This is a genomic window from Adlercreutzia sp. ZJ242 (assembly GCF_011038995.1).
Taxonomy (GTDB): Bacteria; Actinomycetota; Coriobacteriia; order Coriobacteriales; family Eggerthellaceae; genus CAAEEV01.
In genome coordinates, this window is the sequence record NZ_JAAKEE010000003.1 from 1 (window position 1) to 57,671 (window position 57,671).

At 57.8% G+C, this 57,671-nt stretch carries 48 protein-coding genes and 6 tRNA genes (1 of these 54 running past the window's edge); 14 read left to right on the forward strand and 40 right to left on the reverse strand.

From position 1 onward, the window contains the following. Positions 1-127 precede the first annotated feature (127 nt). On the forward strand, positions 128-610 hold the full coding sequence (locus tag G7Y49_RS01395; RefSeq protein WP_165170739.1) for a GyrI-like domain-containing protein: 483 nt from the start codon (positions 128-130) through the stop codon (positions 608-610). An 86-nt stretch (positions 611-696) separates the two neighbouring features. On the opposite strand, the gene G7Y49_RS01400 is transcribed toward G7Y49_RS01395, so the two are convergent. Both G7Y49_RS01400 and G7Y49_RS01405 read right to left on the reverse strand, forming a co-directional pair. Next, positions 697-1,110: a type II toxin-antitoxin system VapC family toxin gene (locus G7Y49_RS01400; RefSeq protein ID WP_241157218.1), complete on the reverse strand. Its 414-nt coding sequence runs from the start codon at positions 1,108-1,110 to the stop codon at positions 697-699. Continuing rightward, positions 1,097-1,504 carry a hypothetical protein gene (locus tag G7Y49_RS01405; RefSeq protein WP_165170500.1) on the reverse strand — a complete coding sequence of 136 codons (408 nt, stop codon included), beginning with the start codon at positions 1,502-1,504 and terminating at the stop codon, positions 1,097-1,099. The genes G7Y49_RS01400 and G7Y49_RS01405 overlap by 14 nt, the downstream gene beginning before the upstream one ends. Positions 1,505-1,803: 299 nt before the next feature. On the opposite strand from G7Y49_RS01405, the gene G7Y49_RS01410 reads away from it, so the two are divergent. Both G7Y49_RS01410 and G7Y49_RS01415 read left to right on the forward strand, forming a co-directional pair. Then, positions 1,804-2,403 (forward strand): TetR/AcrR family transcriptional regulator, encoded by a 600-nt coding sequence (locus G7Y49_RS01410; RefSeq protein ID WP_165170502.1) that lies wholly within the window; start codon positions 1,804-1,806, stop codon positions 2,401-2,403. 37 nt (positions 2,404-2,440) lie between these two features. Continuing rightward, on the forward strand, positions 2,441-2,701 hold the full coding sequence (locus G7Y49_RS01415) for an iron-containing alcohol dehydrogenase (protein WP_165170504.1): 261 nt from the start codon (positions 2,441-2,443) through the stop codon (positions 2,699-2,701). Positions 2,702-2,790: 89 nt separating this feature from the next. Here the strand turns inward: G7Y49_RS01415 and G7Y49_RS01420 are convergent, their stop codons facing one another. From G7Y49_RS01420 to G7Y49_RS01435, 4 genes are read right to left on the reverse strand one after another with little or no spacing between them, the layout of a single operon-like run. Further along, a complete protein-coding gene (locus G7Y49_RS01420) occupies positions 2,791-4,023 on the reverse strand; it encodes a hypothetical protein (RefSeq protein WP_165170506.1) in 1,233 nt (410 codons plus the stop codon). 17 nt (positions 4,024-4,040) lie between these two features. Further along, the gene (locus tag G7Y49_RS01425; RefSeq protein WP_165170508.1) at positions 4,041-4,988 is read right to left on the reverse strand and encodes an ABC transporter ATP-binding protein; all 948 of its coding nucleotides are present in this window, start codon (positions 4,986-4,988) and stop codon (positions 4,041-4,043) included. After that, positions 4,967-5,767 carry a hypothetical protein gene (locus G7Y49_RS01430; protein ID WP_165170510.1) on the reverse strand — a complete coding sequence of 267 codons (801 nt, stop codon included), beginning with the start codon at positions 5,765-5,767 and terminating at the stop codon, positions 4,967-4,969. Before G7Y49_RS01430 ends, G7Y49_RS01425 begins: the two co-directional genes overlap by 22 nt. Beyond that, positions 5,760-6,422: an RNA polymerase sigma factor gene (locus G7Y49_RS01435; RefSeq protein ID WP_206214507.1), complete on the reverse strand. Its 663-nt coding sequence runs from the start codon at positions 6,420-6,422 to the stop codon at positions 5,760-5,762. Before G7Y49_RS01435 ends, G7Y49_RS01430 begins: the two co-directional genes overlap by 8 nt. 209 nt (positions 6,423-6,631) lie before the next feature. Here G7Y49_RS01435 and G7Y49_RS01440 point away from each other — a divergent pair, with 209 nt between their 5' ends. After that, complete coding sequence (locus G7Y49_RS01440; RefSeq protein WP_165170512.1) at positions 6,632-7,096, forward strand: type II toxin-antitoxin system HicB family antitoxin; 465 nt, start codon at positions 6,632-6,634, stop codon at positions 7,094-7,096. 53 nt (positions 7,097-7,149) lie between these two features. Here G7Y49_RS01440 and G7Y49_RS01445 read toward each other — a convergent pair whose 3' ends face one another. From G7Y49_RS01445 to G7Y49_RS01455, 3 genes are read right to left on the reverse strand one after another with little or no spacing between them, the layout of a single operon-like run. Next, entirely contained in the window at positions 7,150-7,383 is a 234-nt protein-coding gene (locus tag G7Y49_RS01445; RefSeq protein ID WP_165170514.1) for a hypothetical protein, read from the reverse strand. After that, on the reverse strand, positions 7,380-7,940 hold the full coding sequence (locus tag G7Y49_RS01450; protein WP_165170516.1) for a DUF3990 domain-containing protein: 561 nt from the start codon (positions 7,938-7,940) through the stop codon (positions 7,380-7,382). Before G7Y49_RS01450 ends, G7Y49_RS01445 begins: the two co-directional genes overlap by 4 nt. Further along, the gene (locus G7Y49_RS01455; protein ID WP_165170518.1) at positions 7,933-8,157 is read right to left on the reverse strand and encodes a DUF3791 domain-containing protein; all 225 of its coding nucleotides are present in this window, start codon (positions 8,155-8,157) and stop codon (positions 7,933-7,935) included. The genes G7Y49_RS01450 and G7Y49_RS01455 overlap by 8 nt, the downstream gene beginning before the upstream one ends. A 261-nt stretch (positions 8,158-8,418) precedes the next feature. Between G7Y49_RS01455 and G7Y49_RS01460 the strand changes: the two genes are divergently transcribed. The 3 genes from G7Y49_RS01460 (at position 8,419) to G7Y49_RS01470 (ending at position 9,970) form a co-directional block, all read left to right on the forward strand. Next, positions 8,419-8,493: transfer RNA gene (locus G7Y49_RS01460), tRNA-Ile, on the forward strand. 103 nt (positions 8,494-8,596) lie between these two features. Next, the gene (locus G7Y49_RS01465; protein ID WP_165170520.1) at positions 8,597-9,358 is read left to right on the forward strand and encodes a TSUP family transporter; all 762 of its coding nucleotides are present in this window, start codon (positions 8,597-8,599) and stop codon (positions 9,356-9,358) included. Positions 9,359-9,481: 123 nt separating this feature from the next. Then, on the forward strand, positions 9,482-9,970 hold the full coding sequence (locus G7Y49_RS01470) for a pyridoxamine 5'-phosphate oxidase family protein (protein WP_165170522.1): 489 nt from the start codon (positions 9,482-9,484) through the stop codon (positions 9,968-9,970). 124 nt (positions 9,971-10,094) lie between these two features. Here the strand turns inward: G7Y49_RS01470 and G7Y49_RS01475 are convergent, their stop codons facing one another. The 3 genes from G7Y49_RS01475 to G7Y49_RS01485 all read right to left on the reverse strand — a co-directional run bounded on the left by G7Y49_RS01475 (position 10,095) and on the right by G7Y49_RS01485 (position 12,672). Next, positions 10,095-12,125 (reverse strand): sodium:proton antiporter, encoded by a 2,031-nt coding sequence (locus G7Y49_RS01475; RefSeq protein WP_165170524.1) that lies wholly within the window; start codon positions 12,123-12,125, stop codon positions 10,095-10,097. 296 nt (positions 12,126-12,421) lie between these two features. Continuing rightward, positions 12,422-12,497, reverse strand: a tRNA-Lys gene (locus G7Y49_RS01480). Positions 12,498-12,595: 98 nt separating this feature from the next. Further along, a tRNA-His gene (locus tag G7Y49_RS01485) sits at positions 12,596-12,672 on the reverse strand. Between the two features lie 189 nt (positions 12,673-12,861). Here G7Y49_RS01485 and G7Y49_RS01490 point away from each other — a divergent pair. Then, on the forward strand, positions 12,862-14,421 hold the full coding sequence (locus G7Y49_RS01490) for an NYN domain-containing protein (protein WP_165170526.1): 1,560 nt from the start codon (positions 12,862-12,864) through the stop codon (positions 14,419-14,421). Positions 14,422-14,538: 117 nt separating this feature from the next. On the opposite strand, the gene G7Y49_RS01495 is transcribed toward G7Y49_RS01490, so the two are convergent. The 16 genes from G7Y49_RS01495 to arcA form a co-directional block, all read right to left on the reverse strand. Further along, a complete protein-coding gene (locus G7Y49_RS01495; protein WP_165170528.1) occupies positions 14,539-15,807 on the reverse strand; it encodes a HipA domain-containing protein in 1,269 nt (422 codons plus the stop codon). Next, positions 15,800-16,063, reverse strand: coding sequence for a helix-turn-helix domain-containing protein (locus tag G7Y49_RS01500; protein ID WP_206214508.1), 264 nt, complete (start codon positions 16,061-16,063; stop codon positions 15,800-15,802). The genes G7Y49_RS01495 and G7Y49_RS01500 overlap by 8 nt, the downstream gene beginning before the upstream one ends. A gap of 55 nt (positions 16,064-16,118) precedes the next feature. Further along, positions 16,119-16,418, reverse strand: coding sequence for a hypothetical protein (locus tag G7Y49_RS12035; RefSeq protein ID WP_206214509.1), 300 nt, complete (start codon positions 16,416-16,418; stop codon positions 16,119-16,121). Beyond that, on the reverse strand, positions 16,419-16,682 hold the full coding sequence (locus G7Y49_RS01510) for an AbrB/MazE/SpoVT family DNA-binding domain-containing protein (protein WP_165170530.1): 264 nt from the start codon (positions 16,680-16,682) through the stop codon (positions 16,419-16,421). It lies immediately after the preceding gene. A gap of 524 nt (positions 16,683-17,206) precedes the next feature. After that, the gene (locus tag G7Y49_RS01515; protein WP_165170532.1) at positions 17,207-31,669 is read right to left on the reverse strand and encodes an InlB B-repeat-containing protein; all 14,463 of its coding nucleotides are present in this window, start codon (positions 31,667-31,669) and stop codon (positions 17,207-17,209) included. Between the two features lie 11 nt (positions 31,670-31,680). Further along, positions 31,681-32,514, reverse strand: coding sequence for a hypothetical protein (locus G7Y49_RS01520; RefSeq protein WP_165170534.1), 834 nt, complete (start codon positions 32,512-32,514; stop codon positions 31,681-31,683). A gap of 50 nt (positions 32,515-32,564) precedes the next feature. Next, positions 32,565-33,095 carry a hypothetical protein gene (locus G7Y49_RS01525; RefSeq protein WP_206214510.1) on the reverse strand — a complete coding sequence of 177 codons (531 nt, stop codon included), beginning with the start codon at positions 33,093-33,095 and terminating at the stop codon, positions 32,565-32,567. 56 nt (positions 33,096-33,151) lie between these two features. Continuing rightward, positions 33,152-33,901, reverse strand: a complete 750-nt coding sequence (locus G7Y49_RS01530) for a signal peptidase I (RefSeq protein ID WP_165170538.1) — start codon at positions 33,899-33,901, stop codon at positions 33,152-33,154. Then, positions 33,888-34,937: an LPXTG cell wall anchor domain-containing protein gene (locus tag G7Y49_RS01535; RefSeq protein WP_165170540.1), complete on the reverse strand. Its 1,050-nt coding sequence runs from the start codon at positions 34,935-34,937 to the stop codon at positions 33,888-33,890. The genes G7Y49_RS01530 and G7Y49_RS01535 overlap by 14 nt, the downstream gene beginning before the upstream one ends. A 214-nt stretch (positions 34,938-35,151) precedes the next feature. After that, complete coding sequence (locus G7Y49_RS01540) at positions 35,152-35,988, reverse strand: hypothetical protein (RefSeq protein ID WP_165170542.1); 837 nt, start codon at positions 35,986-35,988, stop codon at positions 35,152-35,154. 2 nt (positions 35,989-35,990) lie between these two features. Then, positions 35,991-36,704 (reverse strand): signal peptidase I, encoded by a 714-nt coding sequence (locus G7Y49_RS01545; protein ID WP_206214511.1) that lies wholly within the window; start codon positions 36,702-36,704, stop codon positions 35,991-35,993. Positions 36,705-37,010: 306 nt separating this feature from the next. Then, the gene (gene argS, locus G7Y49_RS01550; RefSeq protein WP_165170546.1) at positions 37,011-38,738 is read right to left on the reverse strand and encodes an arginine--tRNA ligase; all 1,728 of its coding nucleotides are present in this window, start codon (positions 38,736-38,738) and stop codon (positions 37,011-37,013) included. A gap of 366 nt (positions 38,739-39,104) precedes the next feature. After that, positions 39,105-40,697, reverse strand: coding sequence for a YfcC family protein (locus G7Y49_RS01555; protein ID WP_165170548.1), 1,593 nt, complete (start codon positions 40,695-40,697; stop codon positions 39,105-39,107). Positions 40,698-40,751: 54 nt separating this feature from the next. Continuing rightward, a complete protein-coding gene (arcC, locus tag G7Y49_RS01560; RefSeq protein WP_165170550.1) occupies positions 40,752-41,705 on the reverse strand; it encodes a carbamate kinase in 954 nt (317 codons plus the stop codon). Between the two features lie 308 nt (positions 41,706-42,013). Continuing rightward, entirely contained in the window at positions 42,014-43,009 is a 996-nt protein-coding gene (gene argF / locus G7Y49_RS01565; RefSeq protein WP_165170552.1) for an ornithine carbamoyltransferase, read from the reverse strand. A gap of 83 nt (positions 43,010-43,092) precedes the next feature. Next, entirely contained in the window at positions 43,093-44,313 is a 1,221-nt protein-coding gene (arcA, locus tag G7Y49_RS01570) for an arginine deiminase (protein ID WP_165170554.1), read from the reverse strand. A 437-nt stretch (positions 44,314-44,750) separates the two neighbouring features. On the opposite strand from arcA, the gene G7Y49_RS01575 reads away from it, so the two are divergent. Next, the gene (locus tag G7Y49_RS01575) at positions 44,751-46,322 is read left to right on the forward strand and encodes a CdaR family transcriptional regulator (RefSeq protein ID WP_165170556.1); all 1,572 of its coding nucleotides are present in this window, start codon (positions 44,751-44,753) and stop codon (positions 46,320-46,322) included. A 75-nt stretch (positions 46,323-46,397) separates the two neighbouring features. Here G7Y49_RS01575 and G7Y49_RS01580 read toward each other — a convergent pair. Beyond that, positions 46,398-46,473, reverse strand: a tRNA-Arg gene (locus G7Y49_RS01580). A gap of 171 nt (positions 46,474-46,644) precedes the next feature. On the opposite strand from G7Y49_RS01580, the gene G7Y49_RS01585 reads away from it, so the two are divergent. Continuing rightward, entirely contained in the window at positions 46,645-46,896 is a 252-nt protein-coding gene (locus G7Y49_RS01585) for a glutathione S-transferase N-terminal domain-containing protein (RefSeq protein ID WP_165170558.1), read from the forward strand. A gap of 116 nt (positions 46,897-47,012) precedes the next feature. On the opposite strand, the gene G7Y49_RS01590 is transcribed toward G7Y49_RS01585, so the two are convergent. After that, positions 47,013-47,086, reverse strand: a tRNA-Gly gene (locus G7Y49_RS01590). A gap of 226 nt (positions 47,087-47,312) precedes the next feature. Continuing rightward, a tRNA-Pro gene (locus G7Y49_RS01595) sits at positions 47,313-47,389 on the reverse strand. A gap of 1,005 nt (positions 47,390-48,394) precedes the next feature. Between G7Y49_RS01595 and G7Y49_RS01600 the strand changes: the two genes are divergently transcribed. Next, a complete protein-coding gene (locus tag G7Y49_RS01600) occupies positions 48,395-48,955 on the forward strand; it encodes a recombinase family protein (protein WP_165170560.1) in 561 nt (186 codons plus the stop codon). 359 nt (positions 48,956-49,314) lie between these two features. Here the strand turns inward: G7Y49_RS01600 and G7Y49_RS12455 are convergent, their stop codons facing one another. Beyond that, the gene (locus tag G7Y49_RS12455) at positions 49,315-49,494 is read right to left on the reverse strand and encodes a helix-turn-helix domain-containing protein (RefSeq protein WP_206214512.1); all 180 of its coding nucleotides are present in this window, start codon (positions 49,492-49,494) and stop codon (positions 49,315-49,317) included. Between the two features lie 194 nt (positions 49,495-49,688). On the opposite strand from G7Y49_RS12455, the gene G7Y49_RS01610 reads away from it, so the two are divergent. Continuing rightward, entirely contained in the window at positions 49,689-51,170 is a 1,482-nt protein-coding gene (locus G7Y49_RS01610; RefSeq protein ID WP_165170564.1) for a hypothetical protein, read from the forward strand. A gap of 535 nt (positions 51,171-51,705) precedes the next feature. Here G7Y49_RS01610 and G7Y49_RS01615 read toward each other — a convergent pair. From G7Y49_RS01615 to G7Y49_RS01630, 4 genes are read right to left on the reverse strand one after another with little or no spacing between them, the layout of a single operon-like run. Then, a complete protein-coding gene (locus G7Y49_RS01615) occupies positions 51,706-52,908 on the reverse strand; it encodes an SPFH domain-containing protein (protein ID WP_165170566.1) in 1,203 nt (400 codons plus the stop codon). 9 nt (positions 52,909-52,917) lie between these two features. Then, positions 52,918-53,517 (reverse strand): heavy metal-binding domain-containing protein, encoded by a 600-nt coding sequence (locus G7Y49_RS01620; RefSeq protein ID WP_165170568.1) that lies wholly within the window; start codon positions 53,515-53,517, stop codon positions 52,918-52,920. Between the two features lie 16 nt (positions 53,518-53,533). After that, on the reverse strand, positions 53,534-53,794 hold the full coding sequence (locus tag G7Y49_RS01625; protein ID WP_165170570.1) for a hypothetical protein: 261 nt from the start codon (positions 53,792-53,794) through the stop codon (positions 53,534-53,536). Between the two features lie 30 nt (positions 53,795-53,824). Beyond that, on the reverse strand, positions 53,825-54,592 hold the full coding sequence (locus tag G7Y49_RS01630; RefSeq protein WP_165170572.1) for a hypothetical protein: 768 nt from the start codon (positions 54,590-54,592) through the stop codon (positions 53,825-53,827). A 48-nt stretch (positions 54,593-54,640) separates the two neighbouring features. On the opposite strand from G7Y49_RS01630, the gene G7Y49_RS12040 reads away from it, so the two are divergent. Continuing rightward, positions 54,641-54,793: a hypothetical protein gene (locus G7Y49_RS12040; protein WP_206214513.1), complete on the forward strand. Its 153-nt coding sequence runs from the start codon at positions 54,641-54,643 to the stop codon at positions 54,791-54,793. Here the strand turns inward: G7Y49_RS12040 and G7Y49_RS01635 are convergent. Beyond that, positions 54,778-55,677, reverse strand: coding sequence for a hypothetical protein (locus G7Y49_RS01635; protein ID WP_165170574.1), 900 nt, complete (start codon positions 55,675-55,677; stop codon positions 54,778-54,780). The genes G7Y49_RS12040 and G7Y49_RS01635 overlap by 16 nt on opposite strands. Positions 55,678-55,832: 155 nt before the next feature. Here G7Y49_RS01635 and G7Y49_RS01640 point away from each other — a divergent pair, with 155 nt between their 5' ends. Beyond that, positions 55,833-56,087 (forward strand): helix-turn-helix domain-containing protein, encoded by a 255-nt coding sequence (locus tag G7Y49_RS01640; protein WP_165170576.1) that lies wholly within the window; start codon positions 55,833-55,835, stop codon positions 56,085-56,087. A gap of 190 nt (positions 56,088-56,277) precedes the next feature. Here the strand turns inward: G7Y49_RS01640 and G7Y49_RS01645 are convergent, their stop codons facing one another. The 3 genes from G7Y49_RS01645 to G7Y49_RS01655 form a co-directional block, all read right to left on the reverse strand. Continuing rightward, positions 56,278-57,018: a hypothetical protein gene (locus G7Y49_RS01645; RefSeq protein WP_165170578.1), complete on the reverse strand. Its 741-nt coding sequence runs from the start codon at positions 57,016-57,018 to the stop codon at positions 56,278-56,280. A 100-nt stretch (positions 57,019-57,118) separates the two neighbouring features. Beyond that, positions 57,119-57,496 (reverse strand): hypothetical protein, encoded by a 378-nt coding sequence (locus G7Y49_RS01650; RefSeq protein WP_165170580.1) that lies wholly within the window; start codon positions 57,494-57,496, stop codon positions 57,119-57,121. A 143-nt stretch (positions 57,497-57,639) separates the two neighbouring features. Then, positions 57,640-57,671, reverse strand: partial view of a site-specific integrase gene (locus G7Y49_RS01655; RefSeq protein WP_206214514.1) — the final stretch only. The gene runs 892 nt beyond the window's last position; the window shows 32 of its 924 coding nt (coding positions 893-924); the start codon falls outside the window, past its right edge; its stop codon occupies positions 57,640-57,642.

Genomic DNA, 57,671 nt, shown 5'->3' on the forward strand with positions numbered 1-57,671 from the left:
CATGGTCGTCTTTGCCATGCAGGGTGATTATGGGAGCGTTCAGCAATAAGCACACTTGTGCTTAAGAATTAGCGTCATCGTGCTCAGTATATTGCGGAACAGTGCTCAGGAATTGGCGTAGGAATCAATCGGATACCATACGGAGATTCGCCCGGAGGAAGGTTACCAGAAGTGTCCTGAGTTCTGGGACAAGGAGTACGCTGCAAAATACGCAAGACTTTGGCAGACCATGAAGCCTGAGACGGAAGTTGAAAAAGCGATTCTGGAAAATGAAATCGGCATGTTTGCCATCTGCGCAGAATCCGAAAACGGATTCGAGTATTGGATTGTGGGAATGTATCAGGGCGGTGATGTGCCGCAAGGATTAGAGCTGTATCCCTTCCCCGCAAGCGACTGGGCCGTTTTTACCGCAAAGGGGCCGATGCCCGGCTCGCTGCAGACCCTGAACACTGCAGTATGGCGGGAATGGTTCCCGAACGACGGCCAGAAGCATCGCGCGAACGGAACGGCTACCCTCGAGGTCTACTCTGCCGGCAACCCTCAGTCTCCGGATTACGAATGCGGCATTTGGGTTCCCGTCCAGGGGATGGACGAGGGTGCCGATGAGTAATTAGCGGGTCAGAGCGTTATCTGCCCTGGTCTTTTTCTTTGATTTTAAAGCCAAGGGTTAGAAAGGGGTGAATTGCTCTCAAAGGATTATCCGCAAAGCTCCACTTCTTCTAGGCAATTCACGCCGGCATCTTGGCAGAGTTTTGCGAGTTTTTTATCGAGCGTCATCAGGGTCGCACCCTTACGACGAGCCAGGCAAAAATAGAGCATGTCGTATACGGGGTGCTTGCGTCTTATCGCCTCAAGGAGCGCCTCGTCGCCGAGTTCCTCAATGGGGACATAGGTATCAACATAGCCGATGGCGATAGCTGCTCGCTTTTGCGCGCATTCCTCAGACATCATTTGAGCAGTGACGTACTTCCAAAATGAATTGCGCACTTCGACGCGAAGCAAGTCGCAGCTTATCAGCTGCTCCCCTTCTTCGAGCAGGGCACGAAGCGCTTCGCCTTTTGGCGTGCTGTTTGCTATTTCGACAGCAGCGCTGGCATCAAGCACGATCACGTTGGGCCTCCGTTTTCCGAATCGCATCCAAATCCCCAACGGCTTCCAGGATTCGATCGGCACGCTCTTCACGCATTAAGCGAATGAGCTCTGCAGCATCGGGAAAACTGGCTGGAATATCGGCTGGCCCAAGTTCGTCAATTCGGTCGTTGAGAGCCCGCCTTCGCTTTGCGCGCTTCCGGCGCTCGCGATCCTCGTCCTCGCTGAGAAGGTCGGTACCATAGGGCGCCGCCCAGAGCGCATCCTTCACAGCCTGTTGAGCCTTGTGCATGCGGAGGAATTCCCTGAGGCCGTAGATGGTCTGCTGGGAAACGCTTCGACACTCCTTGGCTGCGCACTCGCGCAATTCCTCATAGAGATCGTCAGGGAAATCCTTCACTTGCAATGCAGACATGCTTTTTACCTCCGTTTCACATCCATTTTGCATGAATTATAGATGCTGCACGAGACGAGCACAAGCGAAACGACGTGACCTCGTCACGTCAGGGCCTGACCCGAAAGCACTACAATGGAGACGCCATGGCAAGCCGGCAGGCCGGCAAGGTCCGGCGAAGGGGACGCTTTTCCGGTTTCTCTTCGCTCATGCCGCCAATCCAGCCCACGATCTGATACAGTTGGCAGAGCAAAAAGTGACCGCTCGTTCACTATACATGAAAAGCGGCCGTACGCACACCCAGATTTGCGAGGAAAGCAGTGGCCAAAGACACGAAGCAACGGATACTCGACGCGGCGCTCGTCATGTTCGCGCAACGCGGCTACGAGGGCACGAACATGCGCGAGCTCGCGCAGGCGCTCGGGTTGGGCAAATCGGCCCTCTACAAGCATTACGCCAGCAAGGAGGACATCTGGGCCTCCATGCTCGACGCGCTCGAAGCCCACTACTCCAAGAGCTTCGGCTCCGAAGACAACCTGCCTCCCGTTCCAAGCACGTGCGACGAGCTCGTCGAGATGTCGATGAAGATGGTCGGCTTCACCATTCACGACGAGAGGATCGTGCTCACGCGCAGGCTCCTCCTTACCGAGCAGCACCGTGACGAGCGCGCAAGGGCGCTCGCCTCCGAGCACTTCCTGAAAAGGCTCGAGCGCATCTTCACGCACGTGTTTGCGGGCATGATGGACAAGGGCCTGCTGAAGCGCTGCGACCCGCAGCTCCTTGCCCTCGCGTACACCGCGCCCGTGTCGGCGCTCGTCATGGAGTGCGACCGCTACCCGGAAAAGGAGCCCGAGATCACAGAGCGCATCCGCACGTTCGCGACCCGTTTCGCCGAAGCGGCCAAGGAGCAGGGGAAATGAGCGAGAAGTATATTGCAGAAACAGGAGGGTGAGAAACGTGGGAGAGCTCCTTTCCGCTGCCCTTCCGCTGGTGTTGACGGGGATCGCGCTGGCGGTTTTGGCGGCAAGCTGCAGCACGAAAGAACGTCGCAGCCGGGTTAGCGGCGTGAACATGGCCATGGGGGCGTGTTTTGGCCTGTTGCTGGGCGTGGCGCTGAATTACTGCGGCTTGTGGGAAGACCATGCCATCGGATTCGCCTTCGGCCCCCTGTGGGGCATGGCGCTGGGCGCGATCTACAAAGGTGACCGAACGCGATGAGTGGCTGGGCGCTATGATGCGGGACGCCTCGAGCAACAAGGGCTCAAGTTGACGGGCGTCCGACGTTCCCAAAGCACTCGTCCTCGCCCTCAGCGTCCCTCGCGCGTTGGTGCTTCCCAGCTTCTCGCGAGGCGCACAAGCAGAACCGCCCCGACGGCGAGAAGCACGACCAGAGCAGCTACCTCCATGCCGCAGGGCATGAGCACCGACGAGCCGGGAGCCACATCCCGGACCATGAGCGCCTCTTCCGTCGCCCACGGCGCAAGCACCATCCCGAGCACGGCGAACAGCGGCAACGCCTTCAGCAGCGCAGACACGTAGTTGTCGCTGAGCTGCGAGAGGAAGAGCGCGCCCGCAGCGGCAACGAGCCCCCAAGCCACCGTCAGCACCGCGAGAGTCAGCAAGTACTGCCCGTATGTCACGCTCAGCCACGGCACGTAGAAGTGGTTCGCGTAGTTGAGAAGCGGACAGCTCGCAAACGCCAGCGTGCCGCTGAGCGCAAGCGGGATGCCCCACGCCGCCACGTTCGCCAAGGCGAGCAGCGCTGCTGACGACATGCCTGCCGCAATCTGCGTGCGCACGCTTTCGCACCCCGCGCGCGACGTTCGCTGGATGACGCGCATGCCGTGCAGCCGATCACGCGTCATCACGGGTATGAGCAGCAGAATCACGCTCAGCACCGTCCACGACGCCAGATGCCCCGCGTAGCTCATGACACGCTCGAGCATGCCGTGCGGCAGGAACCCGCGCTCGCCTCCTTCGTACGCCGCGAGCATGCGTTGGTCGACGGCAGCCGCCCGCGGCCCAACGAGGCCGCCGCTCCATGGCGCATCGGCGACGTCCGACGCCTCGGCAGCACGCGCAGCAGCAGCCTCCTCCGCCATGTCATAGGATTCCATGAACAACTCAAGCTGCTGAATCGTCGGATAGCTCGTCTCCGAAGCCAACACCTTGGCAAGGTCCGCGTCACGCGGGAGATCCCCCTCGGACGGCCGCTCCGACAGAGCGGCCCGATATGCCGCGTAGCTACCAATGTCCGCTTCAACCGCCTCTGGCAAGTCGGCCACCTGATCGTCGAACGCAGCGATCTCCCTTGCCAGCCGCACGTCGAGCTGCGCACGCTCCTCGGGCTCCATGGTGGGACCGAACTCCTCGAGCCAGCCCTCGGCCAACGCAGCATCAGCCTGGAGATAAGGGCCGTTGTTCAGGTAGCGCAGATCAAAGCTCGCGACCGCCACCCAGTACGCCAAGCCAAGTGCCGCGATGACCACGACCAGACCCGGACGCCATATCTTGCGCATCTCGCAGAGAAACAGCCTCATGCCATCACGCCCCCTTCTCAGCCCGTCCAAGCGAAGGAGAAGTCCTTCTCCGAGCTATCGTCATACAGATACAGAAACGCATCCTCCAAGCATGGCTCGACGGGAACGGCACCGGCAGGCGGACACACCGCGTCTGCGCCGCCTTCGTCACACGCGATGCGCGTGACGACGTGCCCGCCGCGTTGACGCTCGCTCAAGACCCGCCACCCTGGCGGGAGCGGCGCAGGCGAAGCCCGCCCCAGAACCTGCCTCAACGCAGACGGAAGCGGCGCGGGCAGGGGCATCTCGAACACCCTGCCCGCCGCCCGCGCGCATACGCTCGCCGGAGACTCGCAGGCGAACACTCGACCGTCCTTCAGCAAGATGATCTCATCGGCGATGGCCTCCACGTCGGACACGACGTGCGTGGACATGATGACGATGCGATCATCTGCAACCGCGCGCACAAGATTGCGGAACCGCACGCGCTCGCGCGGGTCGAGGCCCGCCGTGGGCTCGTCAAGCACGAGAAGCTGGGGGTCGCAGAGAAGCGCCTGGACAATGCCCACACGGCGCAGCATCCCACCCGAGAGCTCACGCATCTTCCGATCAGCCACGTCCCACAGACCGACCGCGTCAAGCAGGCGGTCGATGTGCGCGTCAGCCTGCGCGCGCGGCATGCGCTGCAACGTCGCGACATAGCGCAGAAATCGTCGCGGCGTGTAACGGGGATAGAAGCCGAACTCCTGCGGAAGATAGCCGAAGCACGCGCGATACCCCTCCCCCAGGCAAAGCACGTCCTCCCCGTTCCACAGAATGCGACCTTCCGTGGGAGCCATCAAGGTGGCCAGCATCTTCATGAGCGTCGTCTTGCCCGCGCCATTCGGTGCCAGAAGCCCGTACACCCCTGGATCAAAGGCAAGCGAGACGTCTTCGAGCACCGTCACCTCTCCGAAACGCTTCGTCACATGATCGACTTGCAGCACGTCATGCCTCCTTCCACCGGCCGCAGGACGCAGCGCCGCAGCTCACCAACGTAGACAAAAGCCGCACCTGCGGCCACAGCCACAAGCACCGCGAGGGGCACCTGCCCAAGCGCCGACGAAGCCGGCGGAAACGCCACGAGCACCGTGCTCACGAGCGCCCATGCGGCTGGCAGCACAAGATAAGCCCATCTCCCCCGCGCAAACCGCTCGCACACAAGCGCTGTGGCGGCGTACGCGAACAGGCTCGAGCACGTCAGCGCCAGAAGCCAGATGAGCGACACCCGCTGTCCCGTCGCACCCCATAGAGCAAGCGCAAGCACCACGGCTGATGCCGTCGACGCGCCGCCAAACAGCAGCATGCGCAGCGCATCGAATATCTGCGGAGAGACGCAGCAGGTCAACCGCCACTCGAGCACCTTGCGCATCGCCTCCTTCCAGCGAACGAGCATGCTTGCCAAGGCGTACAGAAGAGGCGAGCAGGCGAAGAGCAGAGGAGCGAGCAGGTCACCCTGCTGTGCGGCGGCGAGAACGGCGGGCGCAAACACGAGCGCCGATGCGACAAGAGCCAGAAAGAGGCAGTCCTCCACGCCGAATACAAGCTCGCGAACAGGCACCTCGCGCAAGAGACTTGCAAGCTGCGCGCGCAGGCCCATGCGCGCAGGCAGCGCAGCATCCACGATGACGGCGATGCTGCGCTCGCGCTCTGCAGCGCTGGGCAGATCCGCGGCGCCAGGCACGCCTATCGCGTCCCACGCGCTTTTGACCACAGGATCATTCATGGGATCCGAACTCCTTCCTCAAGCGAGCCGCCAAACGGTAGTACCGCGCCTTGACGGCAGACTCTGACATCCCAAGCACCTCAGCGATCTCGGGAAACGTATGCTCGGCATACAGCCTCAGGCGATACACCGCCTGCGATTCAGCGTCGAGCGCGCAGACGTAGGACTCGATCTGCTCAAGCAGCATGCGATCGCACGCCTGAGCCGCGAAGTCCTGCCCGTCAGGCACGTCAGCGTCGCCGAGCGGGGCGACGTCGGCGCGCACGCGCCGCCGCGCGTCAATGACCTTGTGCGCGGCGATGCGGTAGAGCCACGTGCGAAACGAAGCGCGGCGGCGGTCGAATCGCGGAAGGGAATGCAGCGTCGCCATGAAAATGCCCTGCGTCAGGTCAAGCGCATCTTCCTTACGCCCACACTGACGAAACGCGAACGCATACACCTCGTCGTAGTACGCGCGCACAAGCTCCTCGGCCGCCTCGCGCGATCCCCGCCGCTGCACGTCGCGGATGAGCTTCCGCTCCCGCGCGCTGCTCAGCCCGTGCATGTCGCGAGCATCATGCGCGCTAGACGAGCCCTGCGTGCGCTGCGTGTTGTGCACGCTACGTAAGCCCTGCACGTCGCGGATGCCCTTCGCGTCTGTCGCCTTCCCTCCCACCGCCTCACCACCTTTCACTCCTATATTCGCAATCCGCGCCCTTATCGTTGCAAGATATTCCCACATTCTTCTTTATTTAATAGAACATCTGTATTATTATTGAGTTAAGCTTTTCTAGCAGCTTGCACTTTGCCCTTAACGATACACATTCTTGGGATCTTGATTAAAAGCGCAGGCTGGCTTTAGGCATGCCCCCGAAAGGAAGCATCATGGGAAAGTACATCTACGATGCCGTGTTTCACGCTGCAGAAGAAGGCGGCTACTGGGCTGACGCACCTGACCTTCCCGGATGCGTGAGCGAAGGTGACACGATAAACGAAGCTGCGAGCATGATGGCCGATGCGATGAAGACCTACGTAGCATCCCTGCTGCTGCATGGAGACGAGGTTCCCGTCTCTCACATCGGCCACGAAGCCGATGACGGGGAGATCGTCATAGCCGTGTTCTTCGAAACGGACGAGAGCTATGTCATACGCGGCAAAGTTGCGTCAGCCGCCCAAGCCGCCCGCGATCTAGGCGTTTCAGCGGGGCGCGTAACCCACATGATCGACGCAGGGCTGCTTGACGGCTATCGCAGCGGCAGACGCACTTACGTGAGCGTCGAGTCCATCAAGAAGAGGAAAGCCGACCCACGCAGCGCGGGAAGACCGCGAAAAGAAGCCTTGCAGGGATGAGCCCGCGGCCGTGACTGCGCTGAGAATCTCAAACGACTCTCTGATCAAACAGCTCACCGCTCAATGCAAGCTTTGCGCTGCTCAACTTGATACGCCTCGGCGATCGCAGAGGGGCCGTCCCACCACAGCTTGAGCGAGTCGTCAAAGAGCTGCGCACCGACGTTCGACGAGAGAAGTCCTAGCAGCGCCTGCGCCGTGCTTGTTTGCTCATACGCGGCAATCTGCTCAGCAGCCATAACGGCCGTGAGGTCAATGGCGCTCTCGATCATCTGCCTGCTCGCCGTCATGCCTCCTCACTCCCCTCAAAGGTCAGGCAACTCAAGGATTTGCTGCTGCGGAAGCAGAACTGGTCAGACAGCCTCTCGGGAAGCAGAAGCCCGATGCATATCTCGTCAGCCTGCTTCGAGCCAAGCGGACCGAACACATCGGCCATATAAGCAGCGATGGTGGCGTTCGTCTGATCGTTGGCTACCTTGCCTACAATGACGTCACAGGGCAGGCACTTCTCGAGAACGAGGGGGAACGCGCCGTCCTTCCGGTGGGCAACAACGCAGTGAAGCCAGGCAGCATCAGCGGAATCGAACGCCATCACGTTGAGCTCTTCCACCGGCGCGTGAAACGTGAACCGCGACACATATCCGCAGGGCGCCCCAGCTGCCACGATCTTGTTCGCCTTGGCCTTTCTGAGGGATAGCCTGGCAAAACTTCGGGCCTGCTGAAGCGAAGTGGTGAGGTAGAACCCTCGGCCGAAGTCCTTGTGCAGCGCGCATTTCGAGAGATCCGGATCAGAGACTTCAGTGTAGCTGCCGTGGTAGAGCGACAGGCCGTCAGCGAGCTTACGCATGTTCCTCGGCCTCCCGTCGGTTGACGTAGGCGGCGACGTCCTCAAACACGGCTTCGTCGCCCTCAAGGTGCAGCAGGTCATAGTTCTGCTCAATGTAGGCTGTCACGTCGTACTTCGCGAAGCGCTGGGATACCTGGCCGAGCGTCGCATCCCAGGTGCGCATGGCGCAGCGAGCCATGCGCACCTGCATGTAGGTTATCTCCCTCTGACGGTCCACGTGCGGCTCCTCTGGATTGTCGACAACGCCCATGACAAAGCCATTCTAAATCAGATGAGCATCGCGTTTCAAATCAAGCGTTGCCTCGCGCATCGGCGCTTCCCACTGTCTCCCACCGCCCCGCCATCCTTTACTTCCACACTCTGGCTGCGCCCGACATGCAACCGCCTTGGCTGCGCCTCTGGCCAACGCGATATGTGAGCGTGCCGAGAATCACATGGCGCTTGCGCTGAAATGGGTTAAAATAGCCAACGCGAAAGCGGGCCTGTAGCTCAACGGTGGAGCAGGGGACTCATAATCCTTTGGTTGTCGGTTCGAATCCGGCCGGGCCCACCACTTCGACACCGACCGTACCCTCAGCCGAGGGTACGCCTGTCTCTAGCGCCGCGCACCCCCGCGGAGCCGACGCGCCCCTCATCTGAGTACGAAAGACGAGGCTGTGGAATACCTGATCATCTGCCCGCTCGCGTTCGTGGCGGGCTTCGTTGACGCCATCGCCGGAGGCGGCGGGCTCATATCGCTCCCCGCGTTCGTGCTCGCGGGGCTGCCCATGCACGCCTCCCTCGGCACGAACAAGCTCTCGAACTCCCTCGGCACGCTCATCGCGACCATCCGCTACGCGCGCGCCGGCTACATGGTGCGCGCCTTCGTGCTGGTCGCCGTGCCGTGCGCGCTTGCCGGCTCGTATGCGGGCAGCAACGCCGCGCTGCTCGCAAGCGACACGGCGCTCAAGGTGGTCATGCTCGTGGCGCTGCCCGCCATGGCGGCGTTCGTCCTGCGCACCAAGGACCTCGACTCCTTCGCGCGCACCGCCATCCCGCGCCGCCGCGCGCTCTGCATCACCGCGGCGATCGCGCTCGGCGTGGGGTTCTACGACGGCTTCTACGGCCCGGGCACGGGCACGCTGCTCATGCTCGCGCTCACGGCCCTCGCGCGCCAGGACGTGCGCACCGCCGCGGGGACCACCAAGGCCATCAACCTGTCCACCAACCTCGCCGCACTCGCGGTGTTCTTGGTGAACGGCGTGGTGGTCCTGCCCCTGGGCCTCGCGGCGGGCGCGTTCAACATCGCGGGCAACTACCTGGGAGCGGGCGCGTTCTCGGGCAAGGGCTCGGCCATCGCGCGGCCCATCATGCTCGTGGTGATGGCGCTCTTCTTCTGCAAGGTGATCGCCGACCTCGCCGGCGAGCTCTGCCTGTAGCGCCCCGCGTCTCCCGATCACGTGACGAAGAAGGGTTCAGGGGGACAGGGGCGAGGCCCTTGCCCTACAATGGCGCATGACAGACGAATCGCGCAAAGCCCTTCCGGGAAGGAGACGCCAGCCATGTTCCGTGAGATGAGACGCAAGAAGCAGATGCTGTCGCACGAGGAGTGCGCGGCGATCCTCGCGCGGGGGACCTCAGGGGTCCTGGCGCTCGCCGGCGACGAGGGCTACCCCTACACGGTGCCGCTCAGCTACGTGTTCGACGGCGAGAGCCTCTACTTCCACAGCGCGCTCGCCGGGCACAAGATCGACGCCATCGCGCACAACGACAAGGCGTCGTTCTGCGTGATCGACCAGGACGATGTGGTGGCGAAGGAGTACACCACGTACTTCCGCAGCGTGATCGCCTTCGGGCGGGCGCACATCATCGAAGACCCCGTGGAGAAGCGACACGCGCTCGACCTGCTGGCAGCGCGCTACACGCCCGACGACGAGGAAGGCCGCCAAGCCGAGGCCGACAAGCTCTTCGACCGCACCTGCATGATCCGCCTCGCCATCGAGCACCTCAGCGGCAAGGAGGCCATCGAGCTCGCACGCGCCCGCGCGTAACGCGCGCCGGCGGCTGCCGCAAGCGGCGCACCTGCGCACCCGCCGACCACACGACCGCTTGGAGCCGCGCGCCCGCACCCGCCGGCTGCCGCAAGCGGCGCACCTGCGCCCGCCGGCCGCCCTCCTACACGTGGTTGTCCAAGTCCAGCTGCATGAGGTGGACGTTCTCGCGCATGCGCTTGGCGGCGGCGCGGCTCAGGCGCTCCTCCTCGTACATCGTCTGGATCTGCTCGAGCTCGAGCTGCAGGGCGTAGCGGCGGATGTCGTCGGTGCGGCTGACCGTCTTGATGACCGTCGACACGCTCGGCGTGGCGCTCATGAGCTTGCGCTTGTTGCCCTGGTACTCGAGCAGCAGCGCGGCGGCGTCCTCGGTGGGCACCTCGGTCGACGCCACCTTCTCCTCCAAACGCGCGATCGCGTACGTCGCCGTCTCAACCTGCAGCTTGCGCTGCTCCTCGGCGCGCAGGCTCATGTTGGAGTTGGTGGGCAGCTCGATCAGCATGCTGTGCAGGCCGCGGCGCATGATGGCACGCACGCGGATCCACAGGTGCTTGGGCGACAGGCGGCCCGCATGGTGCTCGAGCAACTGCTCGACCTGCTCGAGGCGCGCGAGGTAGGCGTACCCCACCATGCCCGACACGCCCTTCTGCTCGATCAGCTCAAGCGTGCGCTCGCGCTCCCAATGCAGCGCCTCGATGCGCAGCCTCACGTTCGGCTCGTCCTCCATGTCGTTGATCTCCTTGATGCGCTCGAGCCGGTCGTTGTACGAGCGGATGACCGCCTGCGTCTCCAGGCGGTTCTGCGGCGTCTGCCGCGAGGTCAGCTCCTCGATCACGCTGCGCATGATCTCCAGGTTGCACTCCACCTCGCGCTTCTTCGCGTCAAGCTCGGCCTGCTTCGCGTCGCGCCTCGGCGCCAGAAGCGGCACCACGAACGTGGCGAGCAGCAGCGTGCACACGATGACGCCGCAAGCCAGGAAGATGATGAGGTCGCGCTGCGGGAAGCGGACGCCAGGCGCGATGAACACCGGGATGGTGAACAGGATCGACAGCGTGATGGTCCCCTTCGCGCCGCACAGCGTGGTGATGAGCGAGGTCTTCGCGTCGGAAAGCTTGAAGGGGCGCTTCCCCACCCTCCGCACGAAGGCGTACTCCATGGCCAGGCACCACGCGAAGCGCACGGCCAGAAGGACGAACGTGAGCCCGATCACGTATCCGACGAGCATACCGTTGCCGATGGACACGTCATCCCAGGTGTGGCGCATGGCGTTGGGCAGCTGCGTGCCCAGAAGCACGAACACGACGCCGTTGAGCGCGAAGGTGAGCACGCGCCACACGCTCGACGAGACGATGTTCATGCGCGCCACCGCCGGCCCGATCGTGCGCGGCGAGATGACGTTCACCAGGCCCGCCACCACCACGGCGATGATCCCGCTCACGTGGAGCGCGCCCGAGATGAGGTACACGAGGAACGGCGTGAACACCTCGAACAGCACGTGGAAGGTGGTGTTCTCAACGCCGATGTCGCGCACCTTGCGCACGATGAAGTTGCCCACCGCGCCGAGCACGACGCCCACCACCAGGCCGCCGAAGAACTCGACGAGGAAGTCGGCGGTGGCGTCGAAGAGCGAGAACGCGCCCGTGATGGCCGCGGCGAGCGCGAACTGGAACGACACGATGCCCGAGGCGTCGTTCAGGAGCAGCTCGCCTTTGAGGATGCTCTTCTGGCGCTCGGGGATGTCGATCTGCTTGGAGAGCGACGACACGGCCACGGCGTCGGTCGGGCCGAGCGCGGCGCCGAGCGCGAAGGCGGCGGCCAGGCCGATCGAGGGGATGACGGCGTTCACCGCGAAGCCGATGATGAGCGTGGTGACGACCACGAGCCCGATGGCCAGCGACAGGATGGGCTTCCGGTCGCGCCACAGCAGCACCTTGTCGGCGTGCTTCGCCTCGTCGTAGAGCAGGGGCGCGATGAAGAACACCAGGAACAGCTCCGGGTCGAGCGCGATCTGGATGCTCCCCGAGGCGAACAGCGCGACCACCACGCCGAGCGCGATCTGGATGAGCGGAAGCGACACCTTGGGAACGATCTGGTCGATGACAGACGATACGAGGACGGCGGCAAGCAGCAGCAGCCCGAGCGTGAGCGTTTCCACGCAGGGACCTCCTTCGGGCAGTATGTTTCTGTTTCGTGTTTCGCCTTCATTGTAAGGAAAAAGCTCAGCGTCACCCGCCCTGCGCGCTCGAAGGCACGGGTTCTTCAGAAAAGCGTGACCGAAGCGTTACATGCGGGGCGTCGGGAGCGGAAGCGGGGCGTCGGGGACGTGATCGGAGTCGTGATCGGGGCCGCGGGCTGCGACGCGCAGCAAGAGCGCCCCGCCACAGCACCAGCCAGCCGCGCCCCCTCCCCGAGCAGCAAAAAAGCCCCTCGACGAGGGGCTTTCGAAATTCGTGGTGCACCATGAAGGACTCGAACCTTCGACCTTGGGATTAAGAGTCCCCTGCTCTACCAACTAAGCTAATGGTGCAAAAGTCGTTCGCGCTCAAAGCTCACGCTCAAAGCGCTTTGCTATTTTAGGCCAAGCGCCGCGTTTGCGCAAGACCCTTTTTCAAGCAATTCGCGCGCTGGGGTGGATGATGGGACTCGAACCCACGATCTCCAGAGCCACAATCTGGCGCCTTAGCCAACTAGGCCACACCCACCATGGCGCAAGGCAATATTATAGGGATGCGACCCTGACCTTGCAAGAGGAAATTTCGCGTATTTCCGAAGTTTCTGCCCGAACAGACGCAACGCGGCCCCAAACGCGCCCGCCACGCGCTATCATCTAAGGCATCGCAAAACATATCTGCACGCATCCCCTCCGGGGGACCGGCTCGAGAAAGCACCCTATGGAAATCAAGACATCTTCCGACAAGCGCTTCGCGCTGCTCATCGACGCCGACAACGTGTCGGCGCGCTACATCAAGCCCATCCTCAACGAGCTGTCGAAGTACGGCACCGTCACCATCAAGCGCATCTACGGCGACTGGACGCTCACGCTGCACGCCAAGTGGAAGGACGCGCTGCTCGAGAACTCGATCACGCCCATCCAGCAGTTCGGCTACACGCAGGGCAAGAACGCCACCGACTCGGCCATGATCATCGACGCCATGGACATCCTCTACACGGAGTCGGTCGACGGGTTCTGCATCGTGTCGAGCGACTCGGACTTCACGCGCCTGGCGAGCCGCCTGCGCGAGAGCGGCCGCACCGTCATCGGCATGGGCGAGAAGAAGACCCCCACGCCCTTCCGCCGCGCGTGCGACGTGTTCACCACGCTCGAGCTGCTCATCGACAGGCGCGGCAAGAGCGGCAACGCCAACGGCCCCGCCATGTCGAAGGACGAGGTGGAGCAGGCCGTGGTCGACATCATCACCGATAACCAGAACAACGGCAAGTCCACCGGCCTCGGCGAGGTGGGAAGCCGCCTGCTCAAGCGCTACCCCGACTTCGACGTGCGCAGCTACGGCACGAACCTGCTCTCGAAGCTCCTCAGCGAGTTCACGCGCGTGCGCATCACGAAGGACCACAGCTCGGTGACCGTCGAGCTCACCGAGGGCGGCGAGGACAAGCGCGAGGAGAAGGCCGCGAAGGCGGACGACCGACGCGAGGACAAGGCTGCGAAGGCCGAGGACCGACGCGAGGAGAAGCGTCCGCGCCGGTCCTCGAAGACCTCCAAGGCCGCGCCTCAGCAAACAGCTGAGGAAGCTGCGGCGGCGAAGCCCGAGGAAGGCGAAGGAACTGGCGAAGTGGCCGCCGAAGCTGTCGGGGCGTCTGAGGAGAAAGCCGCTGAGAAGGTCGCTGGGACATCTGAGGAGAAGAGCGTTGAAAAGACCGGCGAAAAGCCGGCCGAGAAGCCGGCGGCCCCGAAGCGCAGCCGCCGCAGCCACCGCGTCTCGCCCAAGACGGCCGCCAAGGCGGAGAAGCCCGAGGCTACGCCCGATGCGATGGAACCAGCGGCCGCGCCTGTATCCGAGCCTACGTCAGCAGAGTCAAAGCCGGCCATTCCCGCATCAGAGCCTGCGGCCGAAGCAGCTCCCAAGCCCACGCCGCTCGAGGCTACCCCCGCTCCCGCGACCGAAGCTGCCCCCACTCCCAAGCCCGCTCCCGCAGCCGAAGCCGACTCCCCCGCTCCCGCCAAGAAACCAGCGCGCAAATCGCGCCGCCGCTCGGGCAAGAAGGCGACGGCTGCGCCCGAGACGCCGCAGGACTACATCCGCCAGCTCGTGCGCGAGTCCGGCGCGACGGGCATCGAGCTTTCCCAGATCAGCGAGTCCGTGCGCGCGAAGTTCAAGGACTTCAAGGTGCGCGACCTCGGCTTCTCGCAGCTGCGCCAGTACGTGAGCAGCATCGACGACTTCTCCATCGAGAAGATCGGCAAGAGCATCATCGTCAAGCTCGCCGAATAACCAGCATCGGAGCCCCGCAAGGGGCTCCTTCATCATCCAGTGAGCAGCAAACGCACCCCACCGTCCCCAGCCCCACCCGAATCGCACGCTGGCGCGGAACGAGAGTCCGCCAAATCGCTACCGAGCATTCACCGAAGCCCGCTGGATGACGCCCTCGATGATGGCAGCAGAGACTTTGCGCGCCTCGGGAAATCCCTGCCGTACGAGCGCGTCAGCCTCCTCCTCCAATGCGCCAGGGATCATGCGGGCAAGTTCATCGAACGAGTCCATGGCCAGCCGAAGCGGAACCCCGCACGATGCCGCGGCCCTCTCGACGGCATCTCGCGTCACGTGATCTATCCGCCGATCTCCTCCGAAAGAAACGCCCATCTCCAAGTAGATCTCGGGATAGAGCACGGTGCTGGCAACATCATACAAAGGCGCAACTTCCTGCGTGCGCCACTCCGCATCATAGAGCAGAGAATAGTTCTTCAGATGGTTATCGCAGTTGCCTACGAGATAGTGGAAGAACGTGTACTCGAGCAGCAAGCTCTTCTCGCCGAAAGCATTGGCGCAATGGCGATGGGCGGTATCGGCGAGCAGCGACAGATAGCGCCCATCGGTCGGCTCGTACTTGAGCGCGACCGAGGCAGCTTGGCAGAAGTCCTCTTGATGCAGGCGGCGTGGCACGAGAAGCCCGTCAATGTCCGAAGCGCCGTTTTCAATGATGCGGTCAAAGCGCTTGACCGCGAGAAGAGGCTCGTCCTCACCGCAGTCGATGAGCGAGCAATGAGCAGTGGGCAAGCCGCAGCGCCTCGCCACGCCCAGGCAGAGCGCCTCGTTGACGGTCTCCCGCGGAAAGCGAGCGCCGTCAGCGGCTTTGACGATATGGGTCGAAGGAGCGCTCCCCATGGGGTAGAACCAGCGCCCCGAAGCCGCATCGCAATAAAGACCCACCTTGGCCATGGCGCCCGAGAGGGAGAGTCGGGTCTTGCCCATTACGGCAACAGCGGTCTCAAGGGGGCGGCGTGCGAACGTCTCGAAGAAGCGAGGCTCGACCGGCTCATAAGTCGCCGTACGATGCGGATCGCCCTCTCCCGTGGAGAACAGGATCGCCCCGATGGACTCGTCGTTCAGCCTTTCCAGGAACGGCGCGTACTCCCCCCTTTCCGCATGGAGGATCCGGGCAAATTCCAACCGTGCTGTTCCCTCGGGAATAAGAGCCCCGAAGAACCGAGCAGTCGCGGCTTCTGAGTAGGGCGCGCGGCGCACGGGAAGAGCAACCGAGATGGGCTGACCCTCGTAGGAAGGGTCATAGGCAAACTCAATGCTCCCGGAGGAAGAGGAGATGCTCCCCACGAGCTCGAGACTTCCGCGGTATTCGCGCCAGACGGACAGGCTACTCATCTTTCCCTCTAATCTGCAACCATAGGTCGATGCCGAGGCCATTTGCGATGCGCAGCACCGTCTCAAAAGCAACCGTCGGCTTGCCACGCTCTATCTCGCTGATGAGTCGCTGGCTGCAGCCGGCAAAGGCGGCAATGTCCGTCTGGGTGTAGCCGAGCTCTCGGCGTCGCAGGCGCAGCACCTGCCCCACTTCCGCCATGCTATAGCATTGCGTGCGTGCCGCTTGGTCAAATCGCGCGTCAAGTTTTGTTCTCATAGCGTTCCTTATTACCTATAGGTATTGTATTGCGCAGTGTAGCATAGAAAAGAACCTATAGGTAATAGAGTGCGCCTCTCATATCTTGGCGTACGTAAATGCGTACGCCATGCTGACGGATAACGGAAGCGAAAAAAGGAGCGGCCATGACCTCGAATGTCAGCGCCATCCGTATGTCCATGTTGACGCTCACCTCGTATTCCCCAGTTCCTTGAATGCGCTTCGTGCGCAAGGACGGATGCCAAGGGTTCTCGGCCAAGATGCGAAGCTTGTCATCGACCATCCCTCGCTCTGCAGCGGTGAGCTTGGCATAGCGCTTCGCGAAGCTCTTCTCAAGCTGGATCCTGTACCTCATCTACACCGCCTTATGCAGATCGGCGATCAGCTCCTCCACATCATCGTACACCTTCGCCTCGCCGGCTGCTGCGGCGACGCGCGCCTGCGTTGCAAGCGCCTCAAGCTCTGCGGCCTTTTCCTTGGGATAGACGACGACGGGAACGAGCACGACGTTGCCTCCGTCAACGACTATGTCAAACATATCGCCCTTTTCCAAGCCCAGCTCTTTCAAGACAGGCTTCGGAATGGTAACCTGCGACCGATCTTTAAGCTCCGCCAGCATGTTCAGCCTTTCGTTGTGCAATTTCAGAGTTTCTGAAATTATATCATGTGCAAAGACCCTCCGCTCCGATCGCTCAATAGCAATAAAAGCATGCGGCGACACGGAGTATTCCCCCGCACGTTTGCCGCTGCTATAATGCGGGTAGCCAGCAAAGCCCGTGTTGTTAAACCGGTTACGGGCGGCGCGGGTGATTGGATCAAGAGCGGTAGCTGCAACTACCGCTCCTTCTCCTTACCCTTGTCATCCGATCGTGAATTGCACTCTTTCCAAACGTCGAGGACGAACTCCCCGATGGTCGCAATAGCAGCCATGATGAAAAGAACTTTCTCGACCATAGGCGATCACCTCCTTCCAGAAGGCGCCGCCCACGTCGGACTTTGCTGGCACGCTGATTGTACGGCGGAACGCGTCAAGCGGACCGTGAATCTCGCGCTATTAAAACTATCTATCCCGAAGCTTGACTTCCCGCTTTTCGAGCCGACATGAGCAGGCGGCCCCTCGGTAGAGAGGCCGCCTGCTCACCACTAGGGCACGATGAAGGTGTAATACACGTCATCGTTTACGCCAGCATTGTTTTTCAGCGAGAATCTCACACGGTAAATCCCCGCCGCAGTAGGGACGTCAACGCTGACCGTGCCTGATTCAGACGCTATCTCCCTTGTCTCCAACCCCGCAACTGGAGTGAAACCAGCCAAGAGAGCCTCTTGCTTCTCTACCGTCACGGTAAAGGAGTCTGTCGCCTCATAATTATAATTCACCGTATGCGAGACACCTGCAGGCAGAACGTGGCTATCGTCCTGCTGGCAGGTTACCTTCAGCTTTGGCGACGTTATAGGGCTCCCATCAAGCTGACCGTTCTCCTCATTGCTGCACGTGCCATTGAGCGCGTTTGGTGCAGCGCCCGCGCAGAGCTTCCACGCAACGCTATATGAGCCCTCAGGCAAAGTGCCAACAGGAACAGAGAGGGTGTAGCTTCCCTGCTCAACTCCTCCATAGGTGCCCAGATCGAATGCCACGGTGTTGCCGTTGACCCACGTACCGTCGATCTGCTTCTTGCTCTCAGGGCTTTCTTCGCTTCCAGACTTCAAAGCTGCTGTCGCGTCAATCGGAACTCCGAATGCCAAGCCATCCGTCTTGCTCAACATGCCAACCAGATACACCTTCGAACCAACGAAGCGTTCTTCACCTGCAGGAACAGTATTCACAACGACGTTAACCCCGCTCGCCGTAATCGCACCGAGCGTTGCCTCTGTCACTGTGTAGCTCACCTGCGCATCATCGCTAAAGCTGATGGAATCCGCAGAATCCCCTGCAATCAGCGAGAAGGTGATCGTATTGTCCGCAGGGTCAACGTCCACGCCACGCTCACCGAAGTCGGCACTCAGCAGGAATGTCTCACTATCCCCTACCGCACGGTTAGCAAGCTCGGGCGGCTTGCCCGCTATGGTTCCCATCTTGGTAAAGTCCGAGAATCTCACGCTAGCTGCATCACCGGAAGAGACCGTGTAGTGGTAATACGCGTGAGGCACAGTGTTGTCCGCAGAAAGCACTGTGAGAGTGAGGTCGGTACCAGCAGGCAGAGCTGTCGCGAATTCCACTTTGTAATCGCGCCCTGCCACATGCGCGCCGTCGCTTACCAGCTGCGCCGTCCATGCGCCGCGCTGCGAAACCGATGCAGATTTCGCATTGTCCGTCGCAGCGAAGCCCTTAAACACCCTGCCGTTCTTGATGCATGCCGTTCCCGTCAGGTCCACCCAAGCATGCACGATTAGCGTCATGGTGCCATCATCGGAAGCGGTATCCCTCATATCCTTCGACTTGGTAGTCGCATTAAGCGATCCTGTGCCGTTCAGGCCGCTCGGTAAGACGTTGGGATCCGCAAGCAAACCAAGACGCTGTGAACCGTTCTCGTTCAAAATGTACCAGCAATTGAATTTGGAAGCAGCGGCATTCTTCGGGTTCGCCGGTATACCACCAGAAAGATCAACGAGCTCGACTTCATTCTTGGTTTGGGTGCGCAGCACGGTGGGTAGCGGATTATTTTCTTCATCTACAAGCTCAAGCGCCAAGCGGCCCTTGTCGTAAGCGATGCGATAATGGTCTTGAACCAAGTTGCCATTGATTACCGAGTCGCTCTCCACTTTGACGAAGGTAAAGGTACTGTTATGCAAACCACATGCACCGATGGTGTCTGCCGTGACGCTGCCGCCGTTGATGGTGACGGTCGTTGCAGTGCTGGGGCTACCAGACGCACCGTCAGCCCCTATGGTCGCAGCGCTGCCCCCGTTGCTGCCGATACTATAGCTCGCGCAGTTTGCCGTCACGTTGGTCAGGGTCATATCACCCTTAACCACCACGTCGGCATTGCCAGCAAGGCTGCCCCCAAGCTGCTCATAGCTGCCTTCACCTCCTAGGCCCATTTCATACGTCACGCCGTAGTTGCCAGCTGCGTTGGGGCCTTTCTCCACCGTAAGCGTCTTGCCTCCCGCAACAGAAGCCACACCTATCACCTTTAGGTTGCCATCAAGAACAACCTTGACGTTGTCCTTGACGGCCAACGTCCCGATAGTCACGCTCTTCTCTGTGTCGTCCGTCGGCTGAACGGTAATCGTCTTCCCTATGCTCAAACCATCAACCTGCACGTTTGGAGCCCCACTAGAAGGCGCACTTTCCTCAATCAACAGATAGCTCACGCCGCCGTGATTATGCGTCACATCACCTTGCTTAACGCTATCGGCATTAATGGTGATATTCCCACGGCTCACCTCAATCACCTGAACACCATTGATTGTCACGTCAGACCGAGCGTCGTTTATCAGCATCTGGCCTGTGAACAGCTCCTCAGTCGAACCGCCACTCGTAAAGCTAGCTTGCAGCGTTGTGTTTGTAACTGCGGTTACACCCCTATCAGTACCAACCATGGCAATATCGGTCAACTGGCTCTTGTACTCTTGATAGACCTTACAGTCGGTAAACGCTAGATTATTCTTTGCGTGAATTGGCTCTCGAACCGGGTTGTCGATCGCACCGATGGAGCATGTCCTCAATGTCACCTCATTGCCGTCTATCGCACGTGCATTATGGTTGTTGCTTCCCTCTTCGTTAAGAAGCTCTGTCCTCTCCATGAGCACTCTCGATACACTAGCACCGCCAATCCATACACCTGCGTACTGGCCACTCGGACTCGTTGTTTCCTCTACGGTTATCGCGCTGTCAGATATGCTCACGTTACCGCACGGATTAGTGCCATCTGAGCTGGCAGCGTAGTTGGAACCTATGCCAGACGCCTGTGACGGAGCTTCCAGCTTCATGGACAGCTTCACCTTATCAAGCCTGATATTTCCGTTCGCCTCGTCACCTACAGCACCTATTGCCGCGCGGTCGGGACCACCATCTGCTTCATAGGCGGACAACGGGTCGAGTTCGATAGCTTTACCGTTTGAGCCCAATCCCGTCAAGGCAAGGTCGGTACCAACCGGCACCAAGATATTCTTTGCCTTGAGTTTGCCTTGTTGGAGCAGATTGACCTTCGTAGAACCGCCCGCATCCTCACTTGACACTAATTCAATTGAATCCGCACTTTCAATGTTCAAGTTGCCAAGTTCTATCCTGCGCGCCGGTTCGCCTCCATCACTACTGGTTTTATCGACACGCGTGGTCATATCGCCTGAAATCTTCAGCACGTTTTGAGTGGAATGATCGTTCGTGTTATCGTTCTCGTCCTGCAAGATCTTGTAGTCGCCGTGCCACGTTCGAACTAGCGGGTCACCGGATGCGCGCTTCTGCTTAAACCCGTCGGGGGACAGCTCGATAGTGCCGTTGTCCAGATACAACTCCATCACATCATTGTAGCCGACGGTCACATTCTTTGCGGGCATTGCGAAGGCGTAGCTGCCATTACCCTTGCTTTGCGCGAACCCATCAAGACGTTTCGTTTCCACAACGTTACCGCTGACTGGATCCCAAAACGTGAGCACGATAAACTCTGCGGGCTGGCTTGTAGGCTGGCCTCCGTTCTTCGGCGTGAACGTAACAAGCGAATGATACTTAACAGTTGCTGAAGCGTCATCCAAGGCATTGTTCACGCCTGCATCAGTCGCACCATTCCCATAGGTAATATCCCATTTGTCATTTATGGTCGACTCTTTTGTGAGCGTATACGGCTTCGCCGCGTATTCAGCAGTAACCTCGATTTCACCGTCTTCCAAGGCGGCTTTCTTCTCTTCATCGCTCAAACCGGAAACACTGTCGAACGACAAAGTTCCCATCGTTACTGTTGATGAGGATCCCGAATTATCAGCGATGCGAGTGTACGTCCAGTTATTTTCTCGATCGTAACCTTCAACTTCCAGGGTCGTAGTCTTCGGCAGCAGAGTGGTGCCATAAGCCTGCGTGCCAGTATGGCTATAAGCATCCCCATTTCCCACTTGCTCAAAACCGTTCAGATTAGTTAACGTCAGTTTTTCCTTGGGTTCTGGCAAGTTCGCCTTGTACGTCACCCTGTAGTTGGAAGGCGCAAGATTCACGTTAACCTTATATTCCAGCCGCTGATCTGCGAGGGTGTTGCTGCCGTTATTCTCCTTTACGAAAGTGAATCTGATGGTAATCGAATGAGACTTCGTCGCAGTCATCACCTTAGAGTGATGCAGTGTCAGCGCAAGATTCCAACCCTTCCCTATGTCTTGCTGACCAACTTCTGTCGGTTGTCCATCAGTGCTTTTTACAATAGGTTTTGGGCCTAGGCTTATGCTCGAGTCTGCATTTTTCAGATTCAATTCAAGGGCGACCGTGTCGTTAGCCTTGTAGGTTCTGCCACCAGTTGTCCATTCACTGTCGTACAAATGCGCATTCATCTCACTGACATCAACAAGATTCAACTCGGACGAGCTTTCTGCCACCTCGTAGCAGAGCTTGCCGTCTTGCATGCTGCCCGGCAGCGTATACGACGCAACAGGGAACTCAAAACCATCGAATGTATCAGCCGTTGCATTCAGATTCTGCTCTATAGACTTTTGCGCTACGTAAGCAGTGTAAAAATTGATGTCGGCACCTTGGTTGGTTTCATTATTACTATCCCGCCATTCTTCAACCGCTACGTTGAACTCTTCTTGAGTAGCTGGATACACAAGCGACGGATCAATAGTGGTAGAGTGCGCGTACCAGCCCACCAAAACGTAGCCACTATTTTCTGTTAGATCTTCGTAATGCCCATCTCTGTCCGCGGAATACTCAAGGTCAGGATAGCGCGAGTATTGATTCCAGGGGCATGAGTGCATGATCTTGCTTTGCATATCACCGTTCCCATCCACATACTGCTCAATAAACACCAAGGAACGCTCACGATACACGCCGTATAGGGGAATAGTGCAGTCCGAAGGATAGTCGGGCACTTGGAATTTTGGGTCACCAGTCGATGCAGGGGCATTCGCCACTACAGCATCCGCCAAATCGTTGCTGTACTTTGCGTCATCAGGCAGGAAGAACGTACTACCATCGCTAAACATGGTCTTGCTGTTTTGCATGTTGATAACAGCTCTTGCATATTTCGTGTAGACGTCGTTGGGGTCAGTATTTCTACTATCGCCGGGGTCGAGCGCAGCGAACGTGGCCCCCAGCATGAAGCGCTGCATGTTCGCGCTGGTCCCAGTTCCAGTGTCGGTGTCGGCTTCACTATTCTTGTTGTGGGCGTACCAGCCCTCTTTACTAGGCCATGCGCCATTAGCCACAATGGGTTGACCCACCCTTACGTTGTCAATCGTCGCCATCGATTGATCGGGATCGCTAAACGCCGACTCATAGCTCGCTTCATAGGCAGCATTTTTCACATGAAGTTCAAGGCTGTAGGTATTCGACACCCATTCCGCCACCAGATCGAGATCGTCGAAACGAGGTGTGCACCCATAATGGACGCTGGGAGAATCCCCTTCTCCCGCCTTTTTCCAGCCGTTGAAGGTATAGCCCTTGAGTGAAAGCGTGAAGCGATAATCGCCCTCAACATAGGAGCCGTCACTGTCCTCGAAGTGAGAGCTCTTTGTGCTACGCACGTAATATACCTTTTCTCCGTCAGCACTTTCCGCCCTGCCCAGCGTTTCGAATTCATTTTCACCATCGCTCGCGGCACCCTCCCGATAACCCGCAAGCGGCTTACCATAGTCAGGCATCTCCTTGTTACCCAAGATCCCGGCGCCCATCCACACGCCACCATTCAAGTCATATGAAACTTGCACCTTGCGATACTTCGCATAGAGCGTCAGCGCAGGGGTTTGTGCACTTTCAGGAGAACTGCCGACATAGTTGTCAATCTGCAAATTATCCATTACGGCATTACTAAGTTCTTTCTCGTCGTCGATAGAGTGCTTTTCTTTGTGGGTATCCTCGAACTCCCAACCCGTAAAAACATAGCCCTCTCGCCATGCACAAGGAAGATTCGCATGGTATTTCAAGTCTTCGGTACCATTCTGAGTCCAGAAAAACTCACCTTTGTTAGGCGCAGTATCGTAAGTCCAGAAGTATTCCAGCTCGGGAACAGCGCCAGCATCTGCGCTCGGCTCAGCATTGTCCACCGTCACCCAACGGCTTTCGCCTTCGGGAAGCTTGGTCTCTTCGCACATTTTCGCACTGAACTGCACTACGTAAACGTTCGATGTCCACTTGGCGTAAAGCGTGGTGGTATCAGCATTGTAAAGATCCTCGAGTCTCGTTGCAGAGGTTACCGGACTCCCTGTGGGTCCCGGATTCGTATACCAACCCTCAAAGGTGTAGCCGGGTGCTGTTGGGTGAATCAACCCGTCCTGCTGAGCATGGCTGGAATTCGCAAAGAGCTGCATATCGCCTAGACCGACATCGATCGAAGCATATGCACTAACCGTATCAGCACTATCACCTCCGCTATTGATGGGCCCCGCTCCCAAATTAAAAACAGCATCTCGCGGACGCCCACCGGTTTTATTCATATTGAGCGTAATAAGGACGTTCACAGTTTTCAAACCATTGTCGGTAACCTTCAAAACCAACGGCTCTCCATTGCCTTTCACAAAGGCATCTGCCATGTCGCTGGTCACCTTGCTTTCCGGAGAAAGAAGCTTTTCGCCATAGGTTACCTCCAAAACGCCCTGTGTCTTCGTTGTGTAATTCGCCAGATAAACACCCTGTGAGGTTTGTATTGTGTCGCCATAGCAAACTTCTGCTATCTTATTGAAGCTGTATAGTTTCTCCCCCTCTTTCCCCTCGCCAACGAACTCCATCGTCTTACCGTTACATTCACTTTCGTCCACTTCAACTTGAACTTGGAATTTAACTTTCACTTTTTCCCACTTAGCGCCAAGGTAGACGGCGCTCGGGTTCTCTTTGTTGATCGTATAAACCCTATCACCTTTCAACTGATTGGCCACAGGGTCGTACACGTACCAGCCAAGGAACGTATACCCACTGCACTGAGCATCTTGAAGCGTATACGTTTTTTCCGTGCTGTCTTTATTTACAACTGTATAGTAAGGCAAGCCCGTGGCGGAATCGAGATTAGGATTCTTCACCTTGTCCACGTCGCCATCGAGTAAAACGCCTTGCGACTGAACATCATAGTGGACGTCAACTACCTTGGTGCCGAAGACGTTTTTCGCATCCTGAGAACCCATCGCGCCGTCATTGTAGTCATAGGTTCCGTTACCTTCGCCAATAACGCCATAGGCTTCAGTTGTATAAAGAAACGCTCGATTAGCCTCATCGACGACAACCTTAATACTACCTGCTTGATCTTTGGGTACATTCGCGTAAGCGCTCGCAGCAAAGACAACCGCTCCGTTCTCAATGATCAGATTTTGCGCCGACATAAGCTCAGATACGCTGATGCCGAGCGACCCATGCTTTTTATCATCGCCTTCATACGTGTTGCCATGCACTTGCTTCGTGCCCGCTTTGTCAGAGATCGTTATGTTGCCACGGTACGCTATCATGTTGCGTACTTGAATGACAGTGCTTTCGCCAGAAACATTAATCGTGCCATAAGGCATAAGTATGGAGCCACCGTTTGCAGTAGCGTTTGATTCGTTGATCGTGCCGCCTGTTATCCCTAGCGTACCACTATAATCAGCAGCCGAATGACCATAGGAGCTTGCCTCAACCTCAAGGGTAGTCTGTTGTTCTTTCGTGATGCCAAGAACAGCGCCGTCGCCTAGGTTTACCGTACCGCCACTGATGTTGATGTTCGTACGAATGCCGCCGAGATATGGAACCGCACCACTTTCACCAGCACCCTCAGGCTGAGCCACATTGACCGTGCCGCCCTTGATGTCGACCGTAGCACCTACGGGAGTTCTCTCATAGGTATAGATATACTTCTCGCCCAACCTCGGCACGTACCTTGTGTAACCGTAAAGCTTGCCAGTAGTTCCGATTATCGGGGCAGTGACCGTGCCGCCGTTGACGGTGATTTTGCCATTCACGTCACCGGTGATATATTTTTTTGCCGTCACCGCACCGTTGCCGTTGACCACAAGGCCGGGATAGTCCTTTCCGCTAGCATCCTTCCCATTATGGATATACTTCCCCTCCGCCATGGCTTTTTGGAAGTCATTTTCCGTTTCGAATTCTTTATACGGCTTTGATTTGCTGGGGTCGTAGAAACCAGAGACGATAATGCCGCCTGCCTCCAGCGTCGCGTTTTCGTTCACCTGGATGTCCTGGCACAGGAGATAGCCATCGCCATTCTGTCCGGCCTTGACCTCGCTGGTCCCGCCGATCACCAGCTTATTCAGGAGGGCACGCTGCTCCAGCACCAGGGTCGCGTTTCCTCTCAGCTCGATGGGCGGAATCCGACTCGCACGCAGCGAAACCCGATAGGTCCTGCCGTCATCTTCGTTAGGCTCACCATTACCCGGCACACGCAGGGACAGATTCAACTCGGAGTCCTCGACCACAAAGCTATTATCGATTTTCGCGTAGAAGGGGCTTGCCGGATTGCCGTCGTAGGCGCCGTTGTGGGTGATGGTGATATTCGAGTGGTTGCGTATGGTGAGATTCTCGCTATCATCGCAGAAGAAGCCCGGCCAGTCCCTCGATACCCGGAGAGTAAAATTGCATCCGTCAAAAATCACGGTTCCGGCATGGCGGGCAAAATAGCCTCGGTCATGCCAGCCACAGTAGCCTTTTCCGTTCGTCTCCGTCTTATAGACGCAGTTTATGTACTGCACGGTATTGTTGCTATCGGCATTGCTATAGCCGAGACTTCCATTCAATCCAGACTCTTCGCCGAGAATGGTCAGGTTCTGCAGCGTGATATTGCCCGCTTTGCCATAGAAATTGCCGATGGAAGCCCAGTCGTTGGTCTCCGGCCGCCCTATTACGATCGGATAGATCGCGTCCTGTGTCCGGTCGTTATTTTTTCCTATCAGCGTGAAGTCGGAATGCTCTGGGACACGAACGCGGCAGATTCGGATGGCCCCGTCCAGCAGGAAACGGGCCTTTGCTTCATCCTCCAAGTCGATGCCGTGAGAGGTGGTAGTGCCGTTCTGGTAGATTCGGCGCAGTGTCACGTTCCTGCTGTCGCTTGCGGTGTTGTTGAAGTCCTTGTCTACGAGAATCTTATTGGTGGTTTCAAGGGTCTTATTGCCTTTCTTGGGCTCTTTCATCTGGTATTTACCGAAGTTGCTCTCTATATTAAACGCTATATCCTCTGTTATAGAGCCCTGCTGGATCACCAGATTGCCGAGATAGTGGAAGGTGGAATCCGTCCGCTCCGGCGGGTTATTGGCCTCGGTGCGGAAGCCGTCCTTCAGAAGGGTATAGGAGGCGACATCCAGATCGAGGGTCATATTCTCCGTGACATAGACCTCCACGTCGGAATTGGGCATAGTGAAGCTGATTTTGCTCCCACTCACGGTAGGATTAACGCTGTGGATAATGTTGCTGCCGTCGATGTACCAGAGGACGGTTTTGTCCTTTGCCATGGCCGCGTTCTCAAACGTCAGCACCACGTTCCCGCCCGCCTTGACGGAGGCTGTGATTTTCCCGTCTGTATCCGTTTTCTCAACCGTTGCGTCGTTGCAGGTAATGGCCGTGATCTCGGACGCGCCCGCCTTGAAAATCAGGTTGTAGTTCTGCTTGACGGCGTACAGCTTCATCTGGACCCGGCCATAGGCAGACTTCTCCCCTGGAAGGTCAGCGCCATCGTTCTGTGCGATACCGGCAGCGGTTATGTTAGTCACCTTTTCGCCGTACAGGCTGTTCCAGTTCCAGTTGCCGGTACCGCCGCTTTCCCCGATCACATTGGGCGCGGTGAAGTTCAGAGCGGTATTGTTCCAGCTCTGATTTTCAAAGGTTTTGCTCCCGTCCCAACTGGTTTCAAAGCGCAGCGTATTGCTGTTTGTCGGTGTTCCGTCGTTGTTAAACAGCGCCGTGTCAAAGATATAGTTGATGTAGACGTCGTGGCAGATTTTGGGCGTGCTGGTGGTGGTTGCCCCCTCGACGACGGTGCCGTTGATGGTTGCCCCCGTACCAATGGTGACGGTGCTCCTGGGCCAATCCGCCTCGGCAGGCGTCGTAGTACCATCGGACACCCGCTTTTCAAAGGCGCCGATCCGGTCCACGGCCACCGTGCCGCCCTGGATGTCGGTGCGCTTCCAGCGGAGGGTCCCGTCCTCCATGGTTGTTTTGAGGTTGTAGGCGTTGCCCACGGCGGTGGCCTCGATACTGCCGCCAGTGACCGTCAGATCGCCCTTGCTGCCGAAGGAGCCGTTGCAATATATGCTACCTCCGGATACTGTCGTGTCGTTATAGAAGGTGATGTTGCCCGCGGCGTAAATCTGCGCACTCCCGGAGATCTCGACGAAGCGCATTGTGCTGTAGTCATCGGAGCTGTTGCCCAGGACGACGCACTCGTTGTTCTTCAGAGTGCTGTCTTTTACCGCATTCAGCACGTCATTGGTTTTTACGGTGGGCTTGTCAATCAGGTCACCGTTATTGTCGTAAAGTCCTTCCATGAACGACTTTACCGGATTGTTTTCACCCATCGCCGTTACACTGCTGTCATACTTTTTATCCGCCGTTGTTTTATAGTACCCCAGCAGGTAGATTTGGCCGCCGCTGAAGGTATAGGTATTCGGTTCCTTAGTGTTCTGGTTGTAAACAAGGAAGGGATAGTCGTCGTTGTTTTGGTCCGCTTTCTCTGACCGATTGTTGTTGAGCGGATCATAGGTGTACTTATGATTCTCTTTGTCGTAGCTCCAGAAGCCGACGGCCTGGCTGGTGATCTGGTTGGTGATGACGGTGCCGCCCTGGACGCCGCCGGTGCGGCCGAGGACCAGGTTGTTGCAGATCAGGGTGCCGTTTTTCCAGCTGTAGTTCGAAATATCACAGAAGGTCCCCTTAACAACGAGCCAGTTATCTGTATCGTCCGTTAAGTCTCCCTTGTCGTTCATGTGATGGAAGTTCATCTCCAGATTTCCGTCGATGACCACCTTGGAGTGCATCTTAAGCTGAATCGGAATACGGCCGAACCGCGCATTTTCATGGATACGCAGATAGGAGTCGATCACTTCGACTCCCTCGAAGACGCAGATGCTGTACAGCTCCACCTCGGAGCTTTGAATGATAGCCTTTTCATCGGCATGCATCAGAAATCCCGCATGCACATTCTTGTGCGGAGCCCGGATTACAGCGTCTGTAACCTGGAAGCCCGCCTGATGGGCGCCGTATAACAAGTATTTGAAGTCGTTTTGGGGATTTTTCTTGGTATATTCCGCTACCGTGATCTTGGTGACATCGTACTTAAAATAGCCGAAGGCGGCGCCCAGCTGGACGGCACTGCCGTCCTTCCCGTCACCCTCCAGCTTCAGAGGACTATAGTTGCTTATCTGCAATTTGTTGTGCATAATCGCGCCGACGGTGTTTTCCTTCCCCTCGAAATGGAGCGTTGTGGGATAGGACGAGTGATTGTTGATGTCGAGGACAATGTTGGCGTAATCCGTCAGATCGACATCCTTGAAACTTTCCGCGACGTTCTGGGATGTGAGCCCTTTATCATCCTGGGAGCTCTCGCAGTCCTTGCCGTTCAACAGGCTCCCGTTGGTGTTATTGATATAGGCCTCGCGCATTGTAAGGTTGACGTTCTCAAGCCAGACGCCGCTGGACAGGGCGTTCACCAGAGTCAGCTGGTTTTGGGTAGCCGTGCCATTACTGGTGACGCAGAATTTATCCGCAAAATCCCACTGGTAAAAGTAAGCTTTCGTGGTAATTGCAGTTCCATCCGTCTTTGTGCCGGACAATATTTTAGTGTCATGCTGGAACAGCGGCGTCAATCCATCAATGAGGTCGGCATACCAGAAACCGTTGACGTTGCGGTTGTTGTTTTCCACGCCTTCTTCGAACAGAATGGGGCTTTTGGCGATGTCTATCCAAATCTTCTGCCCTTTGCCGTACTTCGCCGTTACGTTAGCCGCAGGCATGGTGAACGTGTAGTGAAGCTCTGGATTGCCAGCGTTGTGTTTCTTCTCCTTCGGGAGGATCTTGTTGCCATGATCGGTCGTGGCACTCGATCTGAAGTCCCACAAGCTGAAGTTCTCCGGTTCTGTGGCACTGGTGGTAAGCGTTACCGTACTGCCTTGCTGCGCCAAAACGGTACTACCCGTTTGACTATTTTCTGCAATGGTTTTCACTGTGCCGTCCGAACTGGCATAAGTCAGGCTCCAGCCTTCTGGCATGGTTTCCGGCAACGTCAATCCATAGCTCATCACGCCCCAAACGGCATTTATTGCGGCAGAATTCTTGTGTAGATCGTTCTGGTAATCTTTAAGACTACTGCCTGTCGGCACGAGCATGCCGCCTGCGCCATACAGGTACTTTGTTGTTCCGTCAACCGCACCAGAAATACTTGACCAGCCACTAAAGCTCTGCTTTTCGTCACTGTTTCTTTTATCCCGCAGAATCGGCAACTTATCTTGGGGGAGTTGCGGGAAGAATGTTCTCAGGTATTCACTGATAGTCTTCCCGTACTCTATGGGTTTGTTCGGGCTGAAAGTTATGGAACGACCCTCAACCTTTACATCTGACACGTTCAAATCATTGAATGACGTGTAGCTTTCCCCCCCATCAACGGAAATCTCAAGGTCTTCATCCTCTGTTACGTCAGAACCTAAAAACAGCGTGAGGCCGAATGTGTCTGCTTTCCAACACGCTTGCATGTTGATGACAGAGTTCTCATCTTCCAGGACACAATCGTTGAGTTCCACGTTATATTTGTCGCTCATCTGCACTATTCGAGGGTTCTCGCCACTGACAATCTTCCAACCAGTGAACTTGTAGCCGAACTGAAAAGGCATCGGGAGTTCAACATCATCGTTGAGCCTAGTGAGTATTTCGCTTTTGCGCGCGGGAACGTTTCCCTCGTCATCCTTGTCACTTGTATAGACATTAGGATCAAAGCCAAGGTCAAGCTTTATGGTCACTTTACCCGGCTCCAGCGCCGCCATCAGCACGATCTCTTCCTGAGTGCTGCTAAGTTCGGTAATAACGCTCTCAGATCCCTCAATCTTCCAACCCGTAAGTTCATAGCCAGCCTGCGTATAGTCTTTGGGCAATGGAACGGGTGACTCTGCTTTATAGCCCTCGCTCGTGTGGTAGCCCGCGATAGTGGCTCCGTTGAAACTGTTTGACTTGGTGCTCACGCGATAGGCGGTTGGCCACGACGCACTCGGTTTTACTTCAGCAGCGCCGTTTTTGTAGGTAATCGTGTAGTCATTGTAGAAGGTCGTGCTGGAAGAAGATCTGACCGTTTCGATGCCTGTTATCGAAACCACAGTAGCGTCATCCGACGAGCAGCCAACTGCTGCAACGCTGGAGAACTCGTTGCTCCCCTCAAGGGTGAGCGTTCTCGGCTCGCTGTCCGCAGGCACATTCTTATAGCCGAACAACGCGGCGTCTTGCACTTTTCCATCTTTAAGGGAGACGTTATCAGATGCAGAAATATCCTTGCCGCTTGCCTTAACCGTTGCTCCGTTCACCGTCAGAGTCTGAGCGGATATGCCCTTCTGCGCATCGATAGTACCACCATTGAGCGCAACGGTTCCCTTGCTTTCAAATGTATCCGTTACCGTGAGCGTGCCTGAGCCCGTCACCGTAAGCGTGCTACCCTGCTCCAGCGTCATGCTTGTCACTGTGAGGTCTTCATCAAGGATAATGTCAAGGACGGCGTGAGCGTCTACCTTTAGATTGCCTACCCGAGAAGCGTTAGCAACTGTGAGTGTCGTCCTGTTCGTATAGGTGCCACCATCACTTAGCAGAGAACCTACCGGCTTCACAATCAAAGATTGCGCCGCCTCAAGACCATTTAAAAAGATGGGGATATCGACATCAAGCGCGTTAGTATTTGGTTTTTCATCGACAGGATGATTGCCGACAACAATATCATGTTTGTCATTGAAGCCACGAATACTGTAACTACCAGAACTACGCTCAATCGTCTGATTTGCACTTGTTGCGTAATAGTGAGCGCTATAAATATCCAAGTCGCTGTTTTGATACGTACTGAAATCAATGGCGGTTTGCTCTGAGGCGCGCGTCGGCGCCTGCTTTGGCGTCTGAGTCGATGCTGCGGCCTGCTCCGGAGCCTGGGCTGACTCGGACTTCTCTTGATCTTGCGCTTGCGCCTGATCCTGATTCTGGCTCTGCGCTGGTGTCGAGGTTGGCTCTTGGGTTGGCGCCTGCTCGGGGTCCTGCGCCGGGGTCTGGGTTGACGCTGGAGCTTGCTCCTGCGCTGGCGCTTGCTCTGGCGTCGTGGTTGGCGTCTGATCATGCGCTGCTGCAGGCGTTTGCTCTTGCGCTGGGGTCTGCGCTTGTTCCTGCGCCTGCACTTGCGCTGATGCCTTACTTGCGGGTTCATTGGCGACAGCCACGGTGCCACTTGCGTTAAAGCAACTCAGCGCCAGCAAGAGCGCAAGAGTCACCGAAAGCACGCGCTCAAAGGGGCTGGTCTTTCTCTTGTCTATCTCCCTCATAATCGTCCCTCTTATGACAATGTGATTTCCGTGCCGGTGCCGCTTGTTTTGCCAACGTCTTCGTCTGATTTCTTGAAGAACAGCAGCTCGTAGGTGGAGTTGCTCTCCACGGTAAAAGTCCCCGTGGGGTTTTCGTCCTTCCACGCAGCCATCAAAATGTTGGTGTTGTCTGGGGAGAGCTTGTCAGGATCCCACGTGACCTTCATGATGTCAGCGTAGTCGTTCGTCTTCACCGTCACCAGAACGGTGCCGTTGCCCTGGTCCTCAATCGTGTAGTCGGGCTTGCTGTTGCGCGCAATGCTGAACGTAGCTGTCAGCATCTTTTTGTAGGGGGCGACTGTGGTCACTGTCACGGTGATCTTGTCGCCCTTACTAACCGTAGTTCCTGGCGTTACGTGCAGCGTGTGATAAGTGGTGTTGGCAAACTTGCCAAATGTATAGATGTCATCATTGTCCTCATCAGGCACGTTACTCGCCTGATCCGTCACACTGACCGTCGTGCCTTCCGATACTGTCACTGTATACGTCATATCCACTTCAGAGACCTGAGCGACGTTCTCCTTCTCGTAGTTGTAGAGCAGAATATCGAAGCCGTCCCCCCAGTCTGCCACCGTATAAGTTTGGCTGATCTCTTCGAGGTAGTTGGAGCTGATGTGGAACCCGCTTGACTCCATCTCGGCTCGCTCTTGGCTTTCCGTCACGTACTTCGCCAGCAAGCTGCTTGCCATCAGGGCAATCGCGCAAAAGACCAGCGCCGCCCATGCGGCGACGCGCATGCCGCGCTTGGCGGGCTTGCTCTCGGCGCTCTGTTGTCTATCGTCTCGCATTTCCGTTCTCTCTTTCATGCTGAGGTTTCGCCAACCTGCGCGGACACGCCCTGCAGGCTGGCGGAGCCTCAGTCGATCTGCTCCGCCTTCACGGTTAACTTCACTTCCGCCACCGCGTTGTGCGAGGCATACTTCGCGTCGTTTTTGTCTTCCGGCCAGGTAACTGTGAGAACATAGGTTTTAATATCCCGCGTCGCAGCAGCAAACAAAGCTCCTTCCTCCCATACCTCAACGGAAGAGGCTGAGTTCTCCGTCAGCTCGGCAGTGAGTAGTGACCGGTCTGATTCCGCCGCATCTTTCTCCCTAATCGTGCACACAAGCGGCATGCTGCCGTTGATACGCACCTCGAACAGGCACTTTAGCGCTACCTCGCTAACCACGCTGCCATTTGCATTGCTATTGCTCACCGTGAAGGTATACGTCGCCTTGTCGCCTGGTTTCTTAATGTCACTCAGGCCAATAGGCTTGCTCTGCTTGCCCCCTTTCGTGAGCACAAACCCCGCTACGCGGGCGGAGTCTTGCGCTTCGCCTTCGGTGGCAAAGCGGGCGTGGAGGTTTACGGCGAGACACGTCGTGATGACGACGAGCACCAGCAGCACGCACGCCGTGCGCGTCGCGCTCCACCTCTGCTCTCTCGCCTCGCCTCGCACGTCCCTCATAACTCCTTCTCCGTCTCCGGACCCATCTCATGCCCAGATGTCACTTCGCAATTTGCCACCACCGACTCATGCCCGAAAGCCGCCGCGTGCGCGGTTGTCGCTTCGCAAACCACCGCCGCCTCACGCCCTGCTGCCGCTTCGCGCGCCTTGGCCACCTTGGCTGTCTCGGCCTTTAGGCGCGAGACCTCGGTCCGCAGGGCGTTCAGCCGTGCGTCCTGCTCGCGCTGCTCCGCCTGGGAGGACAGCGCGAGCAGGGCGAACGAGCCCAGCACGATGATGACGATCGCCGCCGGGGTCTTGAGCGCGTTCACCACGGCCCCCAGCAGCGGGACGCGCAGCACCACCGCGCCCTTCACCGCGCTTTCGGCGATCGGCTCGTCCGGCGCGTTGTTCGCGTCGCCCTGCGTGGTGAGCAGGCCGCCCTCGCGCGCGATCACCCGGTGCGTCACCAGGCTGCGCCCCGCCTGGTACACCACGACGTCGCCCACCGCGTAGCCGTCCTGCGCCTGCACGATGACCAGGTCGTCCACCTCGAGCGCCGGCGACATGCTGCCCGACATCACCGTGGCCACGCCGAACCCGAAGGGCATGGGCAGCGCGTCACCCGCCAGCACGACCGCGACGAAGCGATAGATGCCCAGCCCGAGCACGAGGCCCACGACCGCCAGCATGACGCAGCGCGCCGCCGCGGGGATGCGGGGCGCGCGCACGCGGCCGGTGTGTTGCTCTGTGCTACGGACGGGCATCGCCTGCGTCCTCCTTGCGCCTGCGCCGTACCGCCACCAAAAGCACGATCAACGCCAACGCCGCCGTGCCTGCGAGGCCCGCGGCCAGCGTCGCCAAGGCGGCATCACCCGTCTGGGGCAGCCAGCCAGCGACGATGTCCCACGGGGTCTTCGGACTCGCGGAAGCGTCCGACGAGGGGTCGCCTGCGGAATCCTTGGTGGCAGCTGCCGGGTCATTGACGCCCGCCGGGTTGTTGGCGGCTGCCAGGTCATCAGGCCTGGCGAGGTCCGTGGCCTGCTCCGCCCGCACGAGAATGGTCGCCGTGGCGCCGAAGTCCTCGCGCGCCGCACGGTTGCCATGCGCCGTGTCAACGGCATCCGCGGGAGCGTCCTGGTCGTAGGCCCAGCGCCACTCGATGGCGTACCTTGCCTGCCTCCCCGCGCTCAGCGTGGCGCTGTCGAGCACCTCCTCGTTGCTGCGAAGCTGCCAGTCGCTCACAGGAGCCCCGTTGGCGTCCAGCAGCCGCCATTCCATCGGGATAGCGGAAGCCTCGTCAGCCGAGCGACCCTCTGACCAGGTGTCCACCTTGAGCGCCACCTCGTAGTCCATGGGGGTGTCGGCGTTGTTCCGCAGCGTGAAGCTGTAGCTGCTGTCGGTGCCGGGGGCGAGCAGCTTGTCCCCGTCGGCGGACACCACCATGCCGTCGTAGCTGCCCTTGAACAGGTCAACCTGCGTCTCGTTGCTCCACACCTGCGCGTCGTCGACGACATCCAGCTTGTCACCAGCAGCGGAGCTTGCCGATGCGTCGGCGTTTCCCGATACTGCGGTGTTTGACGAAGCGGCGGGGATCGTCGCAGTCGTCACCGCGCGACTTTGCGCCGAAGAGTCCGTCGCATCCGACGTTGCCGCCTCAGAATCCGCTGACGAAGCGGACGCCTCAGCAGCAGGCGGGACAAGGGGGATCGTGCAGGCGTCGCGCGCAGAGAAGCGACCGAGGCTGCTTCCGAGCACCGTCATGCTCACCGCCACGCCGAGCACCACCAGCAGACAGATCACGGGAAGCCGTGACGTCGAATGTTTTTTTGGAGATTGGGTGGCCTGCTGCGAGGCCGAATGATAGCTACGCGGCTTCTTCACAGGACACCTCCTCGCAAAAGCACTGTGGTGAGCCTCGTTTTATAACTCTCTGGAAAAGCAGGAAGCGCCCTCTCCCTTCAGACGCAAAGGAAGAGGGCTTTTATCGTGTTACGCGGAACCGTGCCGCACAGGGTTAATCGATCTGGGTTGCGGTGATGGTCCAATCCAAGCTGGCATCAGTATTAATGCTACCTTTAGTAATGGAATAATTTAACCCGTTGACAGTAATGGACTCAGGAATAGCAATTTGATCGGAAGAAGAAACACCGACGTTAGCGGCAGAGTTGCCCAGAATGGTATCCAGTTCATCATTAAGAGTCGTTCCTGTCGCACCCTCGTATTTCCAATCCCATTTGATTTGGATGCTCGGACAAGTATTCGTGCCACCGTTCTTTTCGGCTCCATCGATACTACCGTCGCCGCTTGTGTCAACATAGTACTTGTTGGTATCGATATCGTACTCAATAATAGTATTATCGCCATCGAACAGTTTTATCAGAGCAGCAAGATCCATGTCACCCTTAATTACTGTCGTTGCGTCACCAACAGTGCTGGTGACGCTGAATTTAACGGGCTCATAAGGAGTCGCCGAGCCAGCATCCGGCGTATACATCAGACTAGGCATTGCCGGAGTATCGTTCAGCTTGATCGTCATCTTGTAGGAAACCTCAGGAACGCCCGCAGAACTCACATTAAGGCCCTCGCCATCCGTGCCAGGAGCAACTACATGAGTACCATTAGACTTTACGGTTGCCTTTGCCTCGTAGCCAGTAGCATTGCCAGAGTAGGTGTTTTTAAATAAAGAATCGGTGCTTACACTGATCGTCACGCCCCACTTCGCGACGCGCGCCGTGTCGGCAGCGGTACCGGTGGTGGTGTACTTCGCGAAGGTGGCACCGATGATGCAAGTGGTCAGCAGCACCAGAATGAACAGCCCGGAGGCTGTGCGGAGAGATACGTTCTTCTCCATCCTTACATCGTCTCCTCTCTTAACAGGCTATTCTGCTGAGCTCGCAGCTGCTCGAGCTCACTTTGCAGCAGGCTCGTCTCAGCCCGCATGCGCTTCTCGTATTGGCGGCGGCGGAACACGTCCCAACCCACCAGCAAGACAATGGGACACACCACGCACAGGACCAACCCTGCGGGTGTCTGCATGAACATGACCACGTTGCCAAGGCCCGGCAGGCGCGTCTGGTAGATGCCCACCAGCTTGTCGGCCGGCACGGGCGTGGCGTCGTCGGCGTTGTTGGCGATGCCGCGCGTGATCCACGACAGGCCGTCCTCGCCTTGCACAACCTCCGTCACGGAGTGCGACACGATGCTCGTGCCGTTGCCCGCCGGGTCGAAGAAGGCGATGGTGTCGCCCACCTGGACCTCCTCGGGCTCCACCGCGTGGCATATGATGAGGTCGCCGCTTTGGATCTCGGGATACATGGAGTCTGTCAGCACGATGAGGGGGAACACGCCGCCCACGCTGGGGACCTCGTCGGGGGCGATGAAGCTGCGAATGATGAGGGTGACGTTGACCGCGAGGATCGGGAGCAGAATCACGCAGAGCACGATGCCGATGACCGTGCCCACCTTGTGCCTCAGGCTCGAAGGCTGCTTCTCGCCGGCATGCTCAGAACGCGGCGACCCCCCCCCTTGGCCGCGCAGCTCCGCACTCTCCTGTTTAAGCCGCGTCACTTCCCTTAACTCCTACTAACGCCACCCGAGCCTCCCCTCGGGCTAAATTAAGAGTTGGCTCTTTGTCCAACGTCAAGTTCTTCATCGCACCATAATACCAGTTATGCCCGTGAAGAAAAGTATTTGTCGGGGCCATGACGCGCTGATTCGCGAAGTTTTTGAGTGTCCTTACCATGGGAAACGCGCCTCTTGGGCGCTAGAAGCAAACGGATGTTTCACGTGAAACATTTCGCTGAGGCCAGGGCGCAAAAAAGCGGCCCCTCGAGTTGAGGGGCCGCTTCGCTATCTGGGGATGGAAGTGTTGCGTTACATCTTCTCGGGGGCGGAGACGCCGAGCAGGCTCAGCGCCAGGGCCAGCACGATGCGGGTGGCGTCCACGAGCGCCAGGCGCGCCTCCTGGAGCTGCTTGTCCTCCACGAGCACGTGGCAGTTGGTGTAGAACTGGTGGAACAGCGCCGCGAGGTCCTGGCAGTAGTGCGTCAGACGGAAGGCCGCGCGGTCGCGCGCCGCGAGCGCCACGAGCGAGCCGAAGTCGGCCATCTTGCGCATGAGCGCCAGCTCGGAGGCGTCCGTGAGCGCCGAGAGGTCCACGTCGGCCGGGACCACCTTCGCCGCCAGCTCGTCCGTGGAGATCTCCCCCGCCTCGGCGGCCGCGGCCACGTCGGCCGGGGCGGCCTTGCGCAGGATCGAGCAGATGCGCGCGTGCGCGTACTGCACGTAGTACACCGGGTTGGAGTTGTCCTTCTTCTTCGCCACCTCGATGTCGAAGTCGATGGGCTGGTCAGACGAGCGCGACAGCATGAGGAAGCGCGTGGCGTCCACGCCCACCTCGTCGATGAGCTCCTCGAACGTGATCATCTCGCCCGTGCGCTTGGACATGCGCACCGCCTCGCCGTTGCGGAAGAGGTTCACCAGCTGGCCGAGCATGATCTCGAGCGCGCCGGGCCAGCCCCACGCGGCCAGCATGGCCTCGCAGCGGGCGATGTAGCCGTGGTGGTCGGCGCCCCAGATGTTGATGAGGTGGTCGAAGCCGCGCTCCATCTTGTTGTAGTGGTAGGCCACGTCGCTCATGAAGTAGGTCATCTCGCCGTTGGCCTTGATGAGCACGCGGTCCTTCTCGTCGTCGAACGCGCTGGACTTGAACCAGGTGGCGCCGTCCTTCTCGTAGATGTAGCCCTTCTCGTCCATCGCCTTGAGCGAGCGGGACACGGGCGTCTCGCCGCTCTCGTCCTCCTCGTAGAGCGAGCGCTCACTGAACCAGCGGTCGAACGTGGTGCCGAAGCCCTCGCAGATGCGCTTCTGGTCTTCGAGCATCATCTGGTAGGCGCGCTCGCGGAAGCTCACCATGCGCTCACGCGGGTCGGCGTCGAGCCACTTGTCGCCGTCCTCGTCGATGATGACCTGCGCGATGTCCTTCACGTAGGCGCCGGCGTAGCACGCCTCGGGCATCTCCGCGTCGCGCCCGAGCAGCTGCTGGTAGCGCACGGCCACGCTCTCGCCGAAGTTGTCCATCTGCACGCCGTGGTCGTTGACGTAGAACTCCTCGTACACGTCGTAGCCCGCGTGGCGCATGACGCGCGCCGTGGCGTCGCCGAGCGCCGCCCAGCGGCCGTGGCCCACGTGCATGGGGCCGGTGGGGTTCGCCGAGATGTACTCGAGGTTGATCTTGCGCTGCCCCTCGGGGATGGTGCCGCAGCCGTACTCGCCGCGCACCTCGCGCACCTCGCGCACCACGTTCTGCAGCACGCTGTTGGACAGGCGGATGTTGATGAAGCCGGGGCCGGCGATCTCGATCTGCGCGATCATGTCGTTGGCCGGCACGTGGTCGACGATGATCTGAGCGATCTCGCGCGGATTCTTGCGCGCGAGCTTGGCCGAGCGCATGGCGACGGTGGAGGCCCAGTCGCCGTTGGACTCGTCGCGCGGGCGCTCAAGCGCTGCCTCGGGCGCGCTGTCGAGCTCGAGCGAGCCGTCCTCGCGCGCCGCGGCGATGGCCGCGTCGATGATCTGCTCCAGTGATTCGCGAATATCCATAGTGTCGTCTTCTCCAAACTCGTTCGAGGGCAGCCGCGCCGTCCCCTGCCGCGCGACGCGCCCGCTTACGTGGCGTGCCCCGCGAGACAGCGCGCCGCCGGGATGATGGTCCTTCGGGATGGCGCTACTGCTGGGGCAACGCGCCCGCTCGGGCGGCGCGGCGGCCTGAAACCGCAAGTGGGCTGATTCTACCATCTTTCACCTGCCTATGCGGGCGTTTTGCCGCCGCAGCCCCCGCATTCGCCATTCGTTCACAACTCCCTGCCGCTTCGTCCCCCTCCCTACATGCGAAGATGCGCCCGGTTTCCCAGGCGCATCTTCTAGTGCTCGGACATGAGGCTACGGTTCCTAGTGTCCGAGGGGTGCTCACATGGTCATCGGGATGGCCAGCATGGCGACGGTGAGGATGATCGCGCACGCCACGCCCAGGACCACGAACAGCTTGCCGCCGAACTTGAGCCAGGTGCCGTACTCGATCTTGGCGAGCGCCAGGCCGCCCATGATGGCGCCGGAGGTGGGGGTGAACAGGTTCACGAGGCCGTTGCCCGCGCTGAAGACCATGATCATGGTCTCAACCGAGAACCCGAGTTCCCCGGCCAGGGGGCCCATGATGGGCATGGACACGGTTGCCATGCCGGAGGAGGACGGGATCAGGAAGGACAGCACGATGTAGAGCAGGAAGGACAGCGGTGCGAAGATGATGGCCGACACGCCGGCGAGCGCGTTGGCGGCGTTCTCGAGGATCCACATGCTCAGGCCCGTCTCGCCCATGAGGACGGTGATGGAGCGGGCCAGCGCGATGATGAGGACGACCGACATCATGTCAGCAGCGCCGTTGATGAACGCCTTCACGAAGCGCCTCTCGGAGAGGCCGCCGATGATGCCGATCACGAGCGCCATCAGCAGGAACCAGGTGGAGGCCTCGTCGAAGTACCACTGGCCGAGCGGCAGGCCCGTCAGGAACGACGACCAGCCCTCGGTGACCTGCTCCTCGGCGACAGCCGTGCCGGAGACGTCGCCGTCAAGCGTCAGCGCGGTGCCGGTGGCCTCGTCGTACACTGCGGCGATCTCCTCGCCGTCAACCGCCGTCTCGACTTCCTCGTAGGTCGCGCCCGCGTTGAACACATCGACGCCGAGGTCCTCCCACGGGATGAAGCTGACGATCATGATGACGAACGTGAAGGCGAACACCACGAGCGTCCACTTCTGGCGGCCGGTCATGGCCGGGGCGTTGCTTGCCGCAGCCTCTTCCTCAACATGGCTGAACTCGGCGTGCATGGTCTCCTGCTCCTGGAGGGACAGGATCGTTGACCCCTTGTCGGCCTTCACCTTCTTGGCGTAGCGCATCACGAACACGATGGAGATGGCAAGCGTCACGAGCCACAGCACGGCGCCGAGGCCGATGATGATGCCCTGGTTGATGACGAGGCCGGTGGCGGACAGCGAGTCGATGGCCGCGCCGACGGCGAACGGGTTCACCGTGGAGCCGAGGACGCCGCAGCCGGCGCCGAGCAGGACCACGGCCGCGCCGACGAGGCTGTCAAAGCCCGCGGCGACCATGGTGGCGGCGAGCAGGAGGTAGAACGGGACCGTCTCCTCGCACATGCCGTAGGTGGTGCCGCCGATAGAGAAGATGAGCATCAGAATGGGGATGAGCACGAGCTCGTTGCCGTGCAGCTTCTTGACGAGCGCTGCGATGCCGGCGTCAAGCGCGCCGGTCTCGGTGACGATGCCCAGGAAGCCACCGAGGATGAGCACGAACAGGCAGACGGGCAGGGCGTCGGTGAAGCCCTTCACGGGCGCGGTGAGCACGCCTGAGAGCGTTGCGCCCTCGACGCCCTCGACGCCGACGGCGCCCATGATGATGGTGATAACGGCCAGTGCGACGAGCATGATCAACAGGATGGTAAACGAGGATATGCTTCTCTTCTTGCGATCTTTCTTGGTCTCGGAAGTCATGATATCCCCTCCTTTTCTCAATAGAGGTTGAGTATGGGTCGCACCACGGCTCCCTTAAGCCGTGATGATGGTACCGGTTTCCCCCTTGAGGCCCGCAGCGGCGCATTCGAGCGAGGTGATGAGGGCGCGCCCCTCGGGATGCGCCTCCAGGTACTCGATGCATGCCTGGACCTTCGGGAGCATCGACCCGGGGGCGAACTGCCCCTCGTCGATGTACTTGCGCGCCTCGGCGACGTTCATGACGTCGATGTCGCGCTGGTCGGGCTTGTTGAAGTTGATGGCCACCTTCTCGACGGCCGTGAGGATCACGAGCATGTCGGCTTTGAAGTCGGCTGCCAGCTTGGCGCTCGAGCGGTCCTTGTCGATGACCGCGGGCACGCCGTGGTAGCTGTCGTCGCGCTCGATGACCGGCACGCCGCCGCCGCCTGCGGCGATGACGATGTAGCCGTCGTCCATGAGGTCCCTGATGGCGTCAAACTCCACGATGCGCTGGGGCTTCGGCGAGGCGACCACCTGGCGCCAGCCGCGTCCGGCGTCCTCCTTGTAGGTGTAGCCCGTCTCAGCCGCGCGCGCCTTCGCCTCCTCTTCGCTGAGGAAGGCGCCCACGGGCTTCGTGGGGTTCTCGAACGCCGGGTCGTCAGGGTAGACGACCGTCTGCGTGACCACGGACGCCGTCGAGCGCATGATGCCGCGGCGCTTGAGCTCGCCGAGGATCGCCTGGGACAGGTGGAAGCCGATGTAGCCCTGGCTCATGGCACCGCACTCGGGGAAGGGCATGGCCGGCGTCTTGCCGTCGTGGGTGCTTGCGTAGTCAAATGCGTTGTTGATCATGCCGACCTGAGGACCGTTGCCGTGGGACACCACGACGTTGATGCCCTCGGCCACCATGTCGACGATATGGATGGCCGTGCTCTTCACGAGCTCAAGCTGCTCGGCCGGCGTGTTGCCCAAAGCGTTGCCACCCAACGCAATGACTACGCTCTTGCCGTCGCCTTTCTGATAGGCCATTGAAATCACCACTCTCAGGTCGAATTTGGGAACAGGGACCCAGGGGAGGCCCCCTAAAGCCTCCCCGACAGGTCAGGGGGTACTAAAAAGCTAAACCAGCTGGTCGTTCGTAAAGCGGGACGTGCGGGTCGTTCGTAAAGGTCGTTCGTAACGTCAGCGAGGGTTCCTGCGGTGCCTGGAATAGCCCCGCCTTGGGGCCAAGTGGGCTTCGCCCACGCCGCGCCCCAAACAAGGGGCTAGGCCAGGTGCCGCAGGAAGCCGCAGCGTCGAGCAGTTCCGCCCGTTCCGCAAGGACGGGCGGAACTCACCTACTTCAGAGTTGCGTACATGACCGCCTTGATGGTGTGCATGCGGTTCTCAGCCTCGTCGAACACGCGCGACTGCTTGGACTCGAACACCTCGTCAGCCACTTCCATCTCGGTGACGCCGAACTGCTCGGCGATCTCGGCGCCGATGGTGGTCTTGGTGTCATGGAACGACGGCAGGCAGTGCATGAAGATGGCGTCGTCGGAGGCCATGCCCATGACCTCAGCGGTCACGCGGTACGGCTCGAGCAGGCGGATGCGCTCGGCCCACAGCTCGGCGGGCTCGCCCATGGACACCCAGATGTCGGTGTAGATGACGTGCGCGCCGGTGCAGGCTTCCTCCACGTCCTCGGTGAGGGTGATCGAGCCGCCCGTCTCCGCGGCGATCTCGCGGCAGGTCTCCACGAGGTCGCTCTTCGGCATCTGCTCAGCCGGGCCGCAGGCCACGAAGTGCAGGCCGAGCTTCGCGCACACCACCATGAGGGAGTTGCCCACGTTGTTCTGGGCGTCGCCCATGAACACGAGCTTCAGGCCCTTGAGGCCCTGCGGGAAGTTCTCCTCCACCGTGAGCATGTCGGCGATCATCTGCGTGGGGTGGAAGTCCGTGGTGAGGCCGTTCCACACCGGGACGCCGGCGTTGGCGGCCAGCTCCTCCACGATGGACTGGTCGAAGCCGCGGTACTCGATGCCGTCGTACATGCGGCCGAGCACGCGGGCGGTGTCCTCGATGGACTCCTTCTTGCCCATCTGCGAGCTGCCCGGGTCGAGGTAGGTCACGCCCATGCCGAGGTCATAGCCGGCGACCTCGAAGGAGCAGCGGGTGCGCGTGGACGTCTTCTCGAACAGCAGCACGATGTTCTTGCCCTCAAGGTAGCGATGCGGCACGCCTGCGCGCTTCATGTCCTTGAAGTTCTTGGAGAGCTTGATGAGGTAGCGGATCTCGTCAGGGGTGAAGTCAAGCAGCTTCAGGAAATGACGACCACTCAGATTAACAGGCATGTTGGTTCCTTTCGGTAGAACATGGAAAAAGCGAGGGAGTGCCGGCCGCTGGCGGGGAGACCAGCAGCCGGCACAGGGGAAGGTTACTCGTCTTCACGCCACAGCGGCATGGACATGCAGCGCGGGCCGCCACGACCGCGGGAAAGTTCGGCAGACGGCACCTGGATGGTGCGGATGCCCTTCTCCTCGAGCAGGGCGTTGGTGACGTCGTTGCGGTCGTAGACCACCACGGTGCCGGGGCGCACGCACAGCGTGTTCGAGCCGTCGTTCCACTGCTCGCGCTCAGCCGCGATGCGGTCGCCGCCGCCGCACGGGATGAGCTCGACGGGACGCCCGACGTACTCCTCGAGGATGCTCTCGAGCGTGCCGTTCATCTCCTTCACCTTGATGCCGCCCTGGCCGTCGGACTTGATCTCGAACACCGTGAGCGGGCCGAGGATGCCGGGGTGCACGGTGAACTTGTCGTAGTCGATCTGCGTGAACACCGTGTCGAGGTGCATGAAGGCGCGGGAGTTCGGGATGTTGAACGCCAGGATGGTGTCGATGGGAGAGTCGGACTCGAAGATGTTCTTCGCGATGCCGTCGATGGCGTCCGGCTCGGTGCGCTGGGAGATGCCGATGGCGAGCACGTGCTCGTTGATGTTCAGGATGTCGCCGCCCTCGATGTGGAACGTGTTGTAGCGGCTGTAGTACTGCGGCACGCCCTGAAGGTCAGGATGGTACTTGAAGACGTACTCGCCGTAGATGGTCTCGCGGTTGCGGGTGACCGAGTACATGCGGTTGATGGACACGCCGTTGCCGATCATGGCGAACGGGTCGCGCGTGAAGTACAGGTTCGGCATGGGGGCCACGACCATCTTGGAAGCCTCGCTCACCAGGTCAACCAGCGAGTTGGACTTGTCGGTGTGCAGCTCGGTGAGGTTGATGCCCTCCATGGTCTTCAGGACGAGGTCCTTGTTGGCAGGGTAGTTGTCGTTCAGGTAGTCGAAGATGATCTTCTGGTAGCGAGAGGTGCGGATGCCGGCCTCCTCGATGAACTGCTTGAGAAACTTCTCGCGCAGCTCAGGGTACAGGTCGAGCACCTCAGCCATCAGGTCCTCGAGGTAGACGACCTCGACGCCCTCGTCGCGCAGGGCCTGCGCGAACGCGTCATGCTCGGCCTGGGCGACCTGCAAGAAGGGGATGTCGTCGAAGAGCAGCTCTTCGAGGGTGTTCGGGGTAAGGTTCAGGAGCTCCTTGCCCGGACGGTGCAGCAGAACTTTCTTCAGGGGCATGATCTCGCTTCTAACGTTCACACCAGCCATGAGAATCCTCCTGTTCGTGTGTCTGAATGATTGCCTTCGCCAAAGCGCAAGGCTTCGCGCATCCGTTCGCACGCTTTGGTGCTATAAACGTCTCACGGAGCGCACGGAAAAGCAACGGAAGTTGCTGTTTGTTAAGAGGACGGAAATGAACTCGGCACCTGCAGGTTGCCGGGCCGTCATCCAGCGATTTCTCGGTGCTTCCCTTCCTGCGGCCCTTCGACCGCTCGGCCTTCACTTGCACCTCAGCTGATTGCATACCTGTATTCTACGCACCTTGCGACCCAAAATATATGTCAATCGTAGCCATATATGACATGATTTTTGGTGTATGGTAGCCATATGGATTCTGGACGAAGGAGCTGGGGCGCAGCCTGCTGCGACGGGGCGCGCAGCAGGGGCGCGCGGCGGCGCCCACGAGTGACGAAGGAGCGAGCGCGATGCAGTTTCCCCTCGACGTGATCACCGGGTACTTCGACGAGAACGACATGCGCGTGGCCAAGCACCCCCGGCACCCCAAGGACCTCTTCTCGTGGGTGTCGGCCTTCTGCGACGACGACGCGCCGGGCATCGGCGTGGCGGGGATCGAGGGGAGGCCCGTCTACGTGGTGGAGTCCCGCGGCACGCTGCCCGAGAACGCGTGCTGCGTCATCGTGTCGAAGCCGGGCGAGAGCATATCCTCCTCCCCCGCCGGGGCGCGGGCTGACGACATCTGCGTCGAGTCCGCCCTCGAGCCCGCCGTCATCGCCGACCGCATCCAGCGCTACCTCATGGGCATCATCCAGTGGAACGACGTGATGGGCGACATGATCGAGAGCGAGTGCATCTGCCAGGACCTGCTGAAGGCGTCCGAGCCGGTGCTCAAGAGCTACGTGGGGCTCTCGGACTCCACGTACTCCTACATCGCGCACACGCCCAACATCGCCCCCATCGACGACACGAGCCGCTACTTCATCGAGAACAAGTTCTACAGCTCCGACGCCCTGAGCAAGGCGCGCGAGAAGGGGCTGGTGCGCACGTGGGCGCACCAGGACTGGACGACCGTCCACAACGAGCCCAACGAGATCACCTCGCACCCCTCCATCGAGCGCGTGTTCCGCCTGAACGACGCCTACGCCGCGCACCTGGTGATGGTGTCGGAGAAGCCGATCAGCACCGCGCAGGTGTTCCTGTTCAACCTGCTGGCGAAGCGCGTGGAGATGTGCCTCACGCACCACTGGCGGCTCGAGAACCCGCTCGAGCAGCGCTACACCTACTTCCTGAAGGAGCTCCTCACCGGCAACACCTACGACGGCTCCTACCTGGAGGAGCGCGCGCTCCTCCACGGGCTGCCGCTGACGGGCCTGTTCGAGATGTGCCTGATCGACAACACGTGGCGCGCCGGCTCGGCCAGCTACTTCGCGAAGAAGGTGCTCGAGACCGACCCCAACTGCAAGGTGGCGTTCGAGGGCTCGCGCGTGGTGGTGCTTCTGTGCACGCCCGAGCCGCGGCGCGGGCGCATCGCCGGCATGGAGGAGCGGCTGTTCGAGCTGGCAGGGCAGATGCGCCTGGAGGTGGGCGTGTCGGACCGCTACGAGCACATCGACCAGAGCGCGCTCGCGCTCGAGAAGGCGCGCATCGCGCTCAAGTACGGGCACCGCCGCTCGCGCCGCTACACGACGTTCGACCAGGGGCTCACCGCCGAGGGGGTGTTCCGCTTCCGCCGCTACTTCCCCTACTTCGTCACCGACCCGTTCAGCCGCAGCGAGAAGTTCGTCGCCAAGCTCCTCTCCTCACCCAACCCGCTGTCGATGCTGCGCGAGGCCGACCGCGAGCGCGGCACGAGCGACTTCGAGATCCTGCGCACGTATCTGTACTGCGAGGGGTCCATCAAGAAGGTGTGCGACATCATGCACATGCACCGCAACACGGTGAGCTACCGCCTCGACAAGATCCGCGACGCCATCGCCACCGACCTGGAGGACCCCGACATGCGCATGTACCTGCGCACGCTCTACCTCCTGAACGAGTGACGCGAGCGGAAGCGCGCCCCTCCCCTTCGCCGCAAAGCGAAAGGCCAGCCTATCGTCGGCTGGCCTGGTGGTTTCTGGTGCGCCCAGTAGGAATCGAACCTACAACCTACGGATTAGAAGTCCGTTGCTCTATCCGTTGAGCCATGGGCGCAGATGACGGCGTTGCCGCCGCCAACGTATTATAGAGCAACCGTCGGCTTACAAGATAGTAAGGAATTCGTTCTTTCGGCGCAAAGGAGCGCCCGCATGTCCGATAATGCTGAGGGAGGAGCATAGGAATGCAGTTGAGCGGGCGCGCGGCGCCCGGGAAACGGAGCCCGTCATGGCTTATCTCGAGAACCACCAGCTGTACTACAAGAAGTCCTGCCCCTTCTGCGTGAAGGTCCTCCGCTTCATGGAGGACAACAAGATCACGCTCGACCTGCGCAACACCCTCGAGCCCGGCATCCAAGACGACCTCGTGCGCATAGGCGGCAAGAAGCAGGTGCCGTGCCTGGTGATCGACGGCAAGGCGCTCTACGAGTCCGACGACATCATCGCGTACCTGCGCACGCGCCTGCAGGAGGGCGCCTGAGGGCCGCTCGCCGAACGGCTTTTCTCGCAGCCCACGGCCTCACGGCTCGACTCCCTCCACGCGGCAGAGGCGAAGCCATGCAAGCTGATCATCTGTTGCTGGGGAAGAAGAGGGAATGGAGCGGGCGACGGGAATCGAACCCGCGTCAGGAGCTTGGAAGGCTCCGGTTCTACCATTGAACTACGCCCGCAATCTGAGGACGGATTATAACCCAAGATCCCGAAAAGCCAAAACGAGACGGCGAAGAATTCCACTGAGCGGCTAAATCGCCCGCAGTTCTTGAAGCGCACGCGGTTCCTGCGGGCCAGCGCATAGCAGGGCGAAGATGACTCGTATGCCAGCGTGCCGCAGTCTGGCAACTCCGGGAAACAGAAGCAGGCCAGAAGCTGAAATGCGCTTCTGGCCTGCGAGTTTGCTGGTCGGGATGACAGGATTCGAACCTGCGGCATCCTGCTCCCAAAGCAGGCGCGCTACCAGACTGCGCCACATCCCGATTGCTTGGCAGCGAAGGTGATTATAGCAGAACTTACGCCGCGCGTTGATCAGCGAAAACGCCTTACAACACGCTTTTCCGAAACGCCGTAGAACTACAATTCATCCTGCCCATCTCGACATCGCTCACTTGCCCTATGCCCCAATCATCCTGCCCATTTAGAGCACGTTGAATATAATAGCGTGTTTTGCGAAAAAGCAAAGCAACCCGTTGCTCCACTTCGGAAAAAGAGCCATTGCAGCGAATGAGAGAATGCGGGGCTTTTGGTTGCAAGATCGACAAAAAGAGCGCACCAGCCCTCGCGAATTGCGCCCCTTGCTTCCCTTGCTTCTTCCCTGGATTTCGCTGCGCCCACTTCCTATCAGGGTCAGGTTATGCGTCCTTGAGAACACGCCCTGACTTAATTGCAATCAAGCTGGCAAAAGGGACGCCCACAACGGCAACCCCTCCCGCCTGACCCGCCTTGCTGGCGCCAAGAGGGGCTACGAGCCGCCAGCGCTATCGACCTTCTCTAAGAAGCTATGCGACCGAGAGGAACTGAGAACAAGAAGCTCCAACGGGGTCAGGACTTTCGTCCCTACCCAGACATAGGAAGCACGCCTGAGAGCGCGTCAGCACGTGCGCAACAACGCAAGCGTGCTGACGTTTAACCAGGTCATTCGCCATATAGAACACATAGAACGCTTGTTTTTATATTAAGGAAATAGAAAATATACTAATACGTATAGAAAATATATGCGTAGATACGACGGATACCGTAATCAATGCAGCCCCCCATATAGCAACAAATATAGCAAATTAGAGAACAAGCGTTCTAAAGCGTTCTCCCCCTGCGATGATCTGTGCTGACACCAGCACGGGGAGTGCTCCCTCTGCGATTAGTCCAAAAAACAAATGTTTAATGGACTTTCTCGCCAAGAGCCGTTGCCCCAGGTCACAAAGTCTAATAAAATAGTCTAAAATCTATTGGACTGCTTTAGGCGTTCCAGGGGAGGAGAAAAGACGATGAAGGTCGGGTACGGGCGCGTGAGCACCGAGAAGGACAGCCAGAGGTTCGACAGGCAGGAAGACCAGCTCACCGCATTTGGATGCGAGAGGATATACCTTGAGAGAGTCAGCGGAACAGCCAAACACAAGCCCGAGCTTGAGAGGATGCTCTCTGAGCTGACAGAGGGAGATGAGGTGGTGTGCGTCTCACTGGACAGGCTCGGCAGGAGCACCCAGCAAGTCCTCTCCCTCGTCAGCCAACTTGACGAGATGGGAGTCGGGCTGACGAGCCTCAAGGAGGGCTTCGCCGCGAACACCCCGCAAGGGAGGTTCTTCTTGACCATAGTGGCGGCGTTCAGCGAGCTTGAGGTCGAGATGTGCAGGAGCAGGGTCAGGGACGGCCTGGAATCAGCCAAGAGGCGCGGGAAGACTTTAGGAAGACCACGCAAGGACATGGACACCGCCGTCAAGATGTGGCTGAGCAAGGAGTATTCTGTCTCCGAGATATGCACCGCCGTTGGGTGTTGCAAGCAAACGCTCTACAACGAGATACGCCGAAAGGGCGTTTCGAGAGACTAGACTCGCAGCCTCAAACTACCTGAGTCAAAACTGAAAGCAATCGAACCCGCCACACCCCATGAAATCATAGTTTCGTAGGGAACCGAGAAGCGTGCAGACGGCATGACAAGCAGCTCTCCCCTGCCCCCTTTCTTGGCAAAAAACGCATGTTCTCGACCCTCTAAGCCCCGATGTCGGCTTGATCCGACTAGGAACCCACCTTGAAGAAAAGCGGGGCTTAGAGGTCGTTTTACGTGCCCTGATGCATATGCATATGCGCCAAGTCTTCTTGCTTTAGCCAGGGCGTTTTGAACTCGCAGGGCTTATCAGAACATCGTAGAGAACCACATGGGGTTCACCTGTTAACATATGGCAGAATTTTATCTTTCAGTCTTCCTGTCATCATCGCGAAGACTGATACCTAGCTTGTCAAGCTCTCGGTATATCGTAGACCTGCTAATACCAGAAATCTCTACGACCTGCTGCACGGAAAACCCTCCTTGGTAGAGAGCTACTGCCTTCTTCATTCTGTCAGAATCTATTTTTTTCCTACCTCTCATGAGATCAGTATAACGCAAGAAGAGGCTTGCTTTTTGGGAAAGGCTGCAACACTAATTTTCAAAAAAGAGCGGCTTCCTAAAAAACCTAAAATCTAAGCCGCCTGAAAGACGCTCTTACCAGGAAGCAATAGAATATTGTACCAATAAAGTCTATTGATAATATAACGTGCCTATAGCCGTAGAGCGAAGCGAAGATGGCTATAGAAAGCGAAGCTTTGCAAAAAGCGGAGCTTTCAAAAAGCGGAGCGCAAGTAATCAATTACAATAAACAATATAATTATAGAGGAAGAAGCTCGAACATGCACAATGTTATTAAATCGTGGGGATATGAAGAAGCAGAACCCATGTCAATGTATACCGATATTTTTAGACTTGGAGAAGGACTCATCCAGAAAAACGGAGAACCGAGCGGCAACTACAAGACTAACCCCATAATTATTGGAAAAATCGGTAAATACGCAATAAAGCGCATTATGTTTGAAGACGAGTTCGAAAGCCTCATTAAAGAGTTCCAGGAATATGAGTGGGCGTATTTGAGCGGGCTAACCTACTGGGGAAGGGACAATACCGCCGCCAATCAGTCAAAAATGTACGCCATGATATTCGACCTTGACGGTGTGACTAAAAAGACGTTGGGAAGTCTACTCGATGGTATCAGCATAGAATTCTACCCGGTTCCGAACTATATTGTCCTCTCAGGCCACGGACTGCATCTTTACTATATCTTTGAACGTCCTGTGGCTCTGTATCCGAATATCAAATCTCAGCTCAAGAGACTGAAATTCGCCTTGACCGACATAATATGGAATAGGAACACTTCAACGGACAGGGCAGTACAACACCAAGGCATCAATCAAGCTTATCGCATCGCAGGAGGAAAAACAAAAGTAAAAGGCGTCAGAGCGAGAGCTTTTAAGATCAGCTCCCATCCCACGACGCTTGAATATCTTAATGGCTTTGTTGAACCCAAATACAGGATAGATGAGTCGGCACTATATCGTGAGAGCAGGATGAGTTTAGAGGAGGCAAGAGAGCTATATCCCGAATGGTACGAGCGTCGTATTGTCAGAGGCGAGAAGCCAGGAACGTGGAAAACGAACCGTGCGCTATACGACTGGTGGAAGGCTAAGATGTTTGAAGGAGCAGTATGCGGACACAGGTACTACTGCGTCATGGCACTTGCCATCTTCGCCATCAAATGCGGGATCGACGAAAGCGAGCTGAGAGAGGACGCTCACCATTTCGTCAAGATGCTCAACGAGCTCAATCCAGACCAGCCCTTTTTCGAGGCCGACGTGGAGTCGGCTCTTGATTGTTACGACGAACGCTACATCACCTTTCCCAGAAAGGACTTGGAGAAACTTACAGGAATACCGATGCCCGAGAGGAAGCGGAATCATCGGGATAGGCAGACCCACTTGCAAGCTGATTGGTGGAGCGTAGAAGGCGAAACCGTAGAGAATCCGTGCAAGAAAAACCGTGAGTCAGCTCTGAAAGAGATGCGTGAAAACGGGCTGATAAAGGGAAGGCCCAAAGGAAGCGGAACGAAAGAGGCAGAAGTTTTGGCGTACTTCGCAGAGCACCCCGAATCGACTGTAAGAAGTGCTGTTGAAGCACTCGGCATATCCAAGAGCACGGTGCAGAAATGGAAGCCACGGAAACCACACGAGTCCTAAAGAGGCTAGATACCCCCTTCACCCACACGCTACGGCTTGTTTTTCACCGTGCACCGTGCACCCACCGTGCCCAGCATGACCAGGTTTTAGGGTTTCTGGCTACCGAGACGGAGAGGGGACGAAAGGCAGCTTTCTAAAGACGGCGGCGGCAACCATACGCGCAAGCACCTAGCGCCTATAGCCTATGGTTAAATCGACGCAAACGGAGCTTGCTTCGACAAACAGTCAAAATACGGGCGCTTATGCTCATTCGGCTCTAATCGTATCTTAGGAGTGTGGTTTTTGGCGATTCGATACGCAAAGAGGGGCGCTGCCGGACATACTACAGCACCCCTCTGCCGACTCTACGGCACTACTTGCTTGATAGCCTATTGCTGAGCGCAACCACGAACGAATACTCACAGTCATCGTTCATGCCAAATGCGATTTCGACGGGGGTTCCGCGCTTCACAAAACCCATGCAAGCCGAGTTGTGACAGCCGTACCGCCAAAACGACTCTTTGATGTCGCCCCTCATGCGCGTCGTGCGCCCTCCTTAAATACCAAGCGTTTTCTTTTTCACGGCATCGAATTCTTCTTGGGTGATTACCCCATCATCTAATAATCTCTTCAGTTTATTGAGATGCCCATACGGGTCGCTTGCAGGCTGATTCTGTGTCTGCATATTCTGCTGCTGCGCATATGGTGACTGTTGTTGATTCATGGGCTGCTGCATGTTGCCTACAGCGTATCCGCCTGTCTGCATGGCCATTCCCATAAAAGCCATTCCCAAACCACCGCCATCAGGATTATTTCCAGCGTTAGCCAATCCCTCAGCAAAAGATGCTTGCAGGTTGGAATTACCCCTAGCTCCCATAAGAGCATCTGCTTGGCGGATTTTCGCCATAAGCTCTTTAGAAGACGCATCATAATCAAGCGACGATATAGCGGCTTTGACAATGCGTAAGCCTCTGTCAGCAAGCCAAGAGTAGTTTTTCTCGACTACGTGCGACAAAGACGAAGCGAAGCCTAGCGCATCGCCCTGTATATCCATGATTCTACCTGAATGATCAGGGGAATTCGCATACTGGCTAAACGAGGCGGAAAGCGAACCTGCTACTTCATTAAAAAGCTGCTCGTTAACAGGGTTGAAGAAGTCTCCAAAGTCGAATGGCTCCCCAGTGGCTATGTACGCGTCAACGGGCAGATAGTTTTTTACGAAAAGAATCGGATCTTCAATTCTAATGGTATACGTTCCACGCGCTATCGCACCTACCTGAGTATTGAAGAAAGGATCGTCCCAGTAAATCGTGTTCTGGGTTCCAAAACGATTATTGGGTATCTCTTTCTGATTCACGAAAAGTGCTACCTGGGAGGCGAATGGCGCGCCAGCGAATTTGAAGCGCTCCCATGATTGCCGAACCAGCGAGTCCATGAAATCATCGCCGGCAAATATCGACTGAGAATTGATGTTGTCAGAGATCCATCGATAAGCTCCTGGTTGAGCTATATAGCCGGTGACTTGTCCGTTCTCTAGCGTGACAAGAGAGAAACCTTCCGGCACCATTATCAAAGAGCCATCGCTAATGACCGCTTGGCTTCCTTTGACGTTGGCATTTCTGTTCGAATTCTGGCCATAGGGGACAGCCAAGCAAACACCAACAGTTTGACTTACTCCTGATGGAACAGAGTAATACTCCCTCCACTGATCCCCAAAAGTGCCGCCCACAGCATTAGCTGCGGCTAAGATAAACCCCATGTTCGTGCCTTACTGTGAGTTCTTTTCGATAACGACCGCATTGCCATTTGCGGTAACGCCGAATATGTACGGGAGATACAATGTGCCGCCTGTATGCGTCGCAGTTTGCGGATCAAGGGTAATGTAGTCGAAGTCGACGCCAATCACGGCATTGCACCCAAGTGCGTATGCCGCCTCCTTCAGCTCATGCAGCGCATTCCTTCTGATCTCAACAAGCGCCGCCATCAACCCCTCACCTGCCGTGTTGCGTCTGCCACTAAAAAGCCCTTGTTGCTCTCGCTCAACTTCTACGGCATCGTCCCCTGAAATATAGCCGGAGTATTTTTTAATCGTGTAGCCATCGAAATTAAACCCGGACGTTATAAGCATGGATGCAAGAGCGGCTTGCTTCTTTTGAGCTTCGGCTTCTGCCTTCGCCTGCTCCTGCGCCGCCTTCGCCTGCTCCTGCGCTAAATGCTGGGAATACCGCGCAATGATGGCATCCGCATCCCTATCGTTGACCTCAGCTCCGAGTATTTTCATCTTCACATCGTAGCCATTCTTTGCTGCGAAATTCCGCAGGTCATCAGGATTCCAGTTATTTCTGCCAGCTATATCGGCGAGCTTCATCTGTCTCTCCTTATCGTTATCGTCTTACAATCGCTTTTGCCTCAGCATTGCTGGGATCAATGTCCAGAATCAAATTTGCGTACCTCCTTGCGTTTATGGGATCTGCCTTGCATTTAGCCAAGAGTTCTTGCACATCATCGCCAATTGAAATGGTTGTCTCCGGCGGCTTGGCCACCTTTTCTATCTGATACTTTGTGCGGCAGTACACGCATATCCTGCAACCATCAGCAGCGACAAAATCTGAACTGCCGCACTTTTCGCATACTGCTTCATTCATGTTTTCTCCTATCTCGTTTGGCGTTTCGCGTCATCCGCAGACTCTGCACTCTCTGCTCTTTCCGCTTGCCGACACCGAACCGCTTTGGATGTTGGAGGATCGCTTCAAAGTCGGACAGTTCGGCGTAGCGTGATAGACCTCCCCACCTGAAACCCAATAGACCGTGCGACCCGCGTTGCTGCTGCTCTGCTCAAGGGCTTTCTGCTCAGCCTCACGCGCAGCCTGCTCTTCCGCAAGCTTCTTGGCATTGACTTGACTTAGCAGATCGTCCCTCTCTGCTTGAAGCTCGTCGTATTGAGCGTGCAGCTCTTCTAGCTTCGCCTTCATGTCATCTATAGTCGCCTGCTGGTCTTTGAGGTTTTCCAGCTCTGCTTTCAGGCTGGCGACTTCTTTTTGCGATGCCTCGTACTTCCTTTTCAGGCCATTGTAGTCAGATTGGAGCCGCGCGTTCTCTTCTGCGCTCTCCTCCCTCAGCTCGGTAAGGGCCGATTGGAGAGCTGCGTTCTCTTCCCGCAGATCGCTTATCTCTGTTATACCCGCATAGACAACTGCCGCAAAGCAGAGAGCGACCGACGCGACTACGGCAATAGCCTTCTTGTTAGCGGCAAGTCTTCGGCGGAATCGAGACACCCTGCCTTCGCCTTGCCCCTTCGCCTTTTCTTCGTCTGGCACTTCGCAGGTATCGCCCTCGTCAACGCAAGGTGCGTCTTCACCGCTTATTTCCTTGTCTGTTCTGTTAGCAAGCAAACCTGTTCCCCCAGCAAAAGCATGAAACTCAGCGTCTTCAATGGGTGTCATCTCTACCTCAGCACCCCGTCAATGCTGGTTATCTCCATCTGAACCCCAATGCCGCAAACGGCAATAGTATTCTATGAGCCAAAAGCCAATTTCCTTGAGTTTGCAAAAACCATCAGCAATGGTAATGAGGGCTTTTTTGCTGCTGTCCAGGAAATCGCATGGCGCGAAGAGGAAAACCAGCAGCTTTACGAACGTCTGTAGAGCACGTAGTAATCCCCGCCTTCCAAATCAGGCAAGACCATATAAACCGCACCAGCTCTGCTTTTCAGCAGATAGCAAGATTCGCGGATGGACGCCTCGGTATCGTCGCTTTCTCCTATGAGATCGTGCAAGACAACCCTTGTATTCACAAAAGCCCCCTTTACATCGCCATTCTCATCTTCGACGTTTATTTCTTTGATTTCTTCCTGCGCTATCTCGTAATTGTAGGAATAGCCACCATTATCGTCGGACATGCAGAAGCCGATGCCCGGCAGCCCGTCAGTCGTCTTCGGTTCGAAAAGGTTTACTTGGAACGGGTAGTTTGCGCTTCGCTTAACAGTCGGCTTGAGCGCTCCGTTCTGAGGAAACTCGTCTGCGTCGACCGCAAATGGGTATTCGCCTGAGTTTGTGGCGGCACTGTAAGAGTTGGACTGCTCTTCTTCGATGTAGCTAGAAAGCGAGTCGTTCTCTCTTTGCAAGGCATCGAGAGATTCGCCATACTTCGTCTCATCGGAGGCTTCCAAAGCGCTCTCCGCCGCTTCTTTCGCAGCCTTTATTCCGCTTGTATCGTAATACTGGGCGAAGTAGTTTGATTCCAGGCTCTCCGTCTCTTCAAGTTCGCTTTTTATCTCAGCGTACAGAATTTCGAAAAGCTCCTTGTTTGCGCTTTCAAGGGTTGCGTAGTTGTTTACTTTTGCTTTGTCTTCGTCGCTTAGGGCGTTGTATTTTTCATTCGCGTCTTCGATTGCTTGCTCTGACTCAAGAGACACTTTTCCGATGGCGTTGATAGCATTTTGGGCTTCTGCCACCCCTGCTGGCGTGCATCCAGACAGCGAAAAGACAAGCAATGCGCCTAACACAGCGGTAGTAAATCTTTTTCTCATCTTTCCTCCTTGGCAAAAAGACGTGTCTCCCGTGATGAGAAGTGCTTCCCGCAAAGCAAACGCCAGACCTCTCTGCTCGTTTCGCCTGCTGCACAATTGCACTACAAATAATATCCTAAATTGGGATATTCTGCTACATAGAATACTGTGCGTTCATGGACGTGGACGCCAACAAAGCTATCGGAATGAGTTTGCAAAAGATGCGAATCGAAGCTGGCTTGACCCAAGTGGAGCTGGCCAAGCGCCTCGACAAGCACCAAAGCTACGTCTCCAAAGTTGAGATGGGCGAGCGTAGCCTTCATGTGAGCGAGCTGTTCTTCTACTCACGCGCCCTCGGCCTCACGCCACAAGAGGTCGTATCTCGGATTGAAAGACCTATCGCACAAATACTCGCCAAGCAGAAAAGGTAAGATTGAGAGCACATTCTCTCAACAATGAGAAGCCTTAGCTCAATGCAAGCCCGTATAAAAGAACGCCTAGCAGCCCATATAACGAAAGGCTCTATTAACCCACCTTGGATATAAGGACAGAGCATGAATATGAGTAGGAGCAGGAATGAACCTGCTCCACACTGCTCAGAAAGCATTGTCCTAGTGAATATTAGATCGCAGACACTGTAAGATAGTGATAAGCGCCCTCTTCGTACAAAACATAGTTGATTGAATTGAAGGTAACGCCGTCCATATTCCCTACGTTATCGACGATGTTCTGGGCGACATCCATTGAGTCGCTGTAATTAAGAGCCGGATCGATTGCCATAACCGCAGCCCAGACAACGGGAGAAACGTATTCGTTTCCATCGATGAGGATGTTGATGGTTTTGATGTCATCGCCACCACGCGCAAGCAAAGTCTCTCCATCTCTATTTGCGAAAGAGTACATGCCAATTGTCGCATCGTTTCTGTCTTCGTCTACGATTTTGTAGTAGATGTAGTTGTCATCATCGTAAAAACCCATCGAAGTGCTGTAGTCCTCCTCAGAACGGAATATGTATCCATTGATGCCATTGGAGGCATTGTCGAAGCCGTTCGCAAACGCGGAATGCCCGAAAATGAACTTGCCGTCGCTTACGTAAGATGCGGCTTCATCCGAATTGATGACCACGTACTCTTCGCATACTGAGCATAGGGATTGCTCTGTGATGGTGGCATCTTCAAGATTGACGGACACGAATGGTGTACCCAGAGTATGCCCCGTCGTTTCTTCGAGGACTTCACCACACTCTTTGCACTCCTTATTCTCAGTGCAGGTGAGTTCGGTTGTCGATTCGTGCTCGCACGAACAGCCCGTTAAGCATAGCGCCAGAGCAGCCGACGCAATGATAGCTAATGGCTTCCTCATGCTTCCTCCTTGGCAATAAAAAAGCGTGTCCAACACCGAGGAAGGACACGCTCTGCAAGAAAGCGCCTCCCTCATTGTTGCGACACAAGCCCGTTTCCCGTCAAAGGATATGAGCAAAGAGGAGAAACACCTTTTGCCAAGGTGATTCCTCTGACGGGGATGAAAATATTGGGTTGTGTCGCAAGATGCAGTTTAACAGAATTTCATGAGCGCCGAGAGCAAGGCCGTTCTCAAGGGCGCATAAAATCTGCCCATATAACCTAGCTTGACAGAAATATTCGTCTATGGAAGAACCCTGGACGAGCTGAGAGCCAAGGAAGAGAGCGTTCACCTCGACATCTTGACGGGCATTGTGCTGGACGGGGCTAACCTGACCCTCAACGAAGCTTTCGAACACTGGCGAAAAAGCCGCGAATATGGTGTGATCATCGGCAGCGACAAAAATCTGAACTGCCGCACTTTTCGCAAACTGCTTCATTCATGCTTTCTCCTATCTCGTTTGGCGTTTCACATCATCCGCAGACTCTGCACTCTATGCCCTTTCCGCTGAATCATCGCCATAGAATCAATCATTCAATCATACTCTGAGCAAACAAGCCCCTCATAGCCTCCGAAGAGGCATCAGATCGTGTAATCATCAATTCCCTCTGTCA

What these genes read in the sequence shown, in the direction of transcription:
- G7Y49_RS01620 (WP_165170568.1), bottom strand. Translation starts at nt 53,517, where the DNA reads ATGAAGCTCGCCGATATAGCTGGCAGAAATAACTGGAATCCTGATGAC.
- G7Y49_RS12040 (WP_206214513.1), top strand. Translation starts at nt 54,641, where the DNA reads ATGCCGCAAACGGCAATAGTATTCTATGAGCCAAAAGCCAATTTCCTT.
- G7Y49_RS01440 (WP_165170512.1), top strand. Translation starts at nt 6,632, where the DNA reads ATGGGAAAGTACATCTACGATGCCGTGTTTCACGCTGCAGAAGAAGGC.
- G7Y49_RS01650 (WP_165170580.1), bottom strand. Translation starts at nt 57,496, where the DNA reads ATGAAGCAGTTTGCGAAAAGTGCGGCAGTTCAGATTTTTGTCGCTGCC.
- G7Y49_RS01630 (WP_165170572.1), bottom strand. Translation starts at nt 54,592, where the DNA reads ATGACACCCATTGAAGACGCTGAGTTTCATGCTTTTGCTGGGGGAACA.
- argF (WP_165170552.1), bottom strand. Translation starts at nt 43,009, where the DNA reads ATGCCTGTTAATCTGAGTGGTCGTCATTTCCTGAAGCTGCTTGACTTC.
- G7Y49_RS01430 (WP_165170510.1), bottom strand. Translation starts at nt 5,767, where the DNA reads ATGAATGATCCTGTGGTCAAAAGCGCGTGGGACGCGATAGGCGTGCCT.
- G7Y49_RS01490 (WP_165170526.1), top strand. Translation starts at nt 12,862, where the DNA reads ATGGAAATCAAGACATCTTCCGACAAGCGCTTCGCGCTGCTCATCGAC.
- G7Y49_RS01610 (WP_165170564.1), top strand. Translation starts at nt 49,689, where the DNA reads ATGGCTATAGAAAGCGAAGCTTTGCAAAAAGCGGAGCTTTCAAAAAGC.
- G7Y49_RS01645 (WP_165170578.1), bottom strand. Translation starts at nt 57,018, where the DNA reads ATGAGGAAGCCATTAGCTATCATTGCGTCGGCTGCTCTGGCGCTATGC.
- G7Y49_RS01450 (WP_165170516.1), bottom strand. Translation starts at nt 7,940, where the DNA reads ATGCGTAAGCTCGCTGACGGCCTGTCGCTCTACCACGGCAGCTACACT.
- G7Y49_RS01515 (WP_165170532.1), bottom strand. Translation starts at nt 31,669, where the DNA reads ATGAGGGAGATAGACAAGAGAAAGACCAGCCCCTTTGAGCGCGTGCTT.
- G7Y49_RS01495 (WP_165170528.1), bottom strand. Translation starts at nt 15,807, where the DNA reads ATGAGTAGCCTGTCCGTCTGGCGCGAATACCGCGGAAGTCTCGAGCTC.
- arcC (WP_165170550.1), bottom strand. Translation starts at nt 41,705, where the DNA reads ATGGCCTATCAGAAAGGCGACGGCAAGAGCGTAGTCATTGCGTTGGGT.
- G7Y49_RS01510 (WP_165170530.1), bottom strand. Translation starts at nt 16,682, where the DNA reads ATGCTGGCGGAGCTTAAAGATCGGTCGCAGGTTACCATTCCGAAGCCT.
- G7Y49_RS01555 (WP_165170548.1), bottom strand. Translation starts at nt 40,697, where the DNA reads ATGACTTCCGAGACCAAGAAAGATCGCAAGAAGAGAAGCATATCCTCG.
- arcA (WP_165170554.1), bottom strand. Translation starts at nt 44,313, where the DNA reads ATGGCTGGTGTGAACGTTAGAAGCGAGATCATGCCCCTGAAGAAAGTT.
- G7Y49_RS01575 (WP_165170556.1), top strand. Translation starts at nt 44,751, where the DNA reads ATGCAGTTTCCCCTCGACGTGATCACCGGGTACTTCGACGAGAACGAC.
- G7Y49_RS01445 (WP_165170514.1), bottom strand. Translation starts at nt 7,383, where the DNA reads ATGACGGCGAGCAGGCAGATGATCGAGAGCGCCATTGACCTCACGGCC.
- G7Y49_RS01635 (WP_165170574.1), bottom strand. Translation starts at nt 55,677, where the DNA reads ATGAGAAAAAGATTTACTACCGCTGTGTTAGGCGCATTGCTTGTCTTT.
- G7Y49_RS01420 (WP_165170506.1), bottom strand. Translation starts at nt 4,023, where the DNA reads ATGAGGCTGTTTCTCTGCGAGATGCGCAAGATATGGCGTCCGGGTCTG.
- G7Y49_RS01520 (WP_165170534.1), bottom strand. Translation starts at nt 32,514, where the DNA reads ATGAAAGAGAGAACGGAAATGCGAGACGATAGACAACAGAGCGCCGAG.
- argS (WP_165170546.1), bottom strand. Translation starts at nt 38,738, where the DNA reads ATGGATATTCGCGAATCACTGGAGCAGATCATCGACGCGGCCATCGCC.
- G7Y49_RS01500 (WP_206214508.1), bottom strand. Translation starts at nt 16,063, where the DNA reads ATGAGAACAAAACTTGACGCGCGATTTGACCAAGCGGCACGCACGCAA.
- G7Y49_RS01615 (WP_165170566.1), bottom strand. Translation starts at nt 52,908, where the DNA reads ATGGGGTTTATCTTAGCCGCAGCTAATGCTGTGGGCGGCACTTTTGGG.
- G7Y49_RS01640 (WP_165170576.1), top strand. Translation starts at nt 55,833, where the DNA reads ATGGACGTGGACGCCAACAAAGCTATCGGAATGAGTTTGCAAAAGATG.
- G7Y49_RS01470 (WP_165170522.1), top strand. Translation starts at nt 9,482, where the DNA reads ATGTTCCGTGAGATGAGACGCAAGAAGCAGATGCTGTCGCACGAGGAG.
- G7Y49_RS01540 (WP_165170542.1), bottom strand. Translation starts at nt 35,988, where the DNA reads ATGGAGAAGAACGTATCTCTCCGCACAGCCTCCGGGCTGTTCATTCTG.
- G7Y49_RS01530 (WP_165170538.1), bottom strand. Translation starts at nt 33,901, where the DNA reads ATGCCCGTCCGTAGCACAGAGCAACACACCGGCCGCGTGCGCGCGCCC.
- G7Y49_RS12035 (WP_206214509.1), bottom strand. Translation starts at nt 16,418, where the DNA reads ATGAGGTACAGGATCCAGCTTGAGAAGAGCTTCGCGAAGCGCTATGCC.
- G7Y49_RS01405 (WP_165170500.1), bottom strand. Translation starts at nt 1,504, where the DNA reads ATGTCTGCATTGCAAGTGAAGGATTTCCCTGACGATCTCTATGAGGAA.
- G7Y49_RS12455 (WP_206214512.1), bottom strand. Translation starts at nt 49,494, where the DNA reads ATGAGAGGTAGGAAAAAAATAGATTCTGACAGAATGAAGAAGGCAGTA.
- G7Y49_RS01625 (WP_165170570.1), bottom strand. Translation starts at nt 53,794, where the DNA reads ATGAATGAAGCAGTATGCGAAAAGTGCGGCAGTTCAGATTTTGTCGCT.
- G7Y49_RS01600 (WP_165170560.1), top strand. Translation starts at nt 48,395, where the DNA reads ATGAAGGTCGGGTACGGGCGCGTGAGCACCGAGAAGGACAGCCAGAGG.
- G7Y49_RS01585 (WP_165170558.1), top strand. Translation starts at nt 46,645, where the DNA reads ATGGCTTATCTCGAGAACCACCAGCTGTACTACAAGAAGTCCTGCCCC.